This window comes from Corynebacterium sp. Marseille-P4611, from assembly GCF_916618765.1.
Classification (GTDB): domain Bacteria; phylum Actinomycetota; class Actinomycetes; order Mycobacteriales; family Mycobacteriaceae; genus Corynebacterium; species Corynebacterium marquesiae.
Map to the genome: position 1 here is coordinate 2,177,844 of NZ_CAKAKD010000001.1, position 56,600 is coordinate 2,234,443.

The 56,600-nt window shown below is 59.1% G+C and carries 56 protein-coding genes (1 of these 56 only partly in view); 16 read left to right on the forward strand and 40 right to left on the reverse strand.

Features of this window, described 5'->3' with window-relative positions:
• Positions 1-80 carry the end of a LysE/ArgO family amino acid transporter gene (locus tag LG376_RS10405; protein ID WP_225747060.1) on the forward strand. Its footprint begins 613 nt before the window's first position, so the window shows 80 of its 693 coding nt (coding positions 614-693); the start codon falls outside the window, past its left edge; its stop codon occupies positions 78-80.
• Positions 81-99: 19 nt separating this feature from the next.
• Here the strand turns inward: LG376_RS10405 and LG376_RS10410 are convergent, their stop codons facing one another.
• The 4 genes from LG376_RS10410 to gatB all read right to left on the reverse strand — a co-directional run bounded on the left by LG376_RS10410 (position 100) and on the right by gatB (position 5,509).
• The gene (locus tag LG376_RS10410) at positions 100-1,170 is read right to left on the reverse strand and encodes an aldo/keto reductase (protein WP_225747061.1); all 1,071 of its coding nucleotides are present in this window, start codon (positions 1,168-1,170) and stop codon (positions 100-102) included.
• Between the two features lie 16 nt (positions 1,171-1,186).
• Complete coding sequence (locus LG376_RS10415; protein WP_225747062.1) at positions 1,187-2,614, reverse strand: hypothetical protein; 1,428 nt, start codon at positions 2,612-2,614, stop codon at positions 1,187-1,189.
• A 201-nt stretch (positions 2,615-2,815) separates the two neighbouring features.
• Complete coding sequence (locus LG376_RS10420; RefSeq protein ID WP_225747063.1) at positions 2,816-3,868, reverse strand: NAD(P)-dependent alcohol dehydrogenase; 1,053 nt, start codon at positions 3,866-3,868, stop codon at positions 2,816-2,818.
• A gap of 135 nt (positions 3,869-4,003) precedes the next feature.
• Positions 4,004-5,509, reverse strand: coding sequence for an Asp-tRNA(Asn)/Glu-tRNA(Gln) amidotransferase subunit GatB (gene gatB / locus LG376_RS10425; protein ID WP_198492920.1), 1,506 nt, complete (start codon positions 5,507-5,509; stop codon positions 4,004-4,006).
• Between the two features lie 57 nt (positions 5,510-5,566).
• Here gatB and LG376_RS10430 point away from each other — a divergent pair, with 57 nt between their 5' ends.
• The gene (locus LG376_RS10430) at positions 5,567-6,352 is read left to right on the forward strand and encodes a DUF4261 domain-containing protein (RefSeq protein ID WP_225747064.1); all 786 of its coding nucleotides are present in this window, start codon (positions 5,567-5,569) and stop codon (positions 6,350-6,352) included.
• 13 nt (positions 6,353-6,365) lie between these two features.
• On the opposite strand, the gene LG376_RS10435 is transcribed toward LG376_RS10430, so the two are convergent.
• The 3 genes from LG376_RS10435 to LG376_RS10445 form a co-directional block, all read right to left on the reverse strand.
• Positions 6,366-7,349 carry a bile acid:sodium symporter family protein gene (locus LG376_RS10435; RefSeq protein ID WP_225747065.1) on the reverse strand — a complete coding sequence of 328 codons (984 nt, stop codon included), beginning with the start codon at positions 7,347-7,349 and terminating at the stop codon, positions 6,366-6,368.
• 63 nt (positions 7,350-7,412) lie between these two features.
• On the reverse strand, positions 7,413-8,444 hold the full coding sequence (locus LG376_RS10440) for an ATP-dependent 6-phosphofructokinase (protein WP_225747066.1): 1,032 nt from the start codon (positions 8,442-8,444) through the stop codon (positions 7,413-7,415).
• 24 nt (positions 8,445-8,468) lie between these two features.
• Entirely contained in the window at positions 8,469-9,845 is a 1,377-nt protein-coding gene (locus LG376_RS10445; RefSeq protein WP_225747067.1) for a DHA2 family efflux MFS transporter permease subunit, read from the reverse strand.
• A 47-nt stretch (positions 9,846-9,892) separates the two neighbouring features.
• On the opposite strand from LG376_RS10445, the gene LG376_RS10450 reads away from it, so the two are divergent.
• Complete coding sequence (locus LG376_RS10450; RefSeq protein ID WP_005323344.1) at positions 9,893-10,216, forward strand: hypothetical protein; 324 nt, start codon at positions 9,893-9,895, stop codon at positions 10,214-10,216.
• Between the two features lie 73 nt (positions 10,217-10,289).
• On the opposite strand, the gene LG376_RS10455 is transcribed toward LG376_RS10450, so the two are convergent.
• The 3 genes from LG376_RS10455 to gatC all read right to left on the reverse strand — a co-directional run bounded on the left by LG376_RS10455 (position 10,290) and on the right by gatC (position 12,655).
• On the reverse strand, positions 10,290-10,784 hold the full coding sequence (locus tag LG376_RS10455) for an META domain-containing protein (RefSeq protein ID WP_225747068.1): 495 nt from the start codon (positions 10,782-10,784) through the stop codon (positions 10,290-10,292).
• 86 nt (positions 10,785-10,870) lie between these two features.
• Positions 10,871-12,358, reverse strand: a complete 1,488-nt coding sequence (gatA, locus tag LG376_RS10460; protein WP_225747069.1) for an Asp-tRNA(Asn)/Glu-tRNA(Gln) amidotransferase subunit GatA — start codon at positions 12,356-12,358, stop codon at positions 10,871-10,873.
• Positions 12,359-12,655: an Asp-tRNA(Asn)/Glu-tRNA(Gln) amidotransferase subunit GatC gene (gene gatC, locus LG376_RS10465; RefSeq protein ID WP_005327681.1), complete on the reverse strand. Its 297-nt coding sequence runs from the start codon at positions 12,653-12,655 to the stop codon at positions 12,359-12,361.
• Between the two features lie 204 nt (positions 12,656-12,859).
• On the opposite strand from gatC, the gene LG376_RS10470 reads away from it, so the two are divergent.
• Positions 12,860-13,519, forward strand: coding sequence for an amino acid-binding ACT domain protein (locus LG376_RS10470; RefSeq protein ID WP_225747070.1), 660 nt, complete (start codon positions 12,860-12,862; stop codon positions 13,517-13,519).
• Between the two features lie 10 nt (positions 13,520-13,529).
• On the opposite strand, the gene ligA is transcribed toward LG376_RS10470, so the two are convergent.
• Positions 13,530-15,599, reverse strand: a complete 2,070-nt coding sequence (ligA, locus tag LG376_RS10475; protein WP_370633387.1) for an NAD-dependent DNA ligase LigA — start codon at positions 15,597-15,599, stop codon at positions 13,530-13,532.
• Positions 15,600-15,644: 45 nt separating this feature from the next.
• Between ligA and LG376_RS10480 the strand changes: the two genes are divergently transcribed.
• The 4 genes from LG376_RS10480 (at position 15,645) to LG376_RS10495 (ending at position 19,307) form a co-directional block, all read left to right on the forward strand.
• Positions 15,645-16,316, forward strand: coding sequence for a 3'-5' exonuclease (locus tag LG376_RS10480; RefSeq protein WP_225747072.1), 672 nt, complete (start codon positions 15,645-15,647; stop codon positions 16,314-16,316).
• 40 nt (positions 16,317-16,356) lie between these two features.
• Entirely contained in the window at positions 16,357-16,824 is a 468-nt protein-coding gene (locus tag LG376_RS10485) for an ArsR family transcriptional regulator (protein ID WP_225747073.1), read from the forward strand.
• 28 nt (positions 16,825-16,852) lie between these two features.
• Positions 16,853-17,845: a serine hydrolase gene (locus LG376_RS10490; protein WP_225747074.1), complete on the forward strand. Its 993-nt coding sequence runs from the start codon at positions 16,853-16,855 to the stop codon at positions 17,843-17,845.
• Between the two features lie 340 nt (positions 17,846-18,185).
• Positions 18,186-19,307 carry an ATP-binding protein gene (locus LG376_RS10495; protein ID WP_225747075.1) on the forward strand — a complete coding sequence of 374 codons (1,122 nt, stop codon included), beginning with the start codon at positions 18,186-18,188 and terminating at the stop codon, positions 19,305-19,307.
• On the opposite strand, the gene LG376_RS10500 is transcribed toward LG376_RS10495, so the two are convergent.
• Positions 19,304-20,218, reverse strand: a complete 915-nt coding sequence (locus tag LG376_RS10500; protein ID WP_225747076.1) for a methionine synthase — start codon at positions 20,216-20,218, stop codon at positions 19,304-19,306. The genes LG376_RS10495 and LG376_RS10500 overlap by 4 nt on opposite strands.
• A 125-nt stretch (positions 20,219-20,343) precedes the next feature.
• Here LG376_RS10500 and LG376_RS10505 point away from each other — a divergent pair, with 125 nt between their 5' ends.
• Positions 20,344-20,664, forward strand: a complete 321-nt coding sequence (locus LG376_RS10505) for a PH domain-containing protein (protein WP_225747386.1) — start codon at positions 20,344-20,346, stop codon at positions 20,662-20,664.
• Here LG376_RS10505 and mnmA read toward each other — a convergent pair.
• Positions 20,657-21,742: a tRNA 2-thiouridine(34) synthase MnmA gene (gene mnmA, locus LG376_RS10510; RefSeq protein WP_225747387.1), complete on the reverse strand. Its 1,086-nt coding sequence runs from the start codon at positions 21,740-21,742 to the stop codon at positions 20,657-20,659. The genes LG376_RS10505 and mnmA overlap by 8 nt on opposite strands.
• Positions 21,743-21,836: 94 nt before the next feature.
• Here mnmA and LG376_RS10515 point away from each other — a divergent pair, with 94 nt between their 5' ends.
• The gene (locus LG376_RS10515; protein WP_225747077.1) at positions 21,837-22,673 is read left to right on the forward strand and encodes a spermidine synthase; all 837 of its coding nucleotides are present in this window, start codon (positions 21,837-21,839) and stop codon (positions 22,671-22,673) included.
• Here LG376_RS10515 and LG376_RS10520 read toward each other — a convergent pair.
• Entirely contained in the window at positions 22,654-23,814 is a 1,161-nt protein-coding gene (locus LG376_RS10520) for a glycoside hydrolase family 25 protein (RefSeq protein ID WP_225747078.1), read from the reverse strand. The two genes, LG376_RS10515 and LG376_RS10520, sit on opposite strands and share 20 nt — an antisense overlap.
• Positions 23,815-23,996: 182 nt before the next feature.
• On the opposite strand from LG376_RS10520, the gene LG376_RS10525 reads away from it, so the two are divergent.
• Entirely contained in the window at positions 23,997-25,193 is a 1,197-nt protein-coding gene (locus LG376_RS10525; RefSeq protein WP_225747079.1) for an HNH endonuclease signature motif containing protein, read from the forward strand.
• Here LG376_RS10525 and LG376_RS10530 read toward each other — a convergent pair.
• The 6 genes from LG376_RS10530 to LG376_RS10555 are packed head-to-tail and all read right to left on the reverse strand — an operon-like array spanning position 25,190 to position 30,837.
• Positions 25,190-26,305 carry a cysteine desulfurase family protein gene (locus tag LG376_RS10530; protein WP_049378393.1) on the reverse strand — a complete coding sequence of 372 codons (1,116 nt, stop codon included), beginning with the start codon at positions 26,303-26,305 and terminating at the stop codon, positions 25,190-25,192. The two genes, LG376_RS10525 and LG376_RS10530, sit on opposite strands and share 4 nt — an antisense overlap.
• Positions 26,305-27,246 (reverse strand): electron transfer flavoprotein subunit alpha/FixB family protein, encoded by a 942-nt coding sequence (locus LG376_RS10535; RefSeq protein ID WP_225747080.1) that lies wholly within the window; start codon positions 27,244-27,246, stop codon positions 26,305-26,307. Before LG376_RS10535 ends, LG376_RS10530 begins: the two co-directional genes overlap by 1 nt.
• A gap of 8 nt (positions 27,247-27,254) precedes the next feature.
• Complete coding sequence (locus LG376_RS10540) at positions 27,255-28,037, reverse strand: electron transfer flavoprotein subunit beta/FixA family protein (RefSeq protein ID WP_225747081.1); 783 nt, start codon at positions 28,035-28,037, stop codon at positions 27,255-27,257.
• Between the two features lie 24 nt (positions 28,038-28,061).
• Positions 28,062-29,195 (reverse strand): SAM-dependent methyltransferase, encoded by a 1,134-nt coding sequence (locus tag LG376_RS10545; RefSeq protein ID WP_225747082.1) that lies wholly within the window; start codon positions 29,193-29,195, stop codon positions 28,062-28,064.
• A complete protein-coding gene (locus LG376_RS10550; RefSeq protein ID WP_225747083.1) occupies positions 29,192-30,019 on the reverse strand; it encodes an NUDIX domain-containing protein in 828 nt (275 codons plus the stop codon). Before LG376_RS10550 ends, LG376_RS10545 begins: the two co-directional genes overlap by 4 nt.
• Positions 30,016-30,837 (reverse strand): ABC transporter ATP-binding protein, encoded by an 822-nt coding sequence (locus tag LG376_RS10555; protein ID WP_198492902.1) that lies wholly within the window; start codon positions 30,835-30,837, stop codon positions 30,016-30,018. The genes LG376_RS10550 and LG376_RS10555 overlap by 4 nt, the downstream gene beginning before the upstream one ends.
• A gap of 58 nt (positions 30,838-30,895) precedes the next feature.
• Here LG376_RS10555 and LG376_RS10560 point away from each other — a divergent pair, with 58 nt between their 5' ends.
• Both LG376_RS10560 and glgB read left to right on the forward strand, forming a co-directional pair.
• Complete coding sequence (locus LG376_RS10560; protein WP_225747084.1) at positions 30,896-32,905, forward strand: maltotransferase domain-containing protein; 2,010 nt, start codon at positions 30,896-30,898, stop codon at positions 32,903-32,905.
• 44 nt (positions 32,906-32,949) lie between these two features.
• Positions 32,950-35,067, forward strand: a complete 2,118-nt coding sequence (gene glgB, locus LG376_RS10565; protein ID WP_225747085.1) for a 1,4-alpha-glucan branching protein GlgB — start codon at positions 32,950-32,952, stop codon at positions 35,065-35,067.
• A 4-nt stretch (positions 35,068-35,071) separates the two neighbouring features.
• Here glgB and LG376_RS10570 read toward each other — a convergent pair whose 3' ends face one another.
• The 20 genes from LG376_RS10570 to rho form a co-directional block, all read right to left on the reverse strand.
• A complete protein-coding gene (locus LG376_RS10570) occupies positions 35,072-35,464 on the reverse strand; it encodes a low molecular weight phosphatase family protein (protein WP_225747086.1) in 393 nt (130 codons plus the stop codon).
• Positions 35,465-35,481: 17 nt separating this feature from the next.
• The gene (locus LG376_RS10575; RefSeq protein WP_225747087.1) at positions 35,482-36,408 is read right to left on the reverse strand and encodes a tetratricopeptide repeat protein; all 927 of its coding nucleotides are present in this window, start codon (positions 36,406-36,408) and stop codon (positions 35,482-35,484) included.
• The gene (locus tag LG376_RS10580) at positions 36,409-36,717 is read right to left on the reverse strand and encodes a thiamine-binding protein (RefSeq protein ID WP_005323373.1); all 309 of its coding nucleotides are present in this window, start codon (positions 36,715-36,717) and stop codon (positions 36,409-36,411) included.
• 10 nt (positions 36,718-36,727) lie between these two features.
• Positions 36,728-37,012, reverse strand: a complete 285-nt coding sequence (locus tag LG376_RS10585) for a hypothetical protein (protein ID WP_225747088.1) — start codon at positions 37,010-37,012, stop codon at positions 36,728-36,730.
• Positions 37,012-37,704 carry an endonuclease NucS gene (gene nucS / locus LG376_RS10590; RefSeq protein ID WP_049378385.1) on the reverse strand — a complete coding sequence of 231 codons (693 nt, stop codon included), beginning with the start codon at positions 37,702-37,704 and terminating at the stop codon, positions 37,012-37,014. Before nucS ends, LG376_RS10585 begins: the two co-directional genes overlap by 1 nt.
• Before the next feature lie 23 nt (positions 37,705-37,727).
• Positions 37,728-38,204 carry a DUF2550 domain-containing protein gene (locus LG376_RS10595; protein ID WP_225747089.1) on the reverse strand — a complete coding sequence of 159 codons (477 nt, stop codon included), beginning with the start codon at positions 38,202-38,204 and terminating at the stop codon, positions 37,728-37,730.
• A 185-nt stretch (positions 38,205-38,389) separates the two neighbouring features.
• Positions 38,390-38,758, reverse strand: a complete 369-nt coding sequence (locus tag LG376_RS10600; RefSeq protein WP_225747090.1) for a F0F1 ATP synthase subunit epsilon — start codon at positions 38,756-38,758, stop codon at positions 38,390-38,392.
• A 10-nt stretch (positions 38,759-38,768) separates the two neighbouring features.
• Entirely contained in the window at positions 38,769-40,214 is a 1,446-nt protein-coding gene (gene atpD, locus LG376_RS10605) for a F0F1 ATP synthase subunit beta (RefSeq protein WP_005323378.1), read from the reverse strand.
• A 3-nt stretch (positions 40,215-40,217) separates the two neighbouring features.
• Positions 40,218-41,207: a F0F1 ATP synthase subunit gamma gene (locus LG376_RS10610; RefSeq protein WP_225747091.1), complete on the reverse strand. Its 990-nt coding sequence runs from the start codon at positions 41,205-41,207 to the stop codon at positions 40,218-40,220.
• A 50-nt stretch (positions 41,208-41,257) separates the two neighbouring features.
• Positions 41,258-42,898: a F0F1 ATP synthase subunit alpha gene (gene atpA / locus LG376_RS10615; protein WP_225747388.1), complete on the reverse strand. Its 1,641-nt coding sequence runs from the start codon at positions 42,896-42,898 to the stop codon at positions 41,258-41,260.
• A gap of 60 nt (positions 42,899-42,958) precedes the next feature.
• Positions 42,959-43,774, reverse strand: a complete 816-nt coding sequence (locus LG376_RS10620) for a F0F1 ATP synthase subunit delta (protein WP_198492896.1) — start codon at positions 43,772-43,774, stop codon at positions 42,959-42,961.
• Positions 43,775-43,780: 6 nt separating this feature from the next.
• Positions 43,781-44,350: a F0F1 ATP synthase subunit B gene (locus LG376_RS10625; protein ID WP_005327643.1), complete on the reverse strand. Its 570-nt coding sequence runs from the start codon at positions 44,348-44,350 to the stop codon at positions 43,781-43,783.
• A gap of 43 nt (positions 44,351-44,393) precedes the next feature.
• A complete protein-coding gene (locus tag LG376_RS10630; protein ID WP_005323383.1) occupies positions 44,394-44,633 on the reverse strand; it encodes an ATP synthase F0 subunit C in 240 nt (79 codons plus the stop codon).
• A gap of 104 nt (positions 44,634-44,737) precedes the next feature.
• A complete protein-coding gene (atpB, locus tag LG376_RS10635; RefSeq protein WP_005323384.1) occupies positions 44,738-45,538 on the reverse strand; it encodes a F0F1 ATP synthase subunit A in 801 nt (266 codons plus the stop codon).
• A gap of 463 nt (positions 45,539-46,001) precedes the next feature.
• Complete coding sequence (locus tag LG376_RS10640; RefSeq protein WP_370633388.1) at positions 46,002-46,427, reverse strand: hypothetical protein; 426 nt, start codon at positions 46,425-46,427, stop codon at positions 46,002-46,004.
• 16 nt (positions 46,428-46,443) lie between these two features.
• Positions 46,444-47,619 (reverse strand): MraY family glycosyltransferase, encoded by a 1,176-nt coding sequence (locus tag LG376_RS10645; RefSeq protein ID WP_225747092.1) that lies wholly within the window; start codon positions 47,617-47,619, stop codon positions 46,444-46,446.
• A gap of 12 nt (positions 47,620-47,631) precedes the next feature.
• Entirely contained in the window at positions 47,632-48,300 is a 669-nt protein-coding gene (locus LG376_RS10650) for an L-threonylcarbamoyladenylate synthase (protein ID WP_225747093.1), read from the reverse strand.
• Positions 48,301-48,332: 32 nt separating this feature from the next.
• A complete protein-coding gene (gene prmC, locus LG376_RS10655; RefSeq protein ID WP_225747094.1) occupies positions 48,333-49,169 on the reverse strand; it encodes a peptide chain release factor N(5)-glutamine methyltransferase in 837 nt (278 codons plus the stop codon).
• A 6-nt stretch (positions 49,170-49,175) separates the two neighbouring features.
• Positions 49,176-50,252 carry a peptide chain release factor 1 gene (gene prfA, locus LG376_RS10660; RefSeq protein WP_225747095.1) on the reverse strand — a complete coding sequence of 359 codons (1,077 nt, stop codon included), beginning with the start codon at positions 50,250-50,252 and terminating at the stop codon, positions 49,176-49,178.
• Positions 50,245-52,074: a transcription termination factor Rho gene (gene rho, locus LG376_RS10665; RefSeq protein ID WP_225747096.1), complete on the reverse strand. Its 1,830-nt coding sequence runs from the start codon at positions 52,072-52,074 to the stop codon at positions 50,245-50,247. The genes prfA and rho overlap by 8 nt, the downstream gene beginning before the upstream one ends.
• A gap of 355 nt (positions 52,075-52,429) precedes the next feature.
• Between rho and LG376_RS10670 the strand changes: the two genes are divergently transcribed.
• The 3 genes from LG376_RS10670 to LG376_RS10680 all read left to right on the forward strand — a co-directional run bounded on the left by LG376_RS10670 (position 52,430) and on the right by LG376_RS10680 (position 56,600).
• The gene (locus tag LG376_RS10670) at positions 52,430-54,211 is read left to right on the forward strand and encodes a long-chain fatty-acid--CoA ligase (RefSeq protein WP_225747097.1); all 1,782 of its coding nucleotides are present in this window, start codon (positions 52,430-52,432) and stop codon (positions 54,209-54,211) included.
• A gap of 66 nt (positions 54,212-54,277) precedes the next feature.
• Positions 54,278-55,390: a GTP 3',8-cyclase MoaA gene (moaA, locus tag LG376_RS10675; RefSeq protein WP_225747098.1), complete on the forward strand. Its 1,113-nt coding sequence runs from the start codon at positions 54,278-54,280 to the stop codon at positions 55,388-55,390.
• Between the two features lie 10 nt (positions 55,391-55,400).
• Positions 55,401-56,600, forward strand: coding sequence for a molybdopterin molybdotransferase MoeA (locus LG376_RS10680; RefSeq protein ID WP_225747099.1), 1,200 nt, complete (start codon positions 55,401-55,403; stop codon positions 56,598-56,600).

Genomic DNA, 56,600 nt, shown 5'->3' on the forward strand with positions numbered 1-56,600 from the left:
GGCCTACAGTGTGGCGCTGGATCAACTTCGGCATCGGCGTCATCATGATTGGCCTAACGCTCAAGTTGCTCCTGCTCTAGGGAACGAGCGCCACCGCACCTAGTTGCCGCGAACGCGCGAGGCGGTGGCGCCTGCCCAGCGGTTGATGCCGGCGTCATGGGCGGCGTCGTCAATCGCAGCCAGCTCCTCCGCACTGAAGTCAAGCTTGTCCAACGCGCCCAGGTTGTGCTCGATCTGCTCCACAGAAGAAGCACCCAACAGCGCCGAGGTAAGCGTGCGATCCCCCTGGTCACGCAGCACCCACGAAATGGCCATCTGGGCCAGCGACTGACCGCGCTCGCCTGCAATATCGTTGAGCGAGCAGATCATGGAAAGGTTTTCCTCATTGAGCCAGTCCTTTTCCAGGGTCTTATTCTTCGCCGCTCGCGAATCTGCAGGGATGCCGTCGATATAGCGGTCCGTCAGCATGCCCTGTGCCAACGGGCCGAAGCCGATAACGCCCAGGCCGCTGCGCGCCGTAACGTCAAGCAGCGACTCACCGTCTTCGCCTGGGCGCTCAATCCAGCGGTTCAAAATGGAATAGCTCGGCTGATGGATCAGCAACGGGCAGCCTTCATCTTCCATAAACTCCACGGCCTCTGCGGTGAGCTCCGGACCATAAGAGGAAATGCCCACATACAGGGCCTTGCCGGAGGCTACGATATCGCGCAGTGCATACAGGGTCTCCTCCAGCGGGGTATCCGGGTCCGGACGGTGGTGGTAGAAGATGTCCACATAGTCCAAGCCCATACGCTTCAGGGAAGCGTCCAAGGAGCTCACCAGGTACTTGCGGGAGCCACCGAAACCGTAGGGTGAATCATTCATTACCCAACCCGCCTTGGAAGAAATGATCATTTCATCGCGGAAGGGGCGGAAATCGCGGGCGAAGATGCTGCCGAAGTTGTCCTCCGCGGCGCCTGGTTCAGGGCCATAGTTATTGGCCAAATCGAAATGAGTAATCCCCCGGTCATACGCCGCGCGCAGGATTTCGCGCTGCGTGGCCAGGGGACGGTCGTCGCCGAAGTTCTGCCATAGGCCAAGGGAAATGGCCGGCAGCTTCAGCCCAGAGTTGCCTACTCGGCGGTACTCCATCGAATCATAACGGTCAGATGGGGGTGCATAGATACTCATGGCCCCCATTGTCCGCTTAATTCTTGGAATTGTCAGCCTTTGGCAGCTCCTCATCTTCTTCAGGGTCGCCGGATGCGCCGGTTTCTTCGACCCACTTTTCAATTTCTTCCGGGGTGCGGTCAGTTTCTACCGCATCACGCTCGGTGTAGTAGGAGTAATCGTGGCGCTTTTCTTCGTACTTTTCCTTGTCAAAGTCCACGTCGTCGTCACCATCGAGCTCCTCGGTGACTTCCTCGACCAGCTCATCGTAGAGGGCCTCATTGTCCATATTGGAGTCCTCGATGTGCTGGCCAATTTCATCGTCGTAGCGGTCGGCGTCGTAATCCTTGTCTGGGTGCAGCTTCAGGTGCATGAGGGCACGTACACGCTCACGGCGCACAGCCTCATCCTGGATCTGCGACTGGCTGCGGAACCAAGCAAAGACCAAAATGGCCACCATCAAGATGCCCATGTAGCCAATAATTGGGTAAATGTAGTTCATCAGGGTCTTGAAGCCGGCGAAGGACACGGCGAAACCAGCCAAGCAGCCAATAACGAAGATAACCGGGAAACGCTTCTCATGACCGGCAGACAGGCGCTTGCCCAAAGCGTAGAACATGCCGATAGCAGTATTGAAGATCATCAAGTAGATGATGACCGCCATGATAGAGCCGAGCGTCGGGTTAACGCTATCTACCAGAGACAGCATCGGAATATCGGAGCCTTGTGCCTTGTCCGAGTTCATCAGCAAGGAGAATCCGGCAAGGCCCATCATGATGGAGTAGATGACGCCGCCTACAACGCCGCCCCAACCGGCCTCGCGTGGGCTGATATTGTCGCCGCCGATAACCAGGGACATGGACACGGCGAGCATCAGGGCAAGGCCGTTGTAGTTGAGTGCGGAAATGAGCCAGTTACCAATCGGGGTGTCGATCTGGCTGGAGGCGTCCATAGCGGCGCCGATGTCATCCGGCATATTAAGGCCGGTGTAGATGGCTACACCAATGACCGCAATGATGATGGTCGGTGTTACAGCACCGATAACCTTGGATACCTTGTCCACGTCGAGCATGCCCACGACAAGCACCAAGACCAGCATGAGTGTGGAGCCGATCCACGTCTTCCAGCCAAACTGCTGCTCCATATTGGAACCCGCGCCGGCCAACATCACAAAGCCAATAGCAAAGAGGGTGATGATGACCGCGATGTCCAGCAACTTGGAGACGATCGGGTGGGTGACATTGCGGAAAACGGTGTTGTGTTCAGAAGCGTGGAAGTAACTGCCCAACTGCAAGAACACGGTACCGGCAAGGGTCATGACGAGTGCGGCGATGATGAGGCCAGGAATGCCCCAAGAACCAAAGGCGGTGAAGTACTGCACCACCTCTTGGCCCGTGGCAAAGCCGGCGCCGACCAACAAGCCCACGAAGGACATGGCAATGGCGATAATGTTTTTAGAAGACACGGTTGCCTAACTTTTGTAGCGAATATCTTTCGCATACTGGTGCGCGCGGCCCCTGTCCCCCACTCCCCAGCACGTGGGCTACGCAACACCGATATGCGTTCCTTAAGGAATGGTACGTAAGTGACCCGTTAAACACCTACTGGCGCATACCGATGTTGTGCTAAATCACATTCTGACGTTCCGCGAATTCAACCTAACGCTTTAGTCGTCAAAGGTCGCGGTATCAATCACGAAGCGGAACTTTACATCGCCTTGCACTACGCGCTCATAGGCGTCATCAACATCGTTGACGCCGATCTTTTCAATAACGGCGCCGATACCGTGCTCGGCACAGAAGTCCAGCATCTCCTGGGTCTCTGCAATGCCGCCGATATTATTACCTGTAAGCACCTTGCCGCCGCCGACGAGGCTGCTCATATGGATCCCCAGCTCCTCCGGCGGAAGTCCGACAACGGACATGATGCCGCGCGGCTTCAGTAGCTGCAGATAGTCATCGAGGGAGTACCGGGCAGATATGGTGGACAAGATGACGTCGAATTCGCCGCGGTGGTTGGCAAAGAAGTCTTCCTCTTCACCGGTGGCCAGAATATGCTTTGCACCCAGCTCATAGGCTTCCTTTTCCTTGCGCAGGGAGCGGGAAATCACGGTTACTTCCGCGCCCTTTGCCGCAGCGATCTGCACACCCATGTGGCCCAAGCCGCCTAGGCCTACTACGGCAACCTTGTCGCCTTCTTTAACTTGCCAGCGAGCCAGCGGCGAATAGGTGGTGATTCCGGCGCACAGTAGCGGGGCTGCGACGTCAAAGTCAATACCCTCTGGAATGGTGCACACGAAGCCTTCGTTGACTACTACCTTCTGGGCATAGCCGCCTTGAGTAATGGTCCCGTCTACGTCTTCGGAGTTATAGGTGCCCACGTTGCCATTCAGGCAGTTCTGCTCTTGGCCGTTGCGGCACTGTTCGCACTCGCCACAAGAGTTCACCAGGCAGCCCACGCCCACGCGGTCGCCCACTTTGAACTTGGTGACCTTATCACCCACAGCTTCCACAACGCCGGCGATCTCATGGCCCACTGTCAGTGGGAAGTGCGCCTGACCCCACTCGTTGCGGATGGTGTGAATATCGGAGTGGCAAATACCTGCAGCCTTGATATCAATGACCACATCGTCTTCGCGCGGATCGCGGCGCTCGATTTCTACGACTTTGAATGGTGCTTCAGGGCTTTCCTTTTGCAATACTTTGCTCTTAATTGTCATGCCCACGACCCTACGCGTAACCCCACTGACCTCGCCTAACGAAAGTAATCACCATTTCCGGCAGGGGAGGAAAACTAAAAACCAGCCACGCCCCTCTGGTTGAGGAGGGAAAGCGCGGCTGGTTCTTTGGGCGTCTTAGTTCAGCTTCTCTGCGATAAGCTTATTGACCTGGCCCGGATCGGCCTTGCCCTGCGTGGCCTTCATGACTGCACCCACGATGGCACCGGTTACCTTCTTATTGCCGGCACGGTACTTTTCCACAATGTCCGGGTTGGCGGCCAGCGCGTCATCTACGGCCTTCTCGATGGCGCCGTCATCGCGCACGACCTCCAAACCACGCTTTTCGACGACTTCGTCGACGTCACCCTCGCCCGCCAACACACCATCGACGGCCTTGCGCGCGAGCTTGGTGGTCAGCTTGCCTTCGTTGACGAGTGCGATAACGCGCGCCACGTGCTGCGGAGTAATGGACAAACCAGCAAGATCGGTATCCTGCTCGTTGGCCTTGCCGGCTAGGTAGGAAACCCACCAGGAGCGTGCCTCGTCTGGCTTCGCACCGGCCTCGACGGTATCCACGATGAGGTCGAGGGCACCGGCATTAACTAGGTCGCGCATCTCCTCATCCTTGATGCCCCACTCTTCCTGGATGCGCGCACGGCGAACCCATGGCAGCTCCGGAAGGGTCTGGCGCAGCTCTTCTACCCACTCGCGCGGGGCGATGACCGGCGGCAGGTCCGGATCATTGAAGTAACGGTAGTCTTCCGCGGTTTCCTTCGGACGCCCTTTGGAGGTGGTGCCATCGGCCTCTTGATAATGGCGGGTTTCCTGGTCAATGGTGCCGCCATCTTCGAGCACCTGCGCCTGGCGCTGCATCTCGAAGCGAACCGCCTGCTCCACGGAACGCAGGGAGTTAATGTTCTTGGTTTCGGTACGGGTACCAAACTCTTCTTGGCCCACCGGGCGCAGGGATAGGTTGGAGTCCACACGCATAGAGCCTTGGTCCATGCGGGCGTCGGAAACGCCCAATGCTGCAACGAGCTCGCGCAGGGCGGAAACGTAGGCCTTAGCCACCTCGGGCGCGCGCTCACCGGCGCCAATGATCGGCTTGGTAACAATCTCAATGAGAGGAATACCCGCACGGTTACAGTCCACCAGGGACGCCGTGGCGCCGTGAATACGACCGTCCGCACCACCGAGGTGGGTCAACTTGCCGGTGTCTTCCTCCATGTGGGCACGCTCGATTTCTACGCGCCACTCGGTGCCGTCCTCCAGCACAACGTCCAGGTAGCCGTCATAGGCAATCGGCTCGTCGTACTGGGAAATCTGGTAATTCTTCGGCTGGTCCGGGTAAAAGTAATTTTTGCGGGCAAAGCGTGAGGACTCCGCAATGGAGCAATTAAGCGCAAGCCCAATCTTGATGGCACCCTCCACGCCCTTGGAGTTAACTACCGGCAGCGCACCGGGAAGGCCCAGGGATACCGGGTCAACGTTGGAATTAGGCGCTGCGTTGAAGTTCGTAGGAGAGGTAGAAAACATCTTGGTTTCCGTATCCAGCTCTACGTGGACTTCCATGCCCATTACCGGTTCGAACTTTTCTAGGACCTCATCGAAGTCCATCAGGTCATACATCGCAGCAGTCATGCGTGCCATCTTAATACGTCCATGCGCCCGCGCGCTCACGCCCCTAAGCTGAATATTATGACTACACCACATAGCGTTGATGCCGCGCTTATCGATGCCCCATTGATCAACATCGCAGTCTTCCGCACTGCCCCTACCCCTGAGGAGGTAAGCGAACGCCTGACCACCACTTTTGGCGATCGCCTGGGAGAAATCACACCGGGTAAGAATCCAGGAAGCATCATGGTCGAGCTTGATGATTCCTTCTTATTGCACTACCAAGCCGTCGATACCCCACCTACCCGCGATAGCTATGGCCTCCACCCCATTTTGAGCGCGGATGCCCGCGGCCTCGATTCCGCCACCGCACAAATCCTCGTATCCGTGCTTCCCCGTGAGACCGAACATGATCGCGCGAAGCAATTCCGCGAGGCCCGCCGCGATCACCTTGAGCTACTCTCCAAGGCCACTGCGGTGGTAGCCGAGCACCCTGACTGCCTGATAGTCCATAACCCGCGCGGCAACGTTTCTATCGCGCCGAATACTTTCCTCGAGGCCGTTCGGGATAACCTTGCCCCAATGCACATCGCTCCGGTGCGGCTTACCCAAAAAGAAAACAAAATCTTGGGTTATACCGTTGGGCTGGTCCAAGCCGGACACCCGGAAGTCCAGGCCGCCACCGAATCCATGGATCCCACCGATCTCTATTACAAGCTGGCCAATATCGCAGACCATGTTCTGCAAGGCGCCACCGTCAAAGACGGCGACACCCTATCTTTCGAGCAGGGCCAGCCCCCACTCACCGTGCAAAAAGAGCCCTGGTATGTAGACGAGTCCTACCCTGCGGTCACGATTAATTTTTAGCAGTTCTTCCGCCCTACTTCCGGGAATCCGAATAGCGGCAGATGGCTGCAAGCACCGCACCAGAGAGGTTGTGCCACACTGAAAAGACGGCACCTGGCAGGGCGGCCAATGGGTTCATATAGGTCGATGCCAGGGAGGTGGCCAAGCCGGAGTTTTGCATGCCCACCTCGACGGCCATGGTGCGCCGCGCGGCGATCGGCTGCTTGGTGACCGCTCCTGCAATGTAGCCCAGCAGATAGCCACAGGCATTATGGGCAACTACGGCCGCAAAGACCAGCGCACCCGCCGTAGCGATGGTGTCGTGCGCGCCGCCGACCACGATGCACACAATGGCCGAAATGGCCGCAACCGAGATCCACGGCAATGCCGCGTTAATCTTTGCCACCACGCGCGGAACCAGCATGCCGATGAAAATACCGGCGACTACCGGAATGAGCACGACCTTCACAATGGACCACGCCATGGCAGAGGCGGAGACCGGCATGTACTCCCCTGCCAGCCACAAGGTCAACAATGGGGTAAGGACCGGCGCCAACAGGGTGGAAATGGACGTCATGGTTACCGACAGAGCCACATCACCGTGCGCAAGATAAGACACCACATTGGAACTCGTACCGCCGGGCGCGCATCCTACAAGGATAACGCCGGCAGCTACAGCATCGGGAAGATCCATCACCGCGACTACCAGCAGCGCCACCAGCGGCATGATAACGAACTGCGCTACCACTCCAATGAAAACGGGCAGCGGACGGCGTGCCACCAAGGCAAAATCCACCGGCTTGAGGGTTAGGCCCATACCGAACATGACAATCCCCAGCAGCGGGGTGACCTGCGGAGCGAAGGAAGCTGCGGTTTCTGGCGCGAGGTATCCCACCACGCCACCGGTAATCACGAGCACGGGAAAGCCTAGCGCTGCAATGAGCGCTTGACGGTCTTGTGCTGCGGAGGGCGCAGCGGGCGCCTCTCCCCGATTATCTGTCATGCTATCGATACTCATGGACAAAAGAATACGCTCCCACCCAGTGGGAGCGTATCTTAATATTCGGAAGGCGGAATGCCTCTAGCCAAAGAGCGCCTGTGCGTTGCGGTAACGCGATTCCGGTACCGTCTTCAGCGTGCCCACGGCATCTTCCAACGGGACGAGGTCAATATTCTCGCCATGGAGGGCAACACACATGCCGGATTTGCCCTCGTGAATAGCACGGGCTGCATGTACACCGTATCGAGTTGCAAGGACGCGGTCATATGCCGTCGGCGTGCCGCCGCGCTGGATATGCCCCAGCACGGTCGTACGTACGTCATACCCGGTGCGTGCCTTGATTTCATCGCCGATTACCTGGCCGATGCCATTAAAGGTCTGGTGACCGAACTGATCGACGCCACCGGCCTCGAAGTCCATCGTTCCTTCCTTCGGCAGGGCACCTTCTGCCACGCAAATAATGCCGTACTTTTCACCCATCTGGAAGCGGCGTTCCATCGCCTTCGTAATCTCCGCAATATCGAAGGGCTCCTCCGGTACCACGGTGTAGTGCGCGCCGCCGGCCATGCCCGCGTGCAGGGCAATCCATCCCACGTGGCGGCCCATAACCTCCACGATCAGGATGCGGTTATGGGACTCTGCGGTGGTGTGCAGACGGTCGATAGCATCGGTGGCCACAGAAACGGCGGTATCGAAACCAAAGGTGTAGTCGGTGGCGTTAACGTCATTATCAATGGTCTTCGGCACGCCCACTACCGGCACGCCGTTATCAGAAAGCCACTTTGCGCCCTTGAGGGTACCTTCACCACCGATGGCGACAAGGGCATCCACCCCGGCATCCGCCATGTTGGACTTAATCTGGTCAAGGCCGGCCTTGAACTTATCCGGATGCAGGCGGCCGGTGCCCAGGATGGTGCCGCCGCGCAACAGAATACGATCGATTTCCGCATCGTCATAAAGATCACGCCGGCGGTCTTCCATCAGGCCCACCCAGCCGTCTTCATAACCTACAACGGTATCTCCAAATTCATTGGATGCGGTACGCACTACCGCACGGATTACAGCATTGAGGCCGGGGCAATCGCCGCCGGACGTTAAAACACCTAGACGCATATCTACCAATCTAGCGCGCGATTTTTAGGCCTGCAGAGTGTCCCTAAAACCTAGGGCAGAAACCAGGCCCACCACCAGCGCAGCCACGATGACGAGCAGCGAATTAATAATTGCTGTCTCTGGGCTACCTGTTTGCATAACTGCGGAAACTAGGGCAACTCCCACCACGGAACCCACCTGGCGGGAGGTGTTGTACACACCGGAGGCAGCGCCCATGAGCTCCGGCGAGATATCGCGCAAGGTGGTGGCTGCGTTGGAACCCCAAATGAACGACTGTCCCACCCCGAGGCCGGCGATAGGCAGCCCGAGTACCCACGGAAGGGCGTCGACCTGCATGACCCACCATGCCGCAAGGAGCGAGAATATAAGGATAGAAAATCCCACTACCCCAAGAATCCGCGGATTGACGTGATCCGCCATGATTCCAGCCAGCGGAGATATCAGGAGAGACACCAGCGCCATGGGAGCCACGATGATGCCGGCTTCGCCTGCAGGCACTCCCTGCATGGTCTGCAGCCACAGCATGATGGGGAGCATCACCGCAGCAGCCATAAATCCCATTGCGATGATACCTACCGAGCCCGCCAGGTAGTTTCGGTCACGAAATAGTGCCAGCGGCACCAGCGGATTCGACCCGCGGGCCTGGGCAGTTGCCTGCAATCGAATAAACCAGATGATAGCGGCAACTCCGGCGAGCAGGATCAGCCAAATGGTCCATCCCCAGCCAAGCACCGGGCCCTGCTGAATACCAAAGACGATCGCCGCCAAGGCGATGAGCGACACGATGGCCGAGGGCGCATCGATAGACTGCGCGGTCGTGGGTAGCTCAGGCACCCACAGCAGCGCGAAGACAATGGCTAGCACCACGAAGGGAACGTGTACCCAAAAGGCGGCCTGCCACCCAAAGTGCCCGACCAGAAAACCACCGGCGAGTGGACCGGCAAGTGCCGCTACCGAGCCGATCACACCCCACACACCCAGTGCGCGCCCACGGCGCTCACGCGCAAAGATGCGATTGATAACGGACATGGTCTGTGGCATCTGGAGGGACGCACCCACGCCTTGCACGGTACGCGCCGCAATGAGCACTTCCACTGTGGGAGCCACGGCACACGCCACTGCACCCAGCCCGAAAATGCCCACACCCAGACAAAACATCCGGCGCTGGCCTAAAACATCGCCCAAGCGGCCGGTAAAGAGCAGCGGCACCACCACAGCCAACAAATAGGCCGCGGATACCCACATGGTGTGGTTTACCCCTGCGTTCAGCTCGCGTTGCAGGTCAGGCAGCGCCACCGCCACCATGGATTGGTCCAGCAGAGATACAAAGAATCCGAGGGACAGTGCAAACATGGCGCGCCATGCTTGGCGCTCGGGCGGCAGATGCGTCTCCACAGTCATGGCCTTAGAGTCTAGCGGGCCGAGAAATGTCGGCCTAGACTGGCTGCATGTCCATGATCGATATTAAAAAGCCCCAAGACGTTTCTACCGCCACCACTGTCACCCTCGGCCTCATCGGTGGCTGGGTCACGGCCCGCGAGACCGGCATTCGCCCGCTGGGTGGCGTGATCCTCGCCGCTGCCGGTGTATGGGCGGGTCGCTCTTGGGCCAAGAAAACCACCCCGGCTACCACCGCTGGCCTGTGCGCGCTCTACGTGGGTGCATTCGGCGCCTCCCACCCGCTGGCCAAGAAGATCGGAGCGTGGCCGGCAGTACTCAGCGTCACCGCGGCTTCGGCGGGCGCGGCTTATGCGCTTTCCGACGCCAAATAGTCCCCACCCACACAAATGCGCACCACGTCCCTAGACATGGTGCGCATACTTTTATCCTGCGTGTCGCTATTTTCTACTTGGCCACCGTGAACTCAACCGCAGCATTCTCGCTACCCAAGGCAACGGTGCCGCCGGGGAGGTTATAGAAGGAGGGGTTGGATTCGAGGAGGCCACGGAGGGCGTCGGAAAGCTGCTGCGTATGCTCGTCGCAGGCCGCGCGGGTGGAATTGAACTCGCCCACGCTGATGGTGCCATCCTTGGCCACCTCGTAGGTGGTGGTGTAGGTATTGCAGCCATCATTGACCGCCAAGGTGCGGTCCTTAGCAAAGGAGACGCTCAGCTTGCCATCTTCCTTCACGGAGTGGAGCTCGCCGGTGATGGTCTGGCCTTCAATGTGAGGCTCCAGCTTCTCCGCGCCCTCCGGCAGCTGAGAAATCAGGTCAGACTGAGTCGGCGCTGTCATGCTAAACCCCGGATCGATGTCGGGGACCTGCGCAGCGTTGGCAGCTCCAACGCCCATCAGCGCAGCGGCGGACAGCGAAAGTAGTGCGGTCTTTTTGAAATGCATACCCAATAATTTACCCCCGCCGGATATAAATTCAACGGGGGCAAACAAACCCTTATGGAATCGTCAGGGACTCCACAGGCGGCGATTTACTTATCGCGGCCAGCCTCATAGGCAGCGCCCACCTTGTAGAGGCGGTCGTCCTCGAAGGCCGGCGCCATGATCTGCAGGCCAGTCGGCAGGTTAGTATCGCTCGCCATACCGGAGGGCACGGACATGCCGCACAGGCCGGCCAGGTTCAGCGGCAGGGTGCACAGGTCAAAGTTGTACATTGCCATGGGATCCTCGGCCTTCTCCCCCAACTTGAAGGCGGTAGTCGGGGTGGTCGGGGAAACGAGCACGTCAACCTGCTCGAAGGCACGGGCAAAGTCCTGCGCAATAAGGGTACGCACGCGCTGCGCCTGCAGGTAGTAGGCGTCATAGTAGCCCACGGACAGCGCATAGGTGCCCAGCATGATGCGGCGCTTTACCTCGGGACCAAAGCCCTCCGCACGAGACTGGGACATGACCTGCTCCGCAGAGTGGGAGCCGTCATCGCCCGCACGAAGGCCATAACGCATGCCATCGAAACGTGCCAAGTTGGACGAAACCTCACACGGCATGATCAGGTAGTACGCCGCCAGTGCGTCATCGAAGTGCGGGCAATCAACCTCAACAATTTCGGCACCCTGCTCGCGCAGCTGATCGACGGCGGCGTGGTAATTCTCCATCACGCCTTCCTGCCAGCCATCGCGCTCAAACTGCTTGATGAGGCCCACCTTGACACCAGAGAGGTCGCCCTTGGCACCTTCGCGGGCGGCGGCGACAACCGGTGCTACCGGCTTATCCACGGAGGTCGCATCGAAGGCATCGTGGCCGGCGATGACCTCGTGTAGCAGCGCGGTATCCAGGACGGTGCGGCCACAGGGGCCGGCCTGATCCAGGGAAGATGCAGCAGCAATAAGGCCGTAGCGGGACACGGTGCCGTAGGTTGGCTTAACACCCACAGTATTGGTCAGCGCGGCTGGCTGGCGGATAGAGCCGCCGGTATCGGTACCGATGCCAAGCGGCGCCTGGCCGGAAGCAAGTGCAGCGGCGGTACCGCCGCCCGAGCCGCCCGGGGTGCGCTCGGTGTCGTAAGGGTTATGAGCTGGGCCAAAGGCAGAGTTCTCATTGGAAGAACCCATGGCAAACTCATCCAGGTTGGTCTTGCCCAGGATGGGAATGCCGGCCTCGCGCAGACGCTTGGTCACGGTGGCGTCATACGGAGAAACGTAGCCTTCCAGCATCTTGGACGCCGCGGTGGTCGGCGCATCGGTGGTAACGAGCAAATCCTTCAGCGCCAGCGGCACGCCAGCCAGCCCGGAAGCAGGCTCTTCGCCGGCATCGAGGGCCTTATCCACGGCGTCGGCAGCCGCGAGGGCTTCTTCCGCACCCACGTGCAGGAAGGAGTTAAGTTCCTCATTGGTCTCTGCAATGCGATCCAGGAAGGCCTGGGTGACCTCGCGGGAGGTAATTTCACGGGAATGAATCTTTTCCGCCAGCTCGGCGGCGGTCAGGGAGGTCAAGCCCTCCGCAGGAACGGTCAGGTTAGACATTTATTCTCCTCCCAAAATCTGTGGCACGACGAAGCGCTCATCTTCTACGGCCGGCGCCTGGTCCAAGGCCTGTTCTGCAGTAAGGGTGCGCACAATAACGTCCTCGCGCATCGGGGCGTCCACGGAGTGCGGGTGACTCATCGGCTCCACACCCTCGGTATCCACGTTTCCTACCGCGGAAACGGAATCAACAATTTCATCAATCTGCGTTGCAAACTGGGCTAGCTCTTCCTCGCTGAGGGCCAGGCGGGAAAGCTTGGCGAGGTGGGCTACCTCATCACGCGAAATCTCAGACACGCGAACTCCATCCTTTATCTGCATAATCGACATGCCCGTGAAAAATATTCACACTAAGCATGTACTATGTGAATTGCTAACGACCCATGGTACTGCACCTACCGCGACGGCTGCCGCGTCACCCCAAATTTGCGTTGCTTGAAGCCGCCATTGTGACGCACGTATCATGTTCGGGACTACAAACAACCGAAAGCGTGCGAGACCATGTCCTTTTTGATCCGTGTACTGCTCCCCGATTCCCCTGGCAGCTTGGGCCAGCTTGCCGACGCCTTTGGACTCGTCGACGGCAATATCCAGTCAGTCGACATCGTAGAAAACTTCCCCGACGGAACGGTCATGGATGACATCGTCATTGAACTGCCCCAAGGCGCCATGGCCGATGTCCTTATCACCGCCGCCTCTTCCGTGGACGGCGTGGAAATTGACTCCATCCGCCCGTTTAGCGGCCGAGTAGACCGCCGCGGCCAGATTGAGCTGCTCGCGCGCGTAGCTCATGCCACCAATGTCACTGCGGCCATGGAAGAAGTAGTTGCTGCGATCCCAAGGGCGTTGACCTCGACATGGGCAATCGTCATCGACAATAACGAGCCCATCCACCGAGTTGCCTCCTCCAACGCCGCCCCCGAAGATGATGGAACCGTGCCGCACGATATCGAGGTTGAAAGCGCGCGCGTGCTCAGCCCCGAGCGCGATGCATGGATTCCGGAAAGTTGGTCGCTTCTCGATTCCGCCTTGGCCGCTGCCCCATTGGGCGATACCGGCCTAGTTATCGCCATGGGCCGCACCGGTGGCCCTGATTACCTCGCCTCCGAGGTGGAGCACTTGGGCCACATCGGCACTATCTTGGGCAGCTTCCTGAAGTAACTGAAGCGAATTAGACTTCACCGGTTTCTAGTAGCTGCTGGAATTGCGACTCGTTGAGAATCGGGATGTCCAGTTCGCGAGCCTTATCCTCCTTCGAGCCAGCCTTTTCGCCGGCAACGAGGTACGAGGTTTTCTTCGACACCGAACCGGTGGCCTTGCCGCCGCGAGAGACAATAGCCTCTTTCGCGGAATCCCTGGTGAAGTTCTCCAAGCTGCCGGTAACCACAATGGTAAGGCCCTCGAGGGTCTGCTCCTTGTGATCCTCGGCCGCTACCTCCATGGCCACGCCCGCAGCAGCCCATTTGTCCACAATCGCGCGATGCCAATCCACCTCGAACCAATCGTGGAAGGATTGCGCGATGGTCATGCCCACGCCATCGACCTCAGCAAGCTCGTCTGTCTTTGCGGCGCGCAGCTTGTCCATGGATCCATAGCGGGAAGCAAGCGCCCGAGCCGCAATCGGGCCCACGTGACGTATAGACAGCGAGACCAAGACGCGCCAAAAGTCGCGACCCTTGACCTCCTCCAAGTTGTTTAGCAAGTTCTGGCCTGCCGTGTTGACCTTGACGTTGCCCTCCCTCTTAGAGCGCTTGTCTTTGGTGTCCTTCTTTGCGGTATAGACATCTGAGGACAAAAGCTTTTCCGCAGTGAGCTCAAAAAGCTCCGATTCATCGACGAGAATGCCGTTGTCGATCAGATCCATCGCACCCTTCTCGCCCAAGGCCTCAATATCCAGCGCCTTGCGGGAAGCCAGATACTCCAATCGTGCCGAGAGCTGCGCTGGGCAGGACTGCGTATTGGGGCAACGCCAATCGGCATCGCCGTCCTTCTGTGGGGCCAGTTTCGTGCCGCACGCAGGACAGTTCTCTGGGAAGGTCCACTCATGCTCGCTACCATCGCGCTGCTCGCGCACCGGCCCAAGGACCTCCGGAATAATTTCGCCCGCCTTGCGAATAATGACGGTATCCCCAATGAGCACACCCTTGCGCTTGACCTCGGATTGGTTGTGCAGGGTAGCCATTTCCACCGTAGATCCGGAAACGAAGACTGGCTCCATCACTGCGTACGGGGTTACTCGCCCGGTACGGCCTACTCCCACCTCAATGTTCTTGAGCTTCGTGGTCACTTCCTCCGGCGGATACTTATAGGCAATGGCCCAGCGCGGCGCGCGGGAAGTCGCACCGAGCGCTCGCTGCGAAGCCAAGTCATCGACCTTGACCACCAGTCCGTCTATCTCAAAAATGGCATCGTGGCGATGCTCCGCCCAATACGCGACTTCGTCTTGGACTTCCTTGGCCGAGTGCACCTGCTTGGTATACGGGGACACGGGCAGGCCCCACGCCGCAATCGCTTTATAGGCATCGTGCTGTGAGGTCGGTGAAAATCCCTCGCGCGCACCCAAGCCGTGGCACACCATTTTCAGGCGGCGTTTTTTCACTTCGGCGGGATCCTTCATACGCAGTCCACCTGCCGCGGCGTTGCGCGGGTTAGCAAATTTTGCTTTACCGTCAGCTGCGCGCTCCTCGTTGATCTCCGCGAAGTCCCCGGGGCGCATGTATACCTCACCGCGAATCTCAATAAGCTCTGGGACCGGATATTCAGCAGTACCAGTCAACTCGTGCGGAATATCCTCGATAACACGAGCATTAGCAGTGATTTCCTCGCCCACCGTGCCGTCGCCACGAGTAGCAGCGGTAGTCAAGTGCCCATCGCGATAGACCAAGTCGATAGACAAACCATCGATCTTCAGCTCGGTGAGATAGGTCTTAGCCGGAGTTCTATCCAGCCAATCCTGCATCTCGCCAGCACTAAAGACATTGTCCAGGCTCATCATGCGCTCAAGGTGCTCAATATCCTCGCCGGCGCTCGGGGCAGCACCAACCTGCTGGGTGGGTGAATCGGGCACGGCAAGCTCTGGGTGCTCTTCTTCTAGCGCAAGAAGGCGCTGGAAGAGGGCATCAAAGTCGGCGTCGGGAATAGCCGGCTCACCGTTGTAGTACAGGTTGCGGTGGCGGCGGACTTCCTGCGCGAGGTCATTCCATTCACGGTGCAGATCAACTGGATTAGTCACGCTGCCCAAGTGTAGCTATCCCTCGTGTCGGGGCTAGCTACTAAGGTATGGATCATGAATTTCGACGCCTCCCGCATGCTCGCCTTCGACCTTGAGACCACCTCGGCCAACCCTAAAGAAGCCCGCATTGTTACCTCTGCCCTAGTCCGCATTGACGGCCGCGATGTGCAAAAAGTAGAGCACCTTGCCGATCCCGGAATCGAAATTCCGCAGGAAGCGACCAATGTCCACGGAATCACTACGGAAAAGGCTCGCGCCGAGGGTCGCCCGCACGAGGAGGTTCTAAAAGATACGGTCGACGCAATCAAGGCCGCCTGGGAGGATGGCCTCACGCTGATCGTCTACAACGCAGCATTTGATCTCACCGTATTGCGCAGCCTGACCGGAGATTTTACGGTAACCGGCCCGGTCTATGACCCCTACGTGATTGACCGTGTCAGCGATAAATGGCGCAAGGGCAAGCGCACCCTCGGCGCCGTCTGCGAGCACTATGGCGTTGAGCTTGGCAATGCCCACGAAGCTACTGCCGACGCCCTCGCCGCCGCCCGCGTGGCGTGGAAGCAGGTTCGTCAGCACTACCCCAACCTAGCGCAGATGGAAGAAAACGAACTCATGGAGTTCCAGGCCGTCAAGTGGTACGAGGACCGTGTCGCCTTTAAGAAATACCTAGAGGGAAAGGGCCGCAATGCCTCGGATGTCTCAACGGCGTGGCCGCTGATTTCTTAAACCCGTTGCCAAAGTTCTAGAGTTTTGGAATTCTAGAACTATGGAATCTATAGAATCCCGAGTTTTAGCCCTCGAGAAGCGCGTCGCCAAGCTCGAACAACCCATACCGGACCCAGTAGAAGCTTCCGCAGGCGAGCCCACCATGTGGCTTGCGGACGCCCTCGAGCCTTCTGAAGAGCTTCCTGAAGGGTCCGTAATCTTTGGCGGCAACCTCACTATCGGCGAGAGCTCTTATTCCTACCAATGGCAACGGCCAACAGGGGCAGTAGCCAATGGAGACTGGTCCGAAAACCTCGATCGCCTCGCTGCACTGGCCCACCCGATTCGTGGCGAGATCCTGCGCCGGCTCCTTACCGCACCGGCCAGCGCCACAAACTTGTCGAAGAAGAAATCGTCACCTCTACCGGCACGGCCTACCACCACCTCAGCGCACTTACTAGTGCCGGATGGACCACCAAGACAGGCGGAAAATACGCACTTCGCCCTGCCCGAGTGGTTCCCCTCCTGACCATCATTACCGCAAGCGAGGCTCACTAATGCGCAAAATAGCCCTCGCCGCCGTCGTAGCCGTGGTATCGGTCGCCTTCTTACTCATTGTTGGACCCCAGCGAATCTCGATGGCCGATACCGCAACTGGAGATCCAGAACTCTCCACGCACCTACGGGAACACCCGGAAGCTGGTTTCAACAACCTCACCGCCTTCACACTTGATCAGGGAAAGGCCACCTTCGCCGGACTCGGCGCCAATGAACACACCGAGGTAGAAATAGGTTCTGTAACCAAGATGTTCACCGGTGAAATTGCCCACCAACTAGTAGAAGAGGGAAAAGTTCGCCTCGACACCACGATGGGTGAAGTCCTCGAGGTCGGTGACTCACCAGTCTCCGACGTAACAATTCGGGAGCTACTCGATCACACCTCAGGATTGCCCAGGCAGGCGAAAGCCATGACTTTCTCCTCTGCTGTCTCTAGCATCACCGGTTCAAACCCGTACGCAGGTGTATCCACACAAGACATCGTAGATTCAGCAACCGAATCGGATCTTGCAGATCGTGGCACAGAATCCTATTCCAATTTGGGATACGCACTGCTCGGCCACGCCTTAGAAACCGCTGCCGATACGCCATACGAACAGTTGCTCCACGAGAGAATCCTTAAGCCCGCCGGCATGAAGGAAACCTACCTCATGGCACCAGGTTCCGTCCCCGACGATGCCCCTCGCGGACTCACAGCCGCAGGCCGAGAAGCTGAACCTTGGGAAATGAAAGGTTGCTCCGCCGCAGCGGGAGCTCTTCGGTCCACCGCTCATGACATGGCAGCTTTCGCTACATGGTTTATGGAAAATGGCGACACTAGCTATGGATGGCAAGAGAATGATGACGGCAAGAGTTTTTGGCACAACGGCGGCACCTACGGCTACTCCACAATGCTCATCATTGACCCGAAGGAAAATCGCGCTGCCTTCGCAAATAATGACTCGCCAGCGGGAACTGAAGACCTCGCAGAAGCACTTTTCGAGAAGATTTAGGAAACCACCATGCTCCTCACATTAATCCCTGCCGCTATCACTGCGTTCGAGCTCTGGTCAGCATGGAAGACCCTAAAGAAGCCAGTTTCTGCCCCTATGCTGGTTATAGACGCAATCTTTACGATCGCCATCATTACTCTTGTCGGCATTGCAATGCCGTGGTACAGAGCAGTAGATTTTGGATGGTGGTACGCATTCGTAGCCGCTGGCTCTCTTCATATCGGTGCCATCGTTTGGCGCCTAGGCTCTCTCCACAGCAAGAAACCTACAAAGTCTCCCAAATCTCCACCCCGAGCCGAAAGTCTCCCAAATCTCCGACAAGACCGGTTACACTAGCCGCATGGACAACCCATTCCGCCCGACATTCGGCGCCCCTCCCCTGTTCTGGGTCGGCCGCGGCATCGTACTCGATAATTTCCGCACCGCCCTCGATGGCTCGGCAGGCAATGCCTCGCGTTCCATGGTGCTAAGCGGCGCTAGGGGCATCGGCAAAACGGTCCTCATCAACGAGTTGGAAGACATTGCTGAAGCGCGCGGTTGGGTAACGCTACGCGCCTCCGGGCGCTCCACCATGGTGGAGGAACTGGTCAACACCACGATTCCGAGGCTTCTCGAGCGGCTCTCACCCAGCGATAAGAAGAAGGTCAGCCGCATCGGCATCGGCGGCGTGGGATCAATTGGCTTCGACCACCAGAAGGAAGACCGCTTCACCCCCACGTTGAATACCCGTCTACGCGAGCTTTCCGCCGAGCTGAACGGCACCGGCATCCTCCTTACCATCGATGAGGTCCAAGACGCCGACGTCGAAGAGCTCACCACCATCGCCGTGGCCTACCAAGACTTAGTACGCGATGAAATCGACATCGCCTTGGTAGCCGCTGGCCTGCCGCAGGGGGTCAACCACTTGCTGGACCTGCCCGGGGTAACCTTCCTGCGCCGAGCCCAGAAATTCGTGCTCGGCCCCTTGTCGCCGGCCAATGCAGAGCAGGCGCTCGAACATACAGCCTCGGGCTCAGGGCTGGAGTTTAGCCACGAAGCGATTACGGACGCCGCCGCGCTCACCCGCGGCTACCCCTACCTCGTGCAATTAGTCGGCTCACTGGCGTGGGAGCGCAGTCGCCGGAACCAAGAAAGCGGCATTTCCCAGCAGACAGTCGCCACAATCGCCCCTGATGCAATATCAATCATGGGCGCGCAGGTGCACCAGCCTGCGACGCTAGCCCTGCCGCCGGCGCAGCGGGAATTCCTGGAAGCGATGGCCGCAGTCGAAGTCGATGGCATCGCCACCATCGCAGACATCGCGGGCCACATGGACCGCACCGTGCGCTCCTTGTCGGCCACCCGCCAGCGGCTTATCGACGCCGACCTCATCGAGCCCACCGCACATGGCAAGCTGCGCTACGTCATCCCCTATATGGGCGAATACTTCACCACCACGGATAGCCGCGGACGCGTCGATTAAAGATCGCCGGCGTCGCGAATGAGGATGCCCGCCACCTCAGCGGCAAAAGAATAGCTGGGCGCGGCCTTTTCCACCGGCCAGGGGAAGATATCAACCTGTTCTGGAATTCGCTCCCGCGACAGGCCCATGCGGTCAAAGTGCTGTGCAATAAAAATAGCCTCCGTGCGAGCATCTTGCCCTGCCACGCCCAATCCGACGCGAGCGCCGCCATCAATCCACTGCCCCAAGCCATCGAGGTGCTCCGGCGAGGCTAGACCAGCAAAATCGAGCAGCACCGTCTTCGCCGCCACTTCCCATAATGGCTCACGAAGCCGAAGGTAGTCCGCACCAAACTCCGCCAGTGTCGCATTGACCTGGTCCGCGGGAAAAGCCCAGATCGTATCAAAGTCGGTGGTGCCTGGAAGGGTGCCCGAAAGGACGTCGGCAAGCAGGGGCTCGTCCAGCTGCACAAGAACCTCTGCCCCAAAACGCTGTGCCACCTGTGCTTTGTGTTCCTGAATTCCGGCCAATAGTGCACCACACAGGTCTCGGAAAGCACCCGCATCAGTAATCGCGCGGTGCCCGTTTCCTAGCTCCACAGCGGCCGCCAAACTCCACGGGCCTACCGCTTGGACCTTGATACGGGGAACTGACTCGCCCCACACCTCCTGAATCTCGTCCAGGTCGCGGCTCATCTGGTCAACAATCCGGTGCGAGATGAGCTGCGACCGATCTCTGAGCACCCACGAGCGCGGTCCACGGTCAATGGAGACTGCTTCCAACAAGCCCGCCGTGCGTCCAATGGCCCCAGCATAAATCCCGCGGTCCGGTAACTGCGGAAGGTGCGGGAGACCACCCGTCTCACCCATCACGATGTCTGCCGCCTCACTCATGGAGTATCCCGGCATAGGGCCTAAGCCAAAAGCGTCCATATTCACCTCGGCACTAGTATTATTTCTCAGAATTATCTATCCGATACGCGACGTATCACTTCGAAAGAAACCTTACTATGGGCGTGGAAAAATACTCCGGCTAGACCTTCTACAACGAGTGCGAAATTCCCCAAGACATTTCCACTGTTTTGGCCGAACAGGAATATCCCGTCTGCGCTTTCAAGACAGTCCGCGACGCCGCCGTATTTACCAATAGGCGCCTCATCATCCGCGACGCGCAAGGCCTTACAGGCAAAAAGGTAGAGATGTACTCCCTGCCCTATTCCTCCATCAATATGTGGTCTACGGAAAACGCGGGAAAACTCCTTGACTTCAATGCGGAGCTGCAGCTGTGGACTAGGGCTGGCGAATTCAAAATCAACATTGGCCCCAATATCGATGTCCGAGCGCTAGATCGGCTCATTGCCAACTGCGTGCTTAATTAGTTCCACAGATGGTGCCGGAGCCGATGACGATGTCTCCCAGCTCATCCGGCGACGGCAAGTACAGCACCGCCGCTTGGCCGCGGGCGACACCAGATAGCGGCTCCTTGAGTTCGAGGTGCATTTCGTCCGTCTCGCGGTCAACGTGGGCGGTACATGGCACCACGGAGCCGTGTGCGCGCACCTGAACCTCGCACTCGAAATCCCCATCCATGCCTGGGTGGAGGTACTTCAGGCGATCGGCCTGAATCGAGGTTACGGCCAAGTCCTCGCGGGCGCCGACGGTAACCGTGCCGGTAGCAGCATCAATATCGGTGACGTAGCGGGGGCGGCCGTCGGCAGCCGGCGCCTTGATGTCCAGGCCCTTGCGCTGGCCGATGGTGTAGTTCCACGCGCCATCGTGCTCCTTGAGCTCCGTGCCCTCTTGATCCACGATCATGCCGGGGCGCAATCCAATACGGGCGCCCAGAAACGCCTGTGTATTGCCGTCGGGAATGAAGCAAATGTCATAGGAATCCGGCTTTTTCGCGGTGGAAAATCCGTGCGCAGCAGCCTCTTCGCGGATTTGCGGCTTAGGCGTATCGCCGATGGGGAAAAAGCAGTGCTCCAACTCCTCGGCCGAAATCACGCCGAGCACATAAGACTGGTCCTTATTCTCGTCCAAGGAGCGGCGCATATAGCCGTCTTCGTCGATAGTGGCATAGTGGCCCGTCGCAACCGCATCGAAGCCAAGCGCCATGCCCTTTTGCAGCAGCGCTCGGAACTTAATCTTCTCGTTGCAGCGAAGGCAGGGATTCGGCGTCTCGCCGCGGGCGTAGGAATCCACGAAGTCCGTGATGACCTCTTCTCTGAATTCTTCCGAAAAGTCCCACACATAAAATGGAATGTCCAGCTTATCGCAGATGCGACGGGCGTCGGCCGAATCCTCCAACGAGCAGCAACCACGTGCCTTTTCCCTGGTCTGCTGCGCGTCTTTGTGCAGCGCGAGGTGAACGCCAATCACCTCGTGGCCGGCTTCTACTGCGCGGGCGGCGGCAACCGATGAGTCCACGCCGCCGGACATGGCAACCAATACTCGCATTGTGCTCCCCATTTCACCTTGACTACAGGCCCGAAAGTCTACTCCCTAGCCCCAACGCGGCTTAAATCGAATCCATTCCCTAAGCTTGGGTGACATGGGCAGAAAGCGAGCTTCCACCGACCCGGGAATCACCGGCACCTACAACATTTCTACCGGCACGGCCGAAGTGGTGCCGGATGAGTTTCGCGACGGTGCCTATATTCTCAACGTTAATGGCGTGCCAAGCAGCCATATTGTGCTCGGCGAGCCAGAAGAGCTGGAGTTTGAGTACATGCGCTGGATTGCGGCGGCGGTTGAGCACCTCAATACTCGGCCCGCGAATAAGCTCCGCGTGACCCACCTAGGCGGCGCGGGATGCTCCCTTCCGCGCTATTTTGCCAGCAAGCTTCCGGGCAGCCGCCACACGGTGGTCGAACTCGACGCCAAGTTGGGCGAGTTGGTGCGTACGCTTTTCGACGTCCCCCGTTCCCCCACCGTCAAAATCCGTGCCGGCGAGGCCCGCCAAGAAACTGAGGGGTTCCTGCCGTCCAGCCGCGACATCATCATCCGCGATGTCTTTGCTGGCGACAAGACACCAGCCAACCTCACCACCGTGGAGTTCTTTCAGGCTGCAAAGCAGTCGCTGGCGCCGGGTGGCCTCTACGTAGCCAACTGCGGCGACCATTCCGATCTACAGCTGGCAAAGAGCGAGCTGGCGGGCCTCGATCGAGTTTTTGACCACCTCGCCGTCATCGCGGACCCACCGATGCTCAAGGGCCGGCGCTACGGGAACATCATCCTGGTAGCCTCAGATACAGAAATGCCAGCCGAGGGCTCCGTCGAAGCCACTCAGCTGGCAAAGGCACTCCTTGGCGGGGCCGTGCCCGCCCATTACAAAGACGAGGCCTGGACCCGCGCGTTTTTCACCGGTGCTACTGCAGTACGCGATTAAGCAGCGTAGCCACCTGACCCGCATCAAAATCGGGTACGTCAGCGCCGGCGTTCTTGGCGGCATTCTTAGCTTCCGATACCTCCGACTCGGAGACGTTGCCTGACTTAACGTTGTTCACGTGACCGGCATTGTCCAGTAGGATAGCTAGGTCACTGACGGAGAAGTTGCCCTTGGCCATATCACCCAGGTCCTCCACTGGAAGGGCATCCTTGTCTTGCAGGGTCTTTACGAAGGCAGCCAAGCCCTCCGCTGCTTCGGGATCGAGGCCGGACTTTTCGGCGGCGTCGGCAAGCTGCGGAATCGCAATCAGCCCCGCCGCCAGGGCCAAAATAGCGCCGATGAGCGGCGTACTATCGGAGCTCAAGTCAAGCCCATCGCTCACAACCAGCTGCTCTAGCGCGCCGCCGATGTCAACGTAATTGCCGTCGCTGAAAGACTGCAGCTGCTGCTTGGAACCATTAAACAGGTTCATGTCGACATCGGTAGAAATGCCTGCTACCTTGCCAGAACCAGAACGCTGCCAGAAAGATAGCTCGTTCCATCCGCCCACCGCTTCAGGCGCCTGGTCCTGATAGGCCGCGAGCCACAGTGGCATATCCGAGAACTTCTGGGAGTTATTCATCTGCCCCATCCAGAAGTACTTGTAGGTGTAAATCATTGGCGTGCGTCCAGTAAGACGCTTGAGCTCGCTAGTAAATTCTTCAATCCACTGCTCCAGCTGTGCCGCAGACTTCCCTTCCGTCACCTCGATATCAAGTGCAGGAGGCAATGTCTGATTCGGGGCAAGGGCGATCTGCGCGGCAAAGTTGGCCGCTTGAGTCTTGGCGTCGCCAGCCGGACGTGCGTAGTGGTATGCACCGGTCTTGAGTCCAGCAGCATTAGCCGCCTGAATATCCTGTACGTAGTGGGGGTTTACCCAATCCCCGCCTTCGGTAGCCTTCACAAATGCAAAGGACTGTCCGTCGGAACGCACTTTAGACCAATCGATGGGCGTGCCGCCCGGATGCTGGTGCGCCGCCACGTCAATGCCCTTAGGTGCACCAAAGCTCACCGCCTGGGCAATGGCAGTACCACTTACAGCTAGTGCAGCCACGGTAACTACCGCAGTAATGCTCTTTCGGAGTGCCTTCTTTGAAGTCATGCGTGTGAGTCTAGCAACGCCTTCACTCCTGTCACATCATTAACACGCGCCACTTGAAATAATTTTCTTTACTTCCATTTCTCCCCCTCTTGGAATACATCCCTTTAGAACACATTTTTGTCCATACCCCTTGCAAAGGGGCAGGGTACGCCTTAAAATATTCACCATGAAGTTAAGCACACATGTTCTACAAATCGGGGGATTTAATCTTGGACGCCTACTACATAGTCAATGATCCCAACGATCCACTTGCAGTTAAAGCCACAGAAATCAGAAAACAAGATTACCTATTCTGGAATGAGGTGAAGCCAGACCTAGAAGAAGATTTCGATATATCTTGCCACACACTTTCCACCCGCACGGGCTTAAGCGAGCGGCGCACGCGAGACATAACAATGGCCCTTTATCGACTCGCAGAGCTTCCACTCACAAAGGCGCTCCAGGACACCTATTACTTCCTGGACTTCTCTCGTCTTATTACTATCGACGCCGTGCTTAGCAAGCTGGGCGACATCCCGACCGAAATTCTCGAGCGGATAGACCAAGAGCTTGCCCGTTACCTGACCCCCACGAAGCCCGGCCAGGTACTGCCTTCGAATACGAATTTGCGGCGAAAACTAACTGGCCTCATTGCTGTAGAGGACCCACACCCCAATGAAGATAAAGAGCCTGCTGCAGGGAACGACTCCTATTTCACCTACCACAGTTTCGGTGGGAAGGCCGGGCTAGCAGTGGAATTCGATGAAGTTACCATGCTAGCCATCGATGAACACGTTAGTAAGGCAGCCGAAGAGCATAACCTCACGAAAGCTGAAGCCCTAGCCAAGTTGATTTTGGGCGAAATTGAGTCGCGGGCAAAAGTGGTTCTTCATATGTACCGAGCCCACGACCAGGAGGCTGCTCCCGCATTTATCCGGGGATTCGGATGGGTAAGCCCTGAGACCGCTGACAGTCTGCGTCCCACCCAGACGCGGGATATGGACCTTGCAAAAAGGATGGAGAGCGAAAGCTACGTTACTCCCCCGCTCGTTGGCGCCTACGTGGAAGGCCGCGATGGCGTGTGCCGCTGGCCAAGTTGTAATCGCCCCGCAGAGAACTGCCAAAAGGACCACCGGATTGACCATGCACAGGGAGGGAAAACGGCGGGGAGCAACTTGGCATCACTCTGCCAGCATCACCACAACATCAAAACCGATGGTGGTGCCTTCTACATCATGGATCCGCATACTGGAGACATAGTATGGCTCTTTGACGATGGCCGCTGGGAATATGATGAGCCCCAAGGACCGTTAGCGCCCAAGAACAAGAACTGGGCGCTTACGGTAGGCCAAGCTATCGCCGCCCGGCGATCTGCGGCGAAAGAAAGGAATGATAGCTAGACGGAACGGGCTCGTGAAATAACCTCCGGAAGATGAGCCAAGACGTAGTCAACATCCTCTTCCGAAGTAAGCCTGCCGAGAGTAAAACGCAGGGAACCGATTCCTTCCGCCTCACTTACGCCCATTGCCTCGAGGACATGAGACATGCGGTTTACGCCAGCGCTGCAAGCACTGCCGGAAGAGGCCTCGATCTGCAAGGAATCCAGCAGCATGATGAGGCTATCGCCATCAGCACCGGGAAATGAGACGTGCAGATGGGAAGGCAAGCACGGCTCGGCAGAGTTGACCACTACGTCGTCGATGGTGGCGAAAATTCCGTCGCGCAGCTTATTGCGGAGAGCAGTAATTCGCTCACCCTGGGCGGTGATTTCGGAGACGGATTCCTCCAATGCCGCAGCTAGACCGGAAGCGCCCGCCACGTCCACGGTGCCAGGGCGGATGCCCCGTTCTTGGCCACCGCCGTAAGCAATCGGCTGGGGCGCAGGACTGCGCTTGGCCAAAAGCAGACCGATGCCGCGGGGGCCGCCGAACTTGTGGGCGCTGGCGGCGAGGCTGGTGATCCCTAAATCAGAAAAATTGATGGGAACTTTGCCCACAGCCTGCACCGCATCCACGTGCACGGGTGTGCCTGTCGCATTCGCACGTGTGGCTATCTCTTCGATGGGCTGAATGGCCCCGGTCTCGTTGTTGGCCCACATGCAGGTAGCGACGTCGGCAAGCGTGTCTAGGGCCGATAGATCTGCAATGTGCCCGGAACGGTCGACGGGAAGGATATCGACAGCTGCTCCGGTTTTCTCCAGCTTAGAGACGGTATCGCGCACGGCCGGGTGCTCAATATCGGTAGAAATAATGCGGTTTGTTTGCCCAGCCGCGTAGAGACCTTGAATGGCGATATTGTCCGCCTCGGTGCCAGAAGAGGTAAAGATGACCTCGATGGGCTCGCAGCCGAGGAGGGAAGCCACCTTTTCACGGGCATCATCCAGCACGGACCGAGCCTTGCGGCCAGAACCATACTGCGCGCCGGAGTTGAGGGAGCCGGCCGCCGCCACCCACGCGTCAATCGCGCTCTGGCGCATCGGCTGGGTAGCGGCATAGTCAAAGTAGTGCGGCATTACCGGCGCGCCTTCAGTTCCTCGGTCAGGGCAGGTGCGATTTCATGCAGGTCGCCCACGACGCCGAGATCAGCGATCTGGAAGAACGGCTCATCTTGGTCTTGGTTGACCACCACAATGGTGCCGGAAGTCTGCATGCCAGAGGTGTGCTGGATAGCGCCAGAGATACCCAAGCCGATGTAGAGGTCGGGCGAGACGGTAACACCGGTCTGGCCGATCTGATACGCGGCGTCATAAAAGCCTTCATCGACGGCGTCGCGGGTGGCGCCGACTGCGGCCCCGAGGGCGTCGGCAAGCGGCTCGACGACGGCGCCGAACTCATCGCCCACGCCACGCCCGCCGGCGACGACTGCCTTGGCCTCGGTAATTTCCGGTCGTGCGGACTTCTGTGCCGGAGTAAAGGAGGTTACCTTGACATCTTTGCCCGTGGCGGCCGGCAACGGCATCGGCGCCGGCTGCGCCTCTACCTGCTGTGGTGCAGCCTCAACCGCGCCTGGACGAAGAGTGTAGATGGGGCATTGGCCAGCGGCGGTAGAGGTGGTCTCATAGGAACCACCGAAAATGCTCATCTGGGCGGAGCCATCGGCGGCAATGCCATTGACATTGACCAGTGCGCCAGAGGCGAGGCGAGCCGCGAGGCGGCCGGCAATCTCGTTATTGGCCGGAGTTGCGGCCAGCACGATGGGCGCTGGGTTCGCAGCGCCAAGCGCATGCAGGGCATCGACCTCCGGGGTAAGGAAACGCTGTTCATAATCCTCGGCCGTTGCCTGAACTACCTGTGCGGCGCCGAGGGCGGCAAGGTCGGCATCGAACTTATCGGTCTGCTTGCCGACGACCACTGCGGACACCGTACCCAATTCCCGCGCGGCCGTAATCAGCTCGCCGGTAACGGGAAGGAGGTTGTCCGCGTCGTGCTCAACTAGTACGTAAACGTGCGACATATCTACTCCTAAATCAAGTTCTTTGCGGACAGGAAATCAGCGATCTTCTTCGCTGCATCTTGCGGGTTGGGCTCCGAAATAACTTCGCCGGCGGTGCGCGGTGGGCGCTTCTCAGCGGCCGAGACAGAGGTCGTCGGCGCGATGGCCTCGATGCCCAGGTCAGCCAGGGTGAAGGTGGTGATTTCCGCCTTCTTAGCTGCCATCAGGCCCTTGAAATTGGGGAATCGTGGCTTGTCACTCTTATCGTTCACCGTAACGATCGCCGGCAGTGGCGCCTCGAGTTCCCAGGTGCCGCGCGCGTCATCACGGGTGCCCTGCACGGTGCCGTCAGCTAGCTCTACTTTGTGCAAGCCGGTAAGGGCCGGCAGCTGGCGGTATTCGGCAAGAAGGCCGGCAAGCAGGCCGGTGGAGGCATCGGAAGCCTCGGTGCCGGCGGTGATCAGCTGGACGTCGTCAAGCTTATTGAGCGCGGCGTTGAGGGTCCACGCGGTCGATAGCGCGTCCGCGCCGGCCAAGGAATCATCGGAGACGAGCACGGCATCGTCGGCGCCCATAGCCAAAGCCTTACGCAGTGCCTCGTCGGCCTGGGCCGGCCCCATCGTCAGTGCTACGACTTTGTAGCCCGCATCGGGGTTATTGTCGCGCAGTCGCAGGGCTTGTTCCACGGAGTACTCATTAACCTCATCAATGACGTTATCCACGGAGGTGCGATCCAGGGTGTGGTCATCGTTCAAAGACTTGGTAGACCACGTATCCGGCACGTGTTTGACCAGAGCCACGATAGTTGGCATTGGGCACTCACCTTTCCGATATATTTATGTTGCGTAATTATCCTCGGACGATGATACTCGGGGTTGACACAGCAAGGCGATTCCCTGTGAGCCAATTCGCGTAATGATGACCGCAAAAGGCCTCGTCCCCTTCAGCTTCATCTTCTTCCGCAGCTGGTCAGGGTCCACTTCTACCCCGCGTACAAGGATTTCTAAGCTTCCTGCGTCATAGGATTTAAGTACGGATTTTAATCTCTTTAGGGGTACTTTTTCTATGAATGGAAATCCCGAAGTCCCCTCCGGGATCCTCTCTCCTGTCAGGTATGCGGTGCGCGGATCGATTTGATGCAGCCCTTCCCTGGCCGCGTAGTGCTGGACCAATCCCGCTCGAACGATGGCCCCATCTGGGTCGATGAGGTAACTGCCAATGTCTCCAGCATCGGGTAGGTTATCTGCGTGGTCGTCGAGGACATCCAGCTTGTTTCCTCGAATCATTACCGCTCTTCGGCCGCTGCCAAGGCCTGGGGTATAAAGGCAGGCTTCTTTTACCCCGCCGTCGACGCTCGCGACGGTGACGAGGCCGTCCCACTCGCTAAAATCAAGGCCAGGAGCGCACTTGATGGCCAGTTCCTTGTCGCGATGCTTATCGACGACCTCCGGGAGCGGTGGCATCAAATCCTCCGGCCGCGTGATTCGCCTGCCACCGGCGCGGCGGGCCGGGTCTGCAAGGAGAACATCGGCGGTGGTAGTAGTCGTCAGCGCATCCGCACGGAAAATCTTGGCGGAAGAGAGGTTATGCCTCGCCATTCTTACCCGTGATCCATCCAGGTCTGAGCCAATGTAGTCGAGCGGAGAATTATAGCCTTCGGTGCCGATGGAACAGGTGACGTCGTGGACGCCGCGCACCCCCTGCTCGGCGAGGAATTTCGTCCGATACGCCGCCACTTCGATGGGGGTTGCTTGCTGGGCAGAGTCTGCGTCCATAAGCCAATCGTGCGGGAGCTTTCCGGAACTGCGGGCGGTTACCAACTCCATGACCGCGCGGCCATACTCACCGAACTTAGCTTTGAGGATTTCGGTGTCTTTGAGCCGAGAAGCCTTGGTTAAGGGGAGGTCAAGGTGTGCTATTTCCTCTTGATGTTCGGCAAGGAAGTCGACTTCTGCGGGGGTATAACTCATATTCGGTCTAAAGGGGTGGTGGAAAAGAATTCGCGGTAGCGGGGATCTTCGCGTGGATCCCCAATGACGGGGCGCAGGTCCGAAAAGGATGCGTCCTCTAGGACCTCCTGTACGGAGGAATACTTGCTCAGCCTTTGCATCTGTGCCCACGTGGGGATGACAAGGCGCACCAGCCCGGCGCGCCAGCCGTCCAGGATGAGCTGCGGGGAGAACCATCCGGCATCGTCTGCTTCATCGGTATCCCCATCGGGTTCTTGGCCGGAGGGCAACACCCCAACGAAGAAGAAGGTGTCGAACCAATGGCTTTTCCCCTTTCCTACCCAGCGCGCCCAAGGAAGGAGCATATCGGCGTCGACGCGCATTCCGTTATTGCTGAGGAATTCGGTAAAGGAAATGGTGTGGTTTTCTAGTAGTTTTCGCTCTTGGTGATAGCGCCGCGCATTGGAGACAATGCCGTCCTCGCGGATGGCGAAAAGGGTGCCGGCCTCTTCGAAGAGCTCGCGGGCAGCGGCGAAAACAAGGGCGTGGGCCTTGTACTTGGTCACCCCCATCCGGCGCGCCATGGAGATGACAGACTTTCCGGCCCACAGCTCGCCCGAGTCCCAGGAACGCGGCGGAAAGTCACGTGGGTCTACACCGCCGCCCGGAAATACTGAATGCCCCGGGTAGTTGTGCATGGTGTGGGCGCGCTCTTGTACCCACACTTCAAGACCATCAGCGCCGTCCCGCAGGAGCAGGACGGTTGCCGCCAAGCGCCCACCGTGGAAGCCGGTGGTATCGCTGGCGTCAATGGCATCGAGACGGTCATGAAAAGGATTGGTCATAGAGAAGCTCGTCGGGCGAAGTATCGCTGTCCAATGCGGTCCACCTGAATGGGCTGGTGGAAAGCGCGAGTCAGATTTTCGGACGTGAGGACGGAATTAATCAGTCCTTTTGCCACAACTTTACCCTCATCCAATAGCATGGCGTGGGTGAAGCCATAGGGGATCTCCTCCACGTGGTGGGTGATCATGACTATCGCTGGGGCATCGGGGTCCATGGCTAAATTGCCAAGATATCCCACGAGGTCTTCGCGGCCTCCCAGGTCCATTCCTGCGGACGGCTCATCGAGGATGAGCAACTCCGGGTTAGACATGAGTGCGCGAGCGAGGACGACGCGCTTCTTTTCTCCCTCAGACAGGGTTCCCCAGGTGCGCTCTTTGAGGTGGGTGGCCCCAACTTGGGCCAAAATGTCATCCGCGCGGGAGAAATCCATGTCCTGGTATTCTTCCCGCCAGCGGCCCAGCACAGCGTAACCTGCGGAGACAACTAGATCGTCTACTCGCTCAGTGTCCGGGATGCGCGATTGCACCGCCGCGGAAGAGATGCCTATAAGTGCACGCAGATCGCGCATGTCGGTTTTGCCGATTTGCTCCCCCATCAAAAAGGCGGTGCCTTTCGAGGGGAATTCTTCGGCCGCGGCCATGCGCACCAGCGAGGTCTTGCCCGCGCCATTGGGGCCAATAATGACCCAGCGCTCATCAAGCTCTACTTGCCAGTCCACGGGTCCGACGAGGGTCTTGCCGCCGCGGCGCAGCTCGACGCCGCGAAAATCTACGAGCCAATCTTGATCAGTGGGAGTTACGTCGTTCACGCTTTCCATTGTGACTGATTTGTTCTTTGCCCGGTGAAATTGACACAGCTGCATTAGTCTTATGGGCATGACTACTCGCCTTGGTATTGACGATGTCCGCCCGCTTATCTCCGCCGGTTCTGTAGCCTCCAAAGCCGTTGTAGGCGAGGTAATTCCTGTCACCGCCCTCGTCTGGCGCGAGGGCCACGATGCGGTCTCGGCAACCCTGTCTGCGTGGGCGGCACGGACCGCGGCTACCTCCTCCGTCACCATGCACGTTGATCCCGATGACCAGGATCGCGTACACGGCGTATTTACCCCGGGCACCCAAGGCACCTGGTACTTCCGCGTCGATGCCTGGTCCGATCCCATCGCCACGTGGAAGAACGCGGTAACCAAGAAGATGGCGGCTGGGCAATCCGCTGCTGAGTTGGCCAATGACCTGCAGCATGGCGCAGAGTTGTTTTCTCGCGCGGCTCTGCAAACCCCGTCGGATGTGGTGGAACCGCTCTTTGCGGCCGCTCGCGACTTGGAGGATGAGTCCTTGGACGTCGATAAGCGCGTGCAGGTAGCGCTCTCGGAGGAAGTAGCAGGCATCCTGCACTCGCATCCCCTGCGCGACCTGCTGGTGGAGGGCGCAATCCACGAGGTCTATGTGGAGCGCCGGGCCGCACTCTACAACTCGTGGTATGAGCTTTTTCCCCGCTCCACGGGAGGCTGGGATAAAGAGGGAAATCCAGTCCACGGCACTTTTGATACCACTGCCAAGGCACTGGAGCGGGTGGCCGATATGGGCTTCGATACGGTGTACTTTCCGCCCATCCATCCCATCGGCAAGGTACATCGCAAGGGAAAGAATAATTCGGTCGTGGCCGAGCCCGGCGATGTGGGAAGCCCCTGGGCCATCCAGGACCACTCCACCACCCATCCGGACCTGGGCACGATGGAGGATTTCCAAAAACTCGTCTCCCGCGCCCAGGAACTCGGCCTGGAGGTAGCGCTTGATTTCGCGCTTCAGGCATCGCCCGATCATCCATGGGCTAGCAGCCACCCAGAATTTTTCACCGTCCTTCCGGATGGCTCCATCGCCTACGCCGAGAACCCGCCGAAGAAGTATCAGGATATTTATCCGCTTAACTTCGATAACGCGCCTGATGCCATCTACCACGAGATCTATGAGACCTTGATGATTTGGGTGGAAGCCGGTGTGAGTACATTCCGCGTGGACAACCCGCACACCAAGCCGGCAAACTTTTGGAACTGGCTGATTACCCGCGTACATGCCACCCATCCGGATGTCATCTTCTTGGCGGAGGCCTTTACCCGCGCGCCTCGCCTCTTCGGTCTAGCGAAGGCGGGTTTCTCCCAGTCCTATACCTATTTCACCTGGCAGACCTCTAAACAAGAACTCACCCAGTTTGGCCGGATGCACGTCGACCAAGCAGATATCTGCCGCCCCAACCTCTTTGTTAATACTCCGGATATCCTGCACGAGTCCCTGCAGACCGGCGGGCGTGCCATGTTCGCCATTCGCGCTGTCCTAGCCGCCACCATGTCGCCTCTATGGGGCGTGTACTCCGGCTTTGAACTCTACGAGCACACCCCGGTAGCCCCAGGCTCCGAGGAATATCTCGACTCTGAGAAGTACGAACTGCGCCCGCGCGATTTTGCGTCGGCGGCTGCGTCAGGAGATTCCCTCGAGTCCTATATCCGGCTGCTCAACCAGATCCGCCGCGATAATCCCGCTTTGCAGCAAATGCGCACCTTGCGGTTCCATGACACCGACAATGAGGCCATCATTGCCTATTCGAAGGCGGATCCAGCCTCCGGCAATGTAGTCCTCGTTGTGGTCAACCTGGATCCGCGCAATGCACAGGAAGCCACCGTCACGGTAGATATGCAGGCTATCGGCCGCCACCCTGGCGAGTCCTATACCGTCCGGGACACGATTACCGGCTCTGCCTACCACTGGTCCGAGCGCAACTTTGTACGCTTAGAGCCGCTTCGCGACGTCGCCCATGTCTTCGTCCTTCCCCCTGCCGACCACGCCCTCCAGGAACAGCTCACCTGGCGCGAGGTCACCGACTACCGCCCGTAAAGATTCGCCCACCGGACCGCACTCGAACTAGGTACTCTGATTGTATGACTATCCCGGCCGCTGACCTCGCCCGCCTCAATGACTGCCGCCACCATGACCCGCACGGTTGCTACGGCTGGCATGAAGGTACCGTCCGCACCCGCCAGCCTGGTGCCACCGCGGTACAGCTTCATACCCCCGCACAATCCGTGTCCATGGAATTGGTCGGCGACGACATCTGGGAGGCGGAAATTGGCGATAACTGCGATTACCGCTTAGAAATCTCCTATCCGGAGGCACCTACCCGCACCGTGGCAGACGGCTATCACTTCCTTCCCACGGTGGGCTCGCTGGATCTGCACCTGATTGGGGAAGGCCGCCACGAGCGCCTCTGGGATGTCCTCGGCGCCAACCTGCGCTCTTATGACACCGAAATGGGTACCGTTTCCGGCGTCTCCTTTGCTGTGTGGGCCCCTAATGCCCAAGGCGTGGCCGTCGTGGGCGATTTCTGCGGCTGGAACCCCACCCACTATCCGATGCGTTCACTCGGCTCTACCGGCGTGTGGGAGGTCTTTGTTCCTGGTATCGGTGCTGGCGAGCACTATAAGTTCGCCATCTTTAGCCACGAGGGCCGCAAGGACAAGGCCGACCCATTGGCCAAGCGCACCGCCTGCCCGCCGGAGACGGACTCTATCGTGGATTCCACCAGTTTCGCCTGGTCCGATTCCGCCTGGATGGACAAGCGTACCGGCAACCTCGATGTGCCCATGAGCATCTATGAGGTACACGTCGGCTCGTGGAAAATCGGCGCCAACTACAACCGCTTGCGCGAGGATCTCATCCCATACCTTAAGGAGCACGGTTTCACCCACGTCGAGCTCTTGCCCGTGGCCGAGCATCCTTTCGGCGGGTCCTGGGGATACCAAGTCTCTGGCTACTACTCGCCGTCTGCGCGTTGGGGCTCGCCGGATGAATTCCGAGAGCTGGTCAATGCCCTGCACGAGAATGGCATCGGCGTCATCGTGGACTGGGTGCCAGCACACTTCCCCAAGGATGATTGGGCCCTGGGTCGCTTTGACGGCCAGGCTCTCTACGAGCACCCCGATCCCCGCCGCGGCGAGCAGGCCGATTGGGGGACCTATGTCTTTGACTTCGGCCGCAATGAGGTCCGCAATTTCCTCGTGGCCAACGCCCTATACTGGGCCGAAGAATTCCACATCGACGGCCTGCGCGTAGACGCCGTGGCTTCCATGCTCTACCTCGATTACTCCCGCGATGAGTGGCTGCCCAACCAATATGGCGGGCGCGAGAACCTGGAGGCCGTGCAATTCCTGCAGGAAACCAACGCCACCCTCAACCGCACGCATCCAGGCGTACTCACCATTGCCGAGGAATCCACTTCCTGGCCGGGAGTTACCGCCCCCACCTCTGAAAACGGCCTAGGCTTTTCCCTGAAATGGAATATGGGCTGGATGAATGACACCTTGGAGTACTTCAAGCACGAGCCCATTCACCGTTCCTATCACCACGGCGAGCTCACCTTCTCCATGGTCTATGCTTACTCCGAGCGCTACGTGTTGCCGTTTAGCCACGACGAAGTTGTGCACGGCAAAGGCTCGCTGTGGGAGCGCATGCCTGGCGACGACTGGAATAAGGCCGCCGGCCTCCGTGCCCTCTATGGCTACATGTTCTCCCACCCCGGCAAGAACCTGCTCTTCATGGGCCAGGAATTTGGCCAGACTACCGAGTGGGCCGAGGGGTATTCCGTAGACTGGAGCAACCTCGACGGTTGGGGTAGCGAATGGCACCACGGCATCAAGCGCCTCGTAAGGGATATCAACCTCGTCTACCGCGATACCCCAGCACTGTGGAGCCAGGATTTCAACCAGGATGGCTTCCAATGGGTCAAAGCAGATGACTCGACCAATAACGTCCTTGGTTATGTCCGCTACGGTGCAGACGGCTCTGCTCTGCTCGCCGTATGCAACCTTTCTGGCTCTTCCATTCCCAACTATGGCCTCTGGGTTCCACAGGACGGCGAATGGCAGATGGTGCTCAACACCGATGACGCCGTCTACGAAGGCGCTGGGAACCCACTTCCCCAGCGCATCCGCGTGGAGAACAACTCCACGACGCTGCATCTGCCGGCCAATTCCGTGCAGTGGTACGTGCTGGAAGGATAGAGAGTTATCGCTGGGCGCGCACGAACTCAGCTACGCGAGCATCTATGTCATCGCGCAACGCGTCCATGCGCTCTTCGCCCTCCAAACCACGCAGCGAAGGATCCTCGATGTCCCACCGCTGCGCTGGCCCCTCATATTTCGCATCACCTACTACGATGACGTGGTCGACAGCGGCAGCCAGGTGGGGATCCACTAGAGCAGGGGTACCAGTCATTTCTGCCCCCACCTTCTCGAGGGAAGCTTTGGCTTCTTGATTGATGCCCTGCTGGGTATGCTCCGGGGTAGTTTGCACCCCAGCCGAGTAAATATCCCAGTCAGGCGCATGCTTGGCGGCTAGCGCCGCAGCCATCTGCGACTTGCCACGGTTTGTATTACACAGGAAAAGCACTGAAGTCATGCTTTTATACTACCGAGCTAGTACAAGGCACTTGCCAGCTTGGTGCGAGCTTCCATCACGCGCGGGTCATTCCCCTCAAAGAGTCCGAAGAGCTCCAGCAAGCGCTCGCGCACGCGCGCTTTCTCATCACCAGCCGTTGTCTTCATCGTCTCGATGAGGCGATCAAAGGCTTTTTCTGGGGCGCCGGCAACCACTTCGGCGTCGGCAGCTCGCATTTGCTTATCGACGTCCCCTTTATCTCCTTCCGCGGCCGCAATCGGGTCCTCGGTCTGGTTGGCAGGATCGAGGCGCTGGAGCAAGACTGTGGTGTCGCGCGCCTGTTTGATCTGCACATTATCGGGCTCGGATTCCAAGATGGAGTTGTAGACGTTGAGAGCGCCATCAAAGTCGCCGGCGTTCAAGAAGCTTTCTGCTTCCTGGAGACGCGGATCCTCTTCTTCCTCTTGTGGCTGTGCCGATGCCTCATTGCCTTGCAGGCCCTTCAGCTGTGGTCCAACATTGTGCACCAGGGTATCGACCCATTGTTTTAGGGCGTCTTTGGGTTGCGCACCCTCAAAGTTCGTCAGTGGCTGCCCAGCACCCAAGGCCACGACTGTCGGCAGATTCTTAACACCAAAGGCCTGCGCAACCTGCGGAGTAGCATCCGCATCCACGTAAGCAACCAAGAAGCTCAAGTTTCCTTGCGCGGCCAAATCCGCAAGGTCAGTCTTCAACTGCTCCGACTGGGTAGAACGAGCAGTACCGATGAGGACCACGACCGGAACTTCCGTAGACCGGCGAACCACATCTTGATCGAAGTTGGCCTCGGTCACCGTGAAGAAGGACTGGACGCCGCCGGCACTTGTCTGCGGCGATTCCTGCGCCTTCTGCCGGGCCTCGGCTCTCGCCTTGACCTGGCTGAGGTCGAGCGCTCCTCCTACATAAGCATTATTTGGTGAAGTCATCTAGTCCTCCTTTGCAAGGCGGCGGTTAACCGCATCTACTTTGTCCGTTAGCTGATTAGTTACGCCTTCGCGAATATCGGCCTTGACCACCAAAGAAGTGCGTGGGGAAACCGCACGCACTGCATCAGTGGCCTTTTTAATCGTGTCAAAGACCTCGTCCCATTCGCCTTCTAGCAAGGTGAACATGGCATTAGTCTCGTTGGGCAGGCCGGATTCGCGGACCACGCGCACAGCCTCGGACACGGCATCGGCCATTTCTTGGGAGTCATTGTTGACCACCGCAGGGGCTACAGAAAATGCAACAATCATGCCCGCTAGTCTACCTGCGCTCCCAGCAGTGGCGGTGCCAATGCCGGCGATCGTCGCCCTGGCGGCCCACGTCCCGCGGCCAGGCGACGATGTGTGCCACCCCGGGCGGAATGTTTTGGTTACAGCCAGGGCACAAGTAGTACTTCTGAGCGCGAGCAGAACCGATATGCCGCATGACGTAGGGTTCGCCGTGCGTCCAGCTTGGCCCCTCGACCGTTTGCGAGCCCAGGAAGGTTGAGCCGTCCTTGGGCAGGGATCGAACTTCTACGGGTTTACGCCTATTTCGCCGTGGCATTAGAACAGCCGCAATTCATTAGACTCAAGCCCACGCAGCTCTTGGTAATCCAGTACGACGCACCGAATGCCGCGGTCCTCAGCCAAGGTACGAGCTTGCGGCTTGATTTCCTGGGCCGCAAATACACCGGACACAGGGGCGAGAAGCTCATCGCGATTAAGCAGCTCTAGATACCGTGTCAGCTGTTCTACGCCATCAATGCCACCGCGGCGCTTTACCTCGATGGCGACGTTATTATTGTTCTCATCCTTAGCCATAATATCCACAGGACCGATGGCCGTGGGATATTCGCGGCGCACCAAAGTGTAGCGCTCGCCCAAGGTATCAATCTGGTCCGCCAAGAGCTCTTGTAAGTGAGCTTCGACGCCATCCTTGACTAGGCCTGGATCCTCGCCCATCTCATAGGAGATTTCTTCATGAATCTCAGCAATGGTGATACGCAACTGCTCGCCCTTGGGGTTTTCCACCAGCCACAAAACTTCGCCGGTGTCTTCCCCGTCGAGGTCCTCAATCGCTGACTCCTTCAGGGTGCACGGGGGTGTCATCCAGTTAAGCGGCTTATAAGCGCGGTCGTCGGCATGCACGGACACGGAACCGTCCGCTTTGACGATGAGCAGGCGGTCTGCCATCGGCAGGTGGGCGTCCAAGCGGCCCACGTAATCTACTGAGCATCGGGCGATTACTAAACGCATGTTCTCTACCCTAGCGGGTGGAGTTATCGCTTGGATTGACGGGTAGCACGCTCGCGCAATTCCCGGAAGTCAAAGCGCTGCTGGCGTTTTGATGGAGCAGCCTCTACCCACGCCCCGAAGGCCATGATGCCGTGCGCGTCGGACGCCAACTCATATTCTTTTCCCTTGGCCCGAAAGTGAACGACCTCGGTGGCAGCGGACATAAAAGAAGCCTCGTCATCATCAAGCGGGCGGGTGCTCACTACTTCGATGTCGAGGCGATTGATGCGCAGATCGCAGCGCGGAGAGACAGAACGGAGCTTGAAATACTCCACAAGTTCGCCTTCATAACGCAACGAACCATGGCGCCAGGACAGGGAATTCTTAGCCGGAACTCGGCGCAGGAGGACTGAAGTACCGCGCGAACGCACGGTGAAAAAGCGAAGCGCAGCCAGAAAAATAACTAGCAGCAGGGCCACTGCAAGGGCCCACAGAAGCACTGCAACCACCGTTGAATTCATGGGCCTTTCACGCCATCCTCGCTCTGTGGAGAAACTGATTCTTTGGATTGTAGCGCCTTGAAGGGCCTACACGCCAATAAGAAAAGGCAAAGAAAAAACGAAGAAGGCGCACCGGCTATAAACCGATGCGCCTTAAGAGAGCAGGAAGGGCGGCTATTGCTGCCCTCTCCTACCAATCCAAGGTATTAAGCCTTGGCGCGGCGAACTGCACGCTGTGCGGCCTCGCCACGGGACTTGGTGAGCTCGTGCTCAGAAGCGACATCCTTCTGAGCCTTCTCCTCATCCACCTCATTGGACCAGATGGCCCAATCAGCGAGGACGGTAATCTTGTCCTGGGTAACGGAGAGGAAACCACCCTGCACGGCGGCGACGCGGCGCTCGCCGTCCACTGGGTGGATGGTCACCACGCCATTATCGATCAGTTGCCCGATCATTGGCTCGTGACCGGGAAGCACGCCGATCTCACCCTCGGTGGTCTCAGCCGTGACCATGGAGGCCTGTCCAGACCACAGCAGGCGCTCGACGGAAACCAATTCGGCGGTGATGTCAGCCATGTGCCTCTCCCTACTTCTCGTTCAACTTCTCGTATGCAGCCTTGACGTCGTCCAAGCCACCCAAACCGTTGAAGGCCTGCTCTGGGTAGTGGTCAAACTCGCCATCGCAGATGCGCTCGAAGGCATCGATGGTCTCAGACAGCGGCACGTAAGAGCCCGGCAGGCCGGTGAACTTCTGTGCGACGAAGAAGTTCTGGCCCAAGAAGCGCTCGATACGGCGGGCACGCTGAACGGTGACCTTATCCTCCTCGGACAGCTCGTCCATACCAAGGATGGCGATGATGTCCTGGAGTTCCTTGTTCTTCTGCAGAATACCGATGACGCGCTGTGCAACCTCGTAGTGCTTCTCGCCAACGATACCCGGCTCGAGGATACGAGAGGTAGAGGTCAGCGGGTTCACTGCTGGGTAAATACCCTTCGAAGCAATAGCACGGTCCAGCTCGGTGGTGGCGTCCAGGTGAGCGAACGTCGTTGCCGGAGCCGGGTCGGTGTAGTCATCGGCAGGAACGTAAACGGCCTGCAGGGACGTAATAGAACGGCCCTTGGTCGAGGTAATGCGCTCCTGCAGGACACCCATCTCATCAGCCAGGGTTGGCTGGTAACCCACAGCGGAAGGCATACGACCCAGCAGGGTCGAAACCTCAGAGCCGGCCTGGGTGAAACGGAAGATGTTGTCGATGAACAGCAGCACGTCCTGGTTCTGCACATCGCGGAAGTACTCCGCCATGGTCAGGCCGGACAGAGCCACGCGCATACGGACTCCTGGCGGCTCATCCATCTGGCCGAAGACAAGTGCGGTATCTTGCAGCACGCCCATCTCTTCCATCTCCAGGAAGAGGTCGGTGCCCTCACGGGTACGCTCGCCGACGCCGGCGAAGACGGAGGTACCGGAGAACTCACGGGCGATACGGGTAATCATCTCCTGAATGAGAACGGTCTTACCCACACCTGCGCCGCCGAAGAGGCCAATCTTGCCACCCTTAACGTACGGGGTCAGCAAGTCAATGACCTTAATGCCGGTCTCCAGAATCTCGGTCTTACCCTCAAGCTGGTCGAACGCTGGCGGCTCGCGGTGGATGCCCCACTGCTCACCATCGCGGCCGAGACCCGGCTCGTCGAGGCAGTCACCGAGGGCGTTGAAGACGTGGCCCTTGACGACGTCGCCGACCGGCACGGAAATTGGCTTTCCGGAGTCGATGACCTCGGCACCGCGGACAAGGCCGTCGGTCGGTGCCATGGACACGGTACGGACAAGGTTGTCACCGAGGTGCTGAGCGACCTCGAGGGTGACGGTCTTTGCAACAGCTTCGAGCTTAATGTCGACGTGCAGTGCGTTGTACAGGGCCGGCAGTGCCTCACGTGGGAATTCCACGTCCACAACCGGACCGATGACGCGCACGACACGACCGGCGACTGCCGAAGACTGTGCATTCTGCTCTTGCAGAGCTGTAGTCATAATCTAGTCACTTTCTGCGCTGTCAGATAGCGCGCCAGCGCCACCGACGATCTCTGAAATTTCCTGGGTAATCTGTGCCTGACGGGCCTGGTTAGCCACGCGAGAGAGGTCCTCGACCATCTCGGTTGCGTTGTCAGTAGCAGACTTCATAGCTGTACGGCGTGCAGCGGACTCGGAAGCAGAAGCTTCCAAGAACATAGCAAACAGGATACGCGAGACGTACTGCGGAAGCAGCGCTTCCATCAGCGTATCTGCGTCTGGCTCAAACTCGAATCCTGCGGCGATATCGTCCGCAGACTCGGAGTCAGTCAGCGCGGATTCACCGAGGTGATACTCCTCATCCTGAATAACCGGCTGAACTGGCAACAGCTGCTGAGCACGCGCGGTCTGGGTCAGCATGGACTCAAACTCGGTGTAGACAACGTGTACCTGGTCAAAGCCACGTACACCGGCGCCCTCCCCCTGCGCATGCAGGCCGTCGCGGCCCTTGGTAGTGCCATGGGAACCAGCAATAAAGCCATCAATCAAGTGACGGCGCACATCGTGGGTGGTCTCCCAGGTTGGATCCTGAGAGAAACCGCCCCAGCTGCCAACTACCTCGTCCTCGCGGAACTTGTAGTGGCCGATGCCCTTATTACCGGTAACGTAGCGAACTACCTCGTAGCCCTTGCTTTCCAGGAGAGCTTGCAGCTGTGCCGCCTTCTTGAAGACGTTGTTGTTGTAGCCACCGCACATACCGCGGTCAGAAGTGACCACGAGGATGGCGGCGACGTTTCCGTCTTCACGCTCACGCAGCATGTCATGCTCCAACGTAGAAGCCGCAGCCAGCTTGTTCATCATGCTGGTCATCTCAGCCGCGTACGGCTGTGAGGCCTCTACCCTAGCCTGCGCCTTGGTAATGCGCGAGGTAGCAATGAGCTCCTGGGCCTTGGTGATCTTCTTAGTCGAATTGACGGACCGGATGCGGTCACGTAGTTCGCGAAGATTAGCCATCGTGTCTCCTCCCTTCTTTAATCTAGACGGTTAGTTTTGAGTTCTGAACTCTACTTAGCCGTCTTGCGGGAGACGTTGAGCTCGGTGTTCTTTACGTCGCTTTCATCCAACGGCTCTTCCGGCGCCTCGGAGCCTAGGTTGTGGCCCTCGGAGGTGCGGAAGGTCGGCTGGAAGTCCTTAGCTGCCGCAACCAATGCGTCCTTGGACTCATCGGTCAGCGGCTTGCCGCCGGAAATCTGCTCAAAGACCTCTGGGGTATTGGCATTGAGGTACTCGTGCACCTCGTTCTCGAAGCGGCGGACGTCTTCAACGGGAACGACGTCGAAGATGCCAGCCTCGGCGAGGTAGATGGAAACCATCTGGTACTCCACCGGCTGCGGGGAGGACTCCGACTGCTTCAGCAGTTCGACCAGACGGGAACCGCGCTCCAACTGAGCCTTGGAGGCAGCATCAAGGTCAGATGCGAATGCCGCGAAGGCCTGCAGGTCACGGTAGGAAGCCAGGTCCAGACGCAGGTTACCGGCGACCTTCTTCAGGCCCTTGGTCTGTGCAGCGCCACCGACACGGGAGACGGAAACACCGACGTTAATAGCCGGGCGAACGCCCTGGTTGAACAGGTCGGACTCCAAGAAGACCTGGCCGTCAGTAATGGAAATGACGTTGGTCGGAATGAAGGCGCCGACATCGTTTGCCTTGGTCTCGATGATCGGCAGGGCGGTCATGGAGCCGGCACCCATGTCGTCGGAAAGCTTTGCAGCACGCTCCAGCAGGCGGGAGTGCAGGTAGAATACGTCGCCTGGGTATGCCTCGCGTCCCGGCGGACGGCGCAGCAGCAAGGAAATGGCACGGTAGGCCTCAGCCTGCTTGGTCAAGTCATCGTAGATTACCAGGACGTGGTTGCCCTGGTACATCCAGTGCTGCCCCAGCGCTGCACCGGAGAACGGTGCTAACCACTTGAAGCCGGCGGAATCGGAAGCCGGTGCGGCCACGATGGTGGTGTAATCCAGTGCACCGTGCTCCTCAAGGGTGCGGCGCACGCCAGCGATGGTCGAGCCCTTCTGGCCGATAGCGACGTAAATGCAGCGTACCTGCTTGTCCTTGTCGCCAGACTCCCAGTTAGCCTTCTGGTTCAAAATGGTATCGATGCAGACCGCGGTCTTACCGGTCTTACGGTCACCGATGACCAGCTGGCGCTGGCCGCGGCCGATCGGGGTCATTGCGTCGATAGCCTTGATGCCGGTCTGCATTGGCTCTTCAACCGGCTGGCGCTGCAGCACGGATGGTGCCTGCAACTCGAGGACGCGCTCCTCTTCAGCGTTGATTGGGCCCATGCCGTCGATCGGCTGACCCAATGGGTTAATTACGCGGCCGAGGAATTCCTCGCCCACTGGGATGGAGAGAACCTCGCCGGTCCTCTTAACCTCGTCGCCCTCCTTGAGGGACTCGAAGTTGCCCAGGACCACGACACCGATGGAGTTAGTGTCAAGGTTCTGTGCGACGCCAATCACGCCGCCTGGGAACTCGAGCAGCTCATTCGCCATAACGGACGGCAGGCCAGAAACCTGCGCAATACCGTCAGCTGCCGAAATGACCACGCCGACCTCCTCACGGGAGGCCTCCGCGGAGTAGCTCGAGGTGTAGTTCGCAATCGCACTACGGATCTCGTCGGAGGAGATCGTCAGCTCCGCCATGTTCTTCCTGCTCTCGGTAGTATCTTCCAGCACTTACTTAAATCGTTTCTGTCGTTTCGGCTACGCCATCTGGGCACGCAGGCGGGCAATCTTGCCTGCCGTGGAGCCATCAATGACTTCATCGCCGACGCGGATGCGCATGCCACCGAGGAGGCTGGTGTCAACCTCAGAGTGAATGGACATCGCACGACCATAAATTTTGCCCAGCTTCTCAGCGAGTACTGCTTGCTGGCCTTCGTTTAGTTCACCCGCTGCGGTAACGCGCGCAATGGTGCGGTCCTGCAGGTCAGCTGCAGAATCAGCCAGAGCGGCTACGTCATCGATCGGGTTCTGCTCTGGGCGGGAGATGGCCTGAAGCACGAGTGCCTCAGTAAACATCGTGACCTTGCCGTAGAGCACGTTTGCCAGCAATCCGCGCTTGCGGGCGGAATCAGCAGTTCGGTCGGAAAGCAGCTGGGTGAGCTCGCCCTCACGGTCAAGGATCTGGGACAGGCGGAAGAGCTCGTCTTCTACCTGGCCCAGCTGACCCTGCGCCTCAGCACCACGCAACAGTGCGCGGCGGCCCAGGGACACCAAGCCCTTGACAAAGTCCTTCGGGGTTGACCACTGTGCGGCCGCAGCTTCCTGGATGATGAGCAATGCACCATCGGAAATCTTGGAGCCAAACAGGGTCTCAGCCAGGGACTTGCGTGCCTCGCTCGGGGCGGCGATATCGGTGAATGCGACGCGCAATTCGCGGTCTGCATCCAAGACATCGACAACCTCGAAGATATCCAGGCCCGCCTGCGCGGCGGTGGCGACATTGTTGTCGCCTCCCAGGATCTCATCCAAGCGGGTTTGTGAGGTTGCGAGTGCTTCGCGGCTAGCTGCCTTCATAGTTGCCTACTTTCCGGCCGGTGCCACAGAGTCGAGCTCGGACAAGAAGCCATCAATGGTGGAGGACTTCTTAGAGGCGTCGGAAAGCTCGCCGCCCAGAATCTTCTCCGCCAGGTTGATGGAGTTCTGGCCCATTTCGGAACGCAGCTCAGTAACAACCTGCGAGCGGGAAGCCTCCAGCTGCTTCTCGCCATTGGCGACGATGCGGCGGGACTCTTCTTCCGCGTTGGTCTTAGCCTCGGCCTCAATCTGCTTACCGCGCTCGCGCGCCTGCTCGCGGATTTCGGCTGCCTCTGCACGGGCATCGGCCAGCTGAGCATTGTACTTTTCCAGAGCAGCCTTAGCCTCGGCCTGCTGAGCCTTAGCGCGGTTCAAGCCGCCCTCGATCCGGTCTTCACGCTCCTGCAGCATCTTGGTGTACTTCGGAAGCACAAGCTTCCAGAACAACAAGAGAATTACAATGAAGCACAGCAAAGACCAGAAAATGTCATAATTCTTGGGCAGAAGCACGGAGAAGCTACCCGATCCCGGGTTCTCCCCTCCTTCTGCAGCAAGCATATAAACGACGTTATTCATAGGTCTCCCGTCTTAAAAGTTTCGGTTTGGAAAACTCGAGCTTTTAGAACAGGAAGCCGGCAACGAGGCCAATAAGTGCCAGGGCCTCAGTGAAGGCGATACCCAGGAACATGGTGGTACGAAGCTGACCGGCCATCTCCGGCTGGCGAGCCATAGCCTCAACGGTCTTGCCGGCGACGATGCCGATACCGATACCAGGACCAATAGCTGCTAGGCCGTAGCCAATAGTACCGAAGCCTTCAAACTTAGAAGCGGCGTCCGCTGCCAGAATGATCTCGTTCATGGTGAAAGTCGTTCCCTTTCGTAAATGTGTCAGCCCACAATCGGACTGAATGTCAATGTTGTGAAGTTAGGTGGTTTACTCGGTCGCGCTCGTCGACCTCGTCCTTAGTGCGAATCTGCGTGCAGGGACAGCTCAATGTACACCGCCGTCAACAGAGCGAAGATGTACGCCTGCAGGAAAATAACCAGAATCTCGAACAGGCTCATAGCCAAGCCCAAGACAACGGTTAATCCAGACAGGGCGGTCCACCCATTCAGCTGCCAGAAGAAGAAATTCGTAGCAGAGAAGAGAAGAACCAGGATGATGTGTCCAGCAAGGAAGTTCGCCATGAGACGAATAGCAAGGGTAACCGGTCGCAGAATGAACGTAGAGAAAAATTCAATCGGTACCACCAGCAAGTGCAGTAGCGGAGGCAAGTTCGGAATCACTACAGAGGAGCGAATGAACTTTCCCAAGCCGTAACGCTTAGCACCGGCGTAAATCATGGCGATATACGCAACGGCAGCCAAGACAATTGGCATACCAATACGACCGTTTGGCGAGACGTTTAGCCCCGGGATAACGGTCGCAACGTTCATAAACAAAACCGCGAAGAAGATGCTAGCGATAATTGGCAGAAATCGCTTTCCCTCCTTCTTACCCAAGATGTCCTCAGCGATATGTACACGGACAAAGTCGACCGCGTTTTCGCCCACATTCTGAAGGCCGGAAGGAACCAGCTTGGGGTTCTTAAAGGCGGCCCAGAATAGGATCACCACAATCAGCGTCATCAATATACGAATCAGCATCAGGCGATCAAGCGCGAACCATCCGCCGGCAAAGTCGCCGAAAAACAGATGGTCAGCATTCATTTGCCCCGGGAAGAATTCTTCACCTAGATCGGGCGTATGGAAGTGCCCTTTCATAGCCAATGTTGTAACGCTCAGCGTTCTCTCCCGTGTTCGGGCCACACAGCTTGTGAAAGCTTCTGTGGTGCGATGGACGTCTCAAACTCTCCGCCTTGAACACGGACTCCGTCGCACATCAGCGTGATCAAGGCAGGGATTTACCAGGACGGAAAGCAGGCTGGTGCCAACTACCGCGGTAACCCGAGGGAAATAGTATCAGCTAGATCAAGAGTTTTTGCACGTGGGGGCCCCAGTTTGCGAGTTGATCTTTCCCATAGCAGCGATCAAAGGATCAAAACCGCTATTTTCCGGCCAAATTCAAGAACGTGGAGTTCATCACACTGTTCTCTTTCACCTCCTCCTCGGGGGTGCCCATCTCCACTTCTGGCCGGTAGTGCACATAAAAAAGAGCTGTCCTCCGCCACGACATGCAAAGAACAGCACATCCCAAATTGAGGTCGCTAGAGTAACCGTATGGGACTTAGGATACGTAGGTAACCCTAGAGGTAACGACTCCCCAAACCTCGGTGCCTAATGTCACAACGAGAGCTAAAACCACCGTTATAAACAACGCCCAAGTGTCGTAGAAATCCAGATCGCGGATCAAGGCAAGCACACCAATAAGGACACTTAGCTTGATTAGCCACCCTCCTAGAACTAAGGCAATCGTTGTGGGCGGGGTAGATTTCGCGGTAAGGAGGACAGACCCAGCTGTAAAAAGCACGAAACCACCGCCAAAGGCAGCACCAATAGCAACTCCCCATACCCCAGGCATACCCTTCATACCGCCCCACACAGCGAGGGAAACGATTGTAATGGCAAGGAGAGCCTTTGCACCTAGGCTTACAGCTCGCTGTATTGGAAGTCGCGGGTCATCAAAGTCAGGATTCACTATTTGGTCACTCACGGCTACACACCCTACCTCACGTGGGCTCGGATTCCTTCACCACGACAGTCTCCCGCACAGCGGGGCCAATCTTTCCTTGCCGCAAAGGTACCAGGGTCGCCGCGAACGCCAAGAGCAAGGCAACGATGGTGACGCCAATGGCCACCGGCGCGGGCACGATGGAAAAGGACACCGCGCCGAAGGCCACGGCGGAGACCCACAGGTAAAGGACCAGCACAGTCCGGCGGTGGGTATGGCCGAGCGAGAGTAGGCGGTGATGGATGTGCGCCTTATCTGCAGCAAACGGCGAGCGGCCTTGAGACAGGCGGCGAATCACAGCCCAGACAAGGTCCAGGACTGGAATAAACACCGCTGCGACCACCACAATGATGGGCGACATCAAGGCGACAATGTCCACCGTGCCATAAAGCGACATGTTGATCTTGCCAGACGCGGAAGTCGAGGCCGCAGCGAGCAAGAGTCCAATAAGCATCGAGCCAGAATCGCCCATGAAGATGCGAGACGGTTCGAAGTTATGCGGCAAGAATCCAGCGCACATTCCCACCAGGGCAGCGCTGATGATGGCCGGTGGGTAGGCCGAGACTGCACCGCCTTGGTCGTGGAGAACCGTCAAAGAAAACACCAGAATTGCCCCGCCCGCAATCATGCCAAGGCCGGCCGCTAGACCATCGAGGCCGTCAACAAAGTTAATGGCATTGATGAGCAGAACGGTAAAAAATGCGGTAAGCAGGGTGCTTTGCAATTGGTCGAGGACTACCGTGGTACCGCCGCCAAAAGGGATGAAAAGCAGCGTCCAGGTAAGGCCCAGCCCGCTCATCAAGGTGGCTGCAAAGAGCTGGCCAAAAAGCTTCACTATCGCACTCAGTTCCACCAAGTCATCAACCACTCCGACAAGCACGAGCGCCAGGGCCGCCCACAGCACCGCATTCATCTCCGGAGTAACGGGCATAAATCCCCGAGTCAAGGCTGGAAGCTGGGCTGCGAGGAATATCGCCGCCACGAAGCCGGTAAACATGGCCACCCCACCCATGCGCGGGGTGGGCTGTGTGTGGGCGTCGCGCAGCCGAATCTCCGCCAAACGGCCGGTGCGCACCAAAAACGAGCGCACCACACCGGTGGTGAGATACGAAAATGCTGCTGCGACGAGGATGACGAGGGCCAGCTCGCGCAGCGGGACACCACTGCCGCTCACGCGAATTCCCCCTTAAGCCTGTGGGCGGGTTCGCAGGGTCTGCGCGTCGACGCCAATAACCTCGCCGATTTCCTCGGCCGAGAGCGCTCCTTCGCGCAGCAGGTACGGGCGCTCGCCGGAGAGATCAATGATGGTCGACGGCTTGCCAACGGCCGTCTCTCCCCCATCCAAGTAAACCGTCACGGCTTTACCAAGCTGCTGCTTGGCCATAAGCGCCGTGGTCGGCGGCTGGTGACCAGAGATATTGGCAGAGGAGACAGCCATGGGGCCAACCTCGCGCAGCAACTCGATGGCAATGGGATGCAACGGCATGCGCAGCATCACGGTGCCGCGGGTATCGCCGAGGTTCCACGGCAGGGACGGCGCTTGCGGAACGACGATGGACAGACCACCGGGCCAGAAGGCCTCCACCAAGTCACGCGCGGTATCGGTATAGGAAGCAACCAGACCGCGAACGGTATCCCAGGAACCCACCAATACCGGTACCGGCAAATCCGGGCCGCGTTGCTTGGTGGCCAAGAGGTTGGCTACGGCATCATTATCAAAGGCATCGCAGCCGAGGCCATAGAGCGTATCGGTGGGCATGACCACAAGGCGGCCGGATTGCGCAGCCTTGACCGCAATGTTCATGCCCTCTTCGCGCTCGGCATCATCGGCACAGTTAAAAATCTTTCCTTGCATAATCTTTTCCCCTTCTTGCCCTCAATGGTGTCCTAGTCTACCCCGCGCACCGCAGTGACAAAGCGAGGCGTTCCTGTCAGGTCTTGCAGCGCGGCGATCTGTTCAAAGCCGCCGTGTCGGGCCAATGCGGCTTGTACGGCGTCGCTCGTGGAATCGTCGTGTTCGATGACCACCTTGCCGCCCGGGCGCACAAGTCGCGCAATGGTCGGAATAAGGCCGGTAATGACCCCCATCCCATCCGCTCCGGCGAAGACCGCGTTATGCGGGTCGTGATATACCTCCGGTTCAAGATCCGGGGTCTCCGGCACGTAGGGCGGGTTGGTCACAAGGAGGTCCACGGTCCCATTCCAGTCCGCCAAAGTATCGTCGGCCGTGGCGTCGGCCTGGATGACCTCTACCCCGGTGTTATGGGTATTGGCTTGGGTGTAGGCCAGTGCGGCGTCGGCAAGCTCAACTGCCCTCACCTGCGTGTCAGGCAGATAGTGGTGGAGGTAGAGCGCCAACGCGCCCGTGCCGGTGCACAAATCAACCAGCCGCGGGCCTTCGGCATTGCGCACCGCCCAGTCCGCCATAACCTCGGTTTCCGGCCGCGGGATAAACACGCCCGGGCCCACCTTGAGCTCCAGCGGGCCGAACCAGGCGCTGCCAAGTACGTATTGCAAAGGCTCGCGGGCCTCCCGGCGGCGAAGCAGCGCATCAAAGGCCACGTCGAAGCCGCGCATAGGAGACTGTTCGAGCGGGATATCCATGTGGCCGCAGTGGATTAGGTGCGCGGCCATGATGCGTGCATCCCATTCAGGGCTGGCCACCCCGGCAGCACGAAGGCGCTGCACCCCGCGGCGCAGCGCCCGTCCATACGTGTTATCCACGCTGGTTTACCCCTCGGCCTCGAGGCGCTCAGCGCGCTCTTCGTCCTGCAGGGCCTTAATAAGGTCATTCATGTCACCGTTCAACACGGAATCCAAGTTATTGGCCTTGTAACCAATGCGGTGATCCGTGATGCGGTTTTCCGGCCAGTTATAGGTGCGGATACGCTCGGAACGGTCCATGGTGCGCACCTGAGAGGCCCGCTGCTCGCCGGCCTCAGCCTCGCGGGCCTCGCGCTCCATTTGATCCAGACGGGCCTGCAGAACCTGCAGCGCACGCGCCTTATTCTGAATCTGGGAACGCTCCTTCTGGCAGGTCACGATAAGCCCAGTAGGCAGGTGGGTAATACGCACCGCGGAGTCGGTGGTGTTCACGCCCTGACCGCCCTTACCGGAAGAACGGTAGACGTCGACGCGAATATCCTTGTCATCGATATTGACGGACTCGACCTCTTCCGGCTCCGGGTAGACCAGCACGCCGGCGGCAGAGGTCTGAATGCGACCCTGGGACTCGGTAACCGGAACACGTTGCACGCGGTGCACGCCGCCCTCAAACTTGAATACGGACCATGCACCATCGCGCGACGGGGACTTGGAGCGGAAGGAAATGGTCATATCCTTCACACCGCCCAAATCGGACTCATTGAGGCCCAAGACCTCCCAATTAAAGCCCGTCTTGTCCGCATAACGCTCGTACATGCGGGCCAAGTCGCCGGCAAAGAGGGCCGCTTCTTCGCCGCCTGCGCCGGCCTTGATTTCCATAATGATGTCCTCGGAATCCTGCTCATCGCGCGGCGCGAGCAGGTCAGCGAGCTTTTCTTCCAAGCTCTCCACGGACTTTTCTAGGCGGTCCGCTTCCTCCTGGAAGTCATGGTCCTCATAGGCCATCTCCTTAGCATCAGCGAGATCCTCGCGCGCCTGGGTGAGCTCATCATTAACCATGATGATGGGGCGCAGCTCCGCGTAGCGCTTGGAGAGCTTGCGGAATTGTTTCTGGTCGCCGGCTACTTCCGGATCGGCCATCTGCATCTCAATGCCCTGGTACTCGGACACGATGTCATCAACGAGCGAAACCTGATTAGACATAATCTTCTTCATCCTTATCCGCAGCCATCGGGGCCGAGGAGGCCACCTGCATCAAGAACTCGCCATTGGAGCGGGTCTTCTTCAGCTGCTTAATGAGCAGGTCAATGGCCTGGTGGGAGTCCAGGGCGGAGAGGATGCGACGCAGCTTGGTCATGATGCGTGCTTCCTCTGGAACGAGCAGCAGTTCGTCCTTACGGGTGCCGGACGGGTTGACGTCTACGGCCGGGAAGACGCGACGCTCGGAAATGCCACGGTCCAGTTTTAGTTCGGCGTTGCCCGTGCCCTTGAATTCCTCGAAGATGACGGTATCGCCGGTAGAGCCAGTCTCCACCATGGCGGTGGCGATAATCGTCAGCGAACCACCCTCTTCGATATTGCGGGCGGCACCCAGGAAACGCTTTGGCGGGTAGAGCGCATTGGAGTCCACACCGCCGGAGAGAATGCGGCCAGAAGCCGGGGAGGAATTGTTATAAGCGCGGCCGAGGCGGGTAATGGAATCCAGCAAGACCACGACGTCCTTGCCCTGCTCCACCAGGCGCTTGGCGCGCTCGATAGCCAGCTCCGCCACGGAGGTGTGCTCTGATGGCGGGCGGTCAAAGGTGGAGGCAATTACCTCACCGTTGACGGAGCGTTGCATGTCCGTAACCTCCTCAGGGCGCTCGTCTACGAGGACGACCATGAGGTAGCACTCCGGGTTATTGGTAGAAATCGCGTTGGCGATATTCTGCAGAATCGTCGTCTTACCGGCCTTTGGCGGGGAGACGATAAGCGCGCGCTGGCCCTTACCAATCGGCATGATGAGGTCAATGACGCGGGTGGTGAGGATCTTCGGATCCGTTTCCAAACGCAGGCGCTTATTCGGGTACAGCGGGGTCAGCTTATTAAAGTGCGGGCGCTGCTTTGCGCCTTCCGGATCAATGCCATTGACGGTATCGACCTGTACCAGCTGGTTGTACTTGCGGCGGTTGCGGCCATTGCCGTGCGTATGCGTCGGGCCAGAAACCTTGACCTGACCGGTAATGGCGTCACCAGAGCGCAGGCCTAGGCGGCGGACGATGCCGTTGTTGACAAAGACGTCGGAAGCCGCGGCGCGGTAGCCCGTGGTGCGCAGGAAAGCGACATTATTGTCTACGACGTCCAAAATGCCGCCGACAGCCTGCAGCTCATCGCCCTCGCGGACCTGCAAATCATTGCCGCCATTATTGTCATTGTTATTTCCGCGGCCGCGGCGGTTGCGGCGGTTGCGGCGCCCACGGCGATTGCCGCGCTCGTGGTTATTGTTGTCCTCGTGGCGGTTGCCGCGCTGCTTATTTTCGCCGCGGTCATTCTTCTCGCCCTGATTATCGGAGCCATCCTGGGAGTTATTGCCGCGGTTGTCCTTAGCGCCGCCCTGCTCCTCGTTGCGGTTGCGCTCCTCGCGCTCTTGCCGTTCTTGGCGCTCCTGACGCTCTTGGCGGCGGGCGCGGTTGCGGCGAGCGCGGCGGGCCTGGGAGCGCGATTCATAGCGCTGCTCCTCGCCAGAGCTCTGCTGGCGGTTATCCTGCTTCTCGCCGGATTCTTCCTGCTTTTCCGCCTTCTGCGGCGCATCTTCCTGCGCCTTTTTCCGCGGCTTATCTGCTTTCTCAGGCTTCTCTGCCTTCTCCGCCTTTTCCACCTTGGCCTTGGCCTTAGGCGGAACCTTTCCGGTTTTGATGGCGGTGATGAGATCCCCCTTGCGCAGGGCAGAGACACCACGTAGGCCGCGCTCTGCGGCCATTTTGCGCAATTCCGGCAGCTTCAGGGATGCAAGATCCTGTGCTGCGGTGTTGTCCGTTTCGCTCACGGATATCCTTTCGTTGCTTGACCAGGTCCGATTATGCGGGAGCCGCCGCAGCCTATGCTCGCGGCGTTGCACTGGAAGCCAATGTGTATTTTTCTAGGACTTCTCGCCCTCGTGCCAAGGCGCATGCGCGTCCTGCCGGGCAATAAGTATGAGGCCTCTTCCGTGTCCTTGTGGAGACTTCGCACAGCGAGTGCACGAACCGGAAGAAATCAAGAAACGACTGCGGGCAAAAATACTTCTCTGGGCCCGAATGCATAGGAAAGGGGAGCTAAAACTTTCCGGTTTCCTACCAGTCGCAAACAAGTATAACGCATAGGGAGCAACGCCCGCACCATGACACCGCTACAGTAGAGGCATGCTTTCCACGATGATGGATATCCCCCTCTCCCTGACCCGCATTTTGGAATACGGTGCCTCGGTACACGGGGACACCACGGTTACCACCTGGCACGGTGAGGGCACCGGCTCAGAATTCGATCCGGCCGAGGAAGTTACCTTCCGCGATATCGCTGCCCGCGCCGCCGCGTTCGCCCACGCCATTCACGATGAATTGGGTATCACCAGCGATGAGCGCGTGGGCAGCTTTATGTGGAATTGCGCCGAGCACTTGGAGGTAATGTTCGGCACCGCCTGCAAGGGCGCGATTTTTGCCCCGCTGAATAAGCAGCTGATGAATGACCAGATCCGCCACATTATTAACCATGCGGAAATCTCCGCCATCGTGTGCGATCCCCGCTTGGCGCAGCAGCTGGGCAAGGTGCTCGTGGGCACCGACTCCGTGGGAAGCGTCATCATCACCGGCGCCCAACCAGCGCAGCAGTTTGCTCACCTTTTCCCCCGCGGGGTCGAGGTGTATTCCTATGAGGCTCTTATCGACGGCCGCTCTACCGTCTATGACTGGCCCGAACTAGATGAGCGCACGGCCGCGGCGCTGTGCTATTCCACGGGCACCACGGGCGCACCCAAGGGAGTGCTGTATTCACACCGGTCTCTCTATTTGGAGGCCATGCAGCTGCGTTCCTCAGACTCGCTGTGCATTACCCACGGCGAGACCTTCCTGTGCTGCATTCCTATCTGCCACGTGCTCAGCTGGGGCGTTCCCTTCACCTGTTTCATGACCGGAACTCCGCTCGTGCTTCCCGACGCCGATGTGTCCGCCCCCACCCTAGCCAAAGCCATCGCCGCTACCTCTCCGCGCGTGGCACACGGCGTGCCCACCATTTGGATTCAGCTCTTTGTCCACTACATGCACCACCCTCCAGAGCGCATGACGCTCACCGAGATCTACGCCGGCGGCTCCCCCGTCCCGCCGACGCTGATCAAGATGTGGGAAGAGCGCTACGGCGTCGATGTGGTCCACGTGTGGGGCATGGTGGAAACCTCCACCGTGGGCAGCGTTGCCCGCCCACCCCAGGGCGCCTCCGGCGATACCCGCTGGGCCTACCGCGTATCCCAAGGCCGCATCCCCGCCTCACTGGAATACCGCGTGGTCAACGACGGCCAAGTCGTCGCTCGCACCGACCGCAATGCCGGAGAGCTGCAGGTGCGCGGCAACCTGGTCACCGGTTCCTACTACCACTCGCCCACCGCTGAGCCGGGCGAAGTCGCCTCCGAATTCCGCGGCAAGCAAGTCGAGGCCGCGGAGGATAAGTTCACCGCCGATGGCTGGCTGCGCACTGGCGACGTCGGCTCTGTTACCAAGGACGGCTTCCTTACCGTGGAGGACCGCGCCCGCGATGTCATTCGCTCCGGCGGCGAATGGATCTATTCCGTGCAGTTAGAAAACCTCATCATGTCCGACGAGCTTGTCGTCGAGGCCGCCGTCATCGGCTACCCCGATAAGCAATGGGTCGAGCGCCCACTCGCCGTCACAGTATTGGCCGAGGGCGCCTCGCCCACGATCGAAACCGCAGAGCGCCTGCGCGCCAGCATGCGCAAGGAACTGCCGAGCTGGATGCTGCCGGAGTATTGGACCTTTGTGAAGTCCATCGATAAGACATCCGTGGGCAAGTTCGATAAGAAAGATTTGCGCGCCCACCTGGCAGAGGGCGAGTACAACATCATCCGGCTCAAGGGCCCGGGTGAATCCCAGCGGCTCGACGTCACCGGCGCCGCCGATTTAAGCCGGGAAAACTAGGAATAAATTCGCGTCAGTCGCCGTTGCAGCTTGGTGTACCTCGTCCCCTCTCTTAGACTGGCACCAATGACCTCTTCCTCCCAGCAGCCCGTGGTTTCCTTGCCCCTGCCTACCGTAGGCCGAGCGAAACCGCCGGCGGATCTACCTGCACCAGCCGCTGATGGCACGCGCGCACTGCTGGATCGCTATGGACGCCAAGCCCGTGACCTGCGCGTCTCCCTCACGGATCGCTGCAACCTGCGTTGCACCTATTGCATGCCGGCCGAAGGTTTGGAGTGGATGCCCACAGAGCAAACCTTGAGCGATGAGGAAACCATCCGGCTGATCCGCATAGGCGTCGGCAAGCTGGGCATCCGCCAAGTGCGCTTTACTGGCGGCGAGCCCCTGCTGCGCAAGTCGCTGGAGAAGATTATTGCCGCGACCAAGGAGCTGCGCACCGACCAGGGTCGCGCCCCTTCCACCGCGCTGACCACCAACGGGCTTGGCCTAGAAAAGCGCGCCGGCGCCCTCGCCGCGGCCGGGCTCGACCGCATCAATATCTCGCTCGACACCATCGACCGCGAGCGCTACGCCGCGCTCACCCGCCGCGACCGGCTCGACCACGTGTTGCAGGCCATCGCCGCCGCGGATGCCGCGGGCCTGCACCCCATCAAGATCAACGCCGTGGTCATGCCCGGGGTCAACGAAGAAGACATCGTTCCGCTGGCGGACTATGCCGTCCACCACGGCGCCCAGCTCCGCTTCATCGAGCAGATGCCGCTCGGGCCCCGCGAGCAGTGGCGCCGCGAGGACATGGTCACGGCCGAAGATATCCTCGCCCGACTGCGCACCCACTTTTCCATGGCGCCGGCACGCGAACCACGCGGTTCCGCCCCCGCCGCCCTGTGGGAGGTCAGCGCTCCGGATGGCACGCACGGCACGCTGGGTATCATTGCCTCGGTCACCCACCCTTTCTGCGGCGATTGCGACCGCACCCGCCTTACTACCGACGGCGCCATTCGCAATTGCCTCTTTGGCAATTCCGAAACCCCGCTGCGGGACCTGCTGCGCTCCGGCGCGAGCGATGCAGAGATCATGGAGGCTTGGGCGGGGGAAATGTGGACCAAAAAGCCCGGTCACGGCATTGATGACGAGGGCTTTCTCCAACCTGACCGTCCGATGTCCGCCATTGGCGGCTAACCTGAGTCTTATGTCCACGCCCCGCAGCATCTCCGCGCACCTCGATGCCGTCCTCGCGCTGGCTTCGACTCCACCGGCCGAGTCCGCGCCTGTCGACGCCTCCCTCATCGGCCGCGTCCTCGCCGCCGACGCCACCGCGCGCTTCCCCGTGCCGCCCCAGGCCAATTCGGCGATGGATGGCTTCCTCGTCCATGCCGCGGATCTTTCCTCCTCCGCGCCATGGACCCTCCCCGTCGCCGGCGATGTACCCGCCGGCGCGGCTCCCATCGATGTGCCCGCCGGCCACGCCGTGCGCATCATGACCGGTGCCCCCGTGGCCGATACCGCAGGAATGCTCGTCGTTCCCGTGGAAAACACCACCACCCCGGCCGGCCCGGTAGCATTTCCGGACGAGGTCACCATTACGGAGGCCCCCACCAAGTCGCATATTCGCCCCGCTGGCGAGGACATCCAGCCCGGCGCGCCAGTCGCCACCGCCGGCACGCTTATCGATGCCGCCGTCATCGCCGCGCTCACCTCCGCCGGTGTATATACCGTTACGGCCTTTCGCCGCCCGCGCATCGCGGTCATTTCTTCCGGCGAAGAACTCGTCTCTTCCCCCGCGCAGCTCGCCCCCGGCCAACTACCGGATTCCAATGGCCCGATGCTCGCTGCCCTTGCAGGTGCAGACGCACACGTCCACGTGGGTGATGCCCCTGCGGACCTCGCCTCTGCGCTAGATGAGCTAGCCCCCTCCCACGACCTCATCATCACTTCAGGTGGGGTATCCGCCGGCGCCTTCGACGTCGTCCACACCGTACTCGGGCGCACGGATTCCGCGTGGTTCGGACACGTCGATCAGCGCCCGGGCGCCCCGCAGGGCTACTCGCTGTGGAATGACACCCCGGTGCTGTGCTTGCCCGGCAACCCCGTAGCGGCCTTCGTCGATTTCCAGCTCTATGCCCGGCCACTTATCGCCGCACTGTCCGGACACCCCGCGCCACGCCAGCGGGTCAACCTGCGCGCCCGGGTGGATTCGCCCCTTCCCGCCTCCCGCGGACGGCCGACCATTGTTCCCGTCACCGTAGACTTTCAGGCAGCGCCCGCCATCACCTCGCACCTGCCCCACGGCAGTCACCGCATCGTGTCGCTGGCCGGCACCAATGGCTTTTGCCTCATTGACTCCGAGCCGCCGGCCATGGGCGAGGACATCACCGTTTATCTGTATTAA

Excerpts from the sequence above, each read along its gene's own strand:
- LG376_RS10410 (WP_225747061.1), bottom strand. The coding sequence starts at position 1,170 with ATGAGTATCTATGCACCCCCATCTGACCGTTATGATTCGATGGAGTAC.
- LG376_RS10420 (WP_225747063.1), bottom strand. The coding sequence starts at position 3,868 with ATGACAATTAAGAGCAAAGTATTGCAAAAGGAAAGCCCTGAAGCACCA.
- gatB (WP_198492920.1), bottom strand. The coding sequence starts at position 5,509 with ATGACTGCTGCGATGTATGACCTGATGGACTTCGATGAGGTCCTAGAA.
- LG376_RS10430 (WP_225747064.1), top strand. The coding sequence starts at position 5,567 with ATGACTACACCACATAGCGTTGATGCCGCGCTTATCGATGCCCCATTG.
- LG376_RS10435 (WP_225747065.1), bottom strand. The coding sequence starts at position 7,349 with ATGAGTATCGATAGCATGACAGATAATCGGGGAGAGGCGCCCGCTGCG.
- LG376_RS10440 (WP_225747066.1), bottom strand. The coding sequence starts at position 8,444 with ATGCGTCTAGGTGTTTTAACGTCCGGCGGCGATTGCCCCGGCCTCAAT.
- LG376_RS10445 (WP_225747067.1), bottom strand. The coding sequence starts at position 9,845 with ATGACTGTGGAGACGCATCTGCCGCCCGAGCGCCAAGCATGGCGCGCC.
- LG376_RS10450 (WP_005323344.1), top strand. The coding sequence starts at position 9,893 with ATGTCCATGATCGATATTAAAAAGCCCCAAGACGTTTCTACCGCCACC.
- LG376_RS10455 (WP_225747068.1), bottom strand. The coding sequence starts at position 10,784 with ATGCATTTCAAAAAGACCGCACTACTTTCGCTGTCCGCCGCTGCGCTG.
- gatA (WP_225747069.1), bottom strand. The coding sequence starts at position 12,358 with ATGTCTAACCTGACCGTTCCTGCGGAGGGCTTGACCTCCCTGACCGCC.
- LG376_RS10470 (WP_225747070.1), top strand. The coding sequence starts at position 12,860 with ATGTCCTTTTTGATCCGTGTACTGCTCCCCGATTCCCCTGGCAGCTTG.
- LG376_RS10480 (WP_225747072.1), top strand. The coding sequence starts at position 15,645 with ATGAATTTCGACGCCTCCCGCATGCTCGCCTTCGACCTTGAGACCACC.
- LG376_RS10485 (WP_225747073.1), top strand. The coding sequence starts at position 16,357 with ATGGAATCTATAGAATCCCGAGTTTTAGCCCTCGAGAAGCGCGTCGCC.
- LG376_RS10490 (WP_225747074.1), top strand. The coding sequence starts at position 16,853 with ATGCGCAAAATAGCCCTCGCCGCCGTCGTAGCCGTGGTATCGGTCGCC.
- LG376_RS10495 (WP_225747075.1), top strand. The coding sequence starts at position 18,186 with ATGGACAACCCATTCCGCCCGACATTCGGCGCCCCTCCCCTGTTCTGG.
- LG376_RS10500 (WP_225747076.1), bottom strand. The coding sequence starts at position 20,218 with ATGGACGCTTTTGGCTTAGGCCCTATGCCGGGATACTCCATGAGTGAG.
- mnmA (WP_225747387.1), bottom strand. The coding sequence starts at position 21,742 with ATGCGAGTATTGGTTGCCATGTCCGGCGGCGTGGACTCATCGGTTGCC.
- LG376_RS10515 (WP_225747077.1), top strand. The coding sequence starts at position 21,837 with ATGGGCAGAAAGCGAGCTTCCACCGACCCGGGAATCACCGGCACCTAC.
- LG376_RS10520 (WP_225747078.1), bottom strand. The coding sequence starts at position 23,814 with ATGACTTCAAAGAAGGCACTCCGAAAGAGCATTACTGCGGTAGTTACC.
- LG376_RS10525 (WP_225747079.1), top strand. The coding sequence starts at position 23,997 with ATGTTCTACAAATCGGGGGATTTAATCTTGGACGCCTACTACATAGTC.
- LG376_RS10530 (WP_049378393.1), bottom strand. The coding sequence starts at position 26,305 with ATGCCGCACTACTTTGACTATGCCGCTACCCAGCCGATGCGCCAGAGC.
- LG376_RS10535 (WP_225747080.1), bottom strand. The coding sequence starts at position 27,246 with ATGTCGCACGTTTACGTACTAGTTGAGCACGACGCGGACAACCTCCTT.
- LG376_RS10540 (WP_225747081.1), bottom strand. The coding sequence starts at position 28,037 with ATGCCAACTATCGTGGCTCTGGTCAAACACGTGCCGGATACGTGGTCT.
- LG376_RS10545 (WP_225747082.1), bottom strand. The coding sequence starts at position 29,195 with ATGAGTTATACCCCCGCAGAAGTCGACTTCCTTGCCGAACATCAAGAG.
- LG376_RS10550 (WP_225747083.1), bottom strand. The coding sequence starts at position 30,019 with ATGACCAATCCTTTTCATGACCGTCTCGATGCCATTGACGCCAGCGAT.
- LG376_RS10555 (WP_198492902.1), bottom strand. The coding sequence starts at position 30,837 with ATGGAAAGCGTGAACGACGTAACTCCCACTGATCAAGATTGGCTCGTA.
- LG376_RS10560 (WP_225747084.1), top strand. The coding sequence starts at position 30,896 with ATGACTACTCGCCTTGGTATTGACGATGTCCGCCCGCTTATCTCCGCC.
- glgB (WP_225747085.1), top strand. The coding sequence starts at position 32,950 with ATGACTATCCCGGCCGCTGACCTCGCCCGCCTCAATGACTGCCGCCAC.
- LG376_RS10570 (WP_225747086.1), bottom strand. The coding sequence starts at position 35,464 with ATGACTTCAGTGCTTTTCCTGTGTAATACAAACCGTGGCAAGTCGCAG.
- LG376_RS10575 (WP_225747087.1), bottom strand. The coding sequence starts at position 36,408 with ATGACTTCACCAAATAATGCTTATGTAGGAGGAGCGCTCGACCTCAGC.
- LG376_RS10580 (WP_005323373.1), bottom strand. The coding sequence starts at position 36,717 with ATGATTGTTGCATTTTCTGTAGCCCCTGCGGTGGTCAACAATGACTCC.
- LG376_RS10585 (WP_225747088.1), bottom strand. The coding sequence starts at position 37,012 with ATGCCACGGCGAAATAGGCGTAAACCCGTAGAAGTTCGATCCCTGCCC.
- nucS (WP_049378385.1), bottom strand. The coding sequence starts at position 37,704 with ATGCGTTTAGTAATCGCCCGATGCTCAGTAGATTACGTGGGCCGCTTG.
- LG376_RS10595 (WP_225747089.1), bottom strand. The coding sequence starts at position 38,204 with ATGAATTCAACGGTGGTTGCAGTGCTTCTGTGGGCCCTTGCAGTGGCC.
- LG376_RS10600 (WP_225747090.1), bottom strand. The coding sequence starts at position 38,758 with ATGGCTGACATCACCGCCGAATTGGTTTCCGTCGAGCGCCTGCTGTGG.
- atpD (WP_005323378.1), bottom strand. The coding sequence starts at position 40,214 with ATGACTACAGCTCTGCAAGAGCAGAATGCACAGTCTTCGGCAGTCGCC.
- LG376_RS10610 (WP_225747091.1), bottom strand. The coding sequence starts at position 41,207 with ATGGCTAATCTTCGCGAACTACGTGACCGCATCCGGTCCGTCAATTCG.
- atpA (WP_225747388.1), bottom strand. The coding sequence starts at position 42,898 with ATGGCGGAGCTGACGATCTCCTCCGACGAGATCCGTAGTGCGATTGCG.
- LG376_RS10620 (WP_198492896.1), bottom strand. The coding sequence starts at position 43,774 with ATGAAGGCAGCTAGCCGCGAAGCACTCGCAACCTCACAAACCCGCTTG.
- LG376_RS10625 (WP_005327643.1), bottom strand. The coding sequence starts at position 44,350 with ATGAATAACGTCGTTTATATGCTTGCTGCAGAAGGAGGGGAGAACCCG.
- LG376_RS10630 (WP_005323383.1), bottom strand. The coding sequence starts at position 44,633 with ATGAACGAGATCATTCTGGCAGCGGACGCCGCTTCTAAGTTTGAAGGC.
- atpB (WP_005323384.1), bottom strand. The coding sequence starts at position 45,538 with ATGAAAGGGCACTTCCATACGCCCGATCTAGGTGAAGAATTCTTCCCG.
- LG376_RS10650 (WP_225747093.1), bottom strand. The coding sequence starts at position 48,300 with ATGCAAGGAAAGATTTTTAACTGTGCCGATGATGCCGAGCGCGAAGAG.
- prfA (WP_225747095.1), bottom strand. The coding sequence starts at position 50,252 with ATGTCTAATCAGGTTTCGCTCGTTGATGACATCGTGTCCGAGTACCAG.
- LG376_RS10670 (WP_225747097.1), top strand. The coding sequence starts at position 52,430 with ATGCTTTCCACGATGATGGATATCCCCCTCTCCCTGACCCGCATTTTG.
- moaA (WP_225747098.1), top strand. The coding sequence starts at position 54,278 with ATGACCTCTTCCTCCCAGCAGCCCGTGGTTTCCTTGCCCCTGCCTACC.
- LG376_RS10680 (WP_225747099.1), top strand. The coding sequence starts at position 55,401 with ATGTCCACGCCCCGCAGCATCTCCGCGCACCTCGATGCCGTCCTCGCG.